Origin of the sequence: Pseudomonas sp. QL9, assembly GCF_041409665.1 — a bacterium.
Classification (GTDB): domain Bacteria; phylum Pseudomonadota; class Gammaproteobacteria; order Pseudomonadales; family Pseudomonadaceae; genus Pseudomonas; species Pseudomonas knackmussii.
Map to the genome: position 1 here is coordinate 2,698,262 of NZ_CP166971.1, position 56,422 is coordinate 2,754,683.

Sequence of the window (56,422 nt, forward strand, 5' to 3'; positions counted from 1 at the left end):
GGCTGGCGCCTGAGTCAGCCCTGCGACAAATCGTCCCTGGCGCCTCCGGGCGCCAGTTGACCCCCGTCAAGGGAGGCCGGATGGGGAAGAGAGAGGATGCGCCATCCCTTTCTGTTCTCTCTGGAGACGAGCCATGTCCACCCACCTGCAGTCCGAAGCGGCGGCCCTTGCCGCTGCCGGCCACGACCACTGGATCGAAACGCTGGAAGACGGCAGCCACGTGCTGATCCGTCCGCTGCGCAGCGAGGATCGCGAGCTGGAACGCGCCTTCCTCGAGCGCCTGTCGCCCCTGACCCGCAAGCTGCGTTTCCACGCCGTGGTGAAGATCAGCGATGCGCTGCTCGATAGCCTGATGGACGTCGACTACCAGCAGAACATGGCTTTCATCGCGCTTGCCCATGTCGATGGCGAGCTGCGCGAAGTCGGCATCAGCCGTTATGCGGCGGGCGAAGCCAGCGGCCAATGCGAATGCGCCCTCACCGTAGCGGACGAGTGGAAGCGCCGCGGTCTGGAGCAGGTGCTGATGCGCCGGCTGATCGAAGTGGCGCGGCGTAACGGTTTCAGCGAGATGTACAGCGTCGACCAGGCCATCGACCGCGACATGCGCGACCTCGCCCGCGAGCTGGGCTTCTGTGCACAGCTCGATCCGGACGACGCCACCCGCGTGGTGCGCCGCCTGGAGCTCTAAGCGGTTTTGTCGTCGCGGCGGCGAACGCGCAGCAGGGCGAAGCCCAGGGGCGCGAGCAGGAGTAGCGCCGCCGCGGCGCCGAGCGGATAGACCATATCGTCGTCCAGCAGTGGACGTTCGATGCGCAGGTAGCCGTCGCCCTTGAACAGCTCGCGCGCCGCCGCGTTGGCCTGTTGCAGGCTGACCTGGGCCAGGCGCCGGTCTTCGTTGGGAAAGCGTTCGCCGTCGTAGTCGCCCAGCGCGCCCCAGTAGTAGTCGGCCAGGCTCGCATTGCTCGGCGTGCTCCAGGCCAGCTGCGCCCGCGCCACGCGCTGGATGCGGGCGAAGCGCGCCGGGTCCAGGCCGTGCTCGCGGATGTTGTCGAGCAACTGGCGCATGGCCTGGACGGTGGCGTCCTGGTCTTCCCGTGCGATGTCTGCATTGAGGCTGAGGAAACCCTGGTTGGCGTAGGCCGCGCGCTCGCTCCAGGGGCCGTAGGACAGGCCGTGGTGGACGCGCAGCTCGCTGTACAGCAGGTCGCTCAGATAGGCCTGCAGCAGGTCGAGGGCGGCGCCGTCGGCTTCCTCAGGTTCCGGATAGATCCAATGCACCACCGCCCCCTCGCCGAACAACCCGGTGTTGAGGGTGCGCATGGCTGCGGCCGGGCCCTTCATGCTCGGCAGCTCGCGGCGTTCCGGCGTCGCGTGGTCGGGCAGGCTGCCGAAGGTGCGGTTGAGGTAGGCGGGCAGGCGCGGGTCGAGGTCGCCGACCACGATCAGGGTCATGTTGCTCGGCACGTACCAGTCGCTGCGCAGCTTCTCCAGCTGTGTCTGGGTCAACTGCGCCACCTCGGGCCGCTCAGTGCAGGCCAGGCCGAGTTCCACGGCCAGTTGTTCCTGTCCGGGCCGGCTGGTGTTCTGGTGGTCGAGGAACCGCTGCAGGTGCGAGTAGTGCCCACCGTCCTCGCGCACCAGCACCTGCTTGGTGGCTGCGATCTTGGCGGCGTCCAGGCGGGTGCGGGTGAGCACTTCCAGCAGCAGGTCGAGGACCTGGCGCTGGGTGGCGGCCGGCGCCTCGATGACGAAGGTGGTGTCGCCCTCGCTGGTATAGGCGTTCCACTGGCCGCCCAGGGCCTGCATGCGGGCTTCGAGGTCGGCTTCGTCGCCGCCGTTCAGGCCGCTGAAGAACAGGTGCTCCATCAGGTGCGGGAGCTGGCGGTCCTGGCAGGAGAAGTCGGAGAAGCCGACGCCGACCACCAGGCGGATCGACACCGAGCCGCTCTGCGAAGTGGGCTTGAACAGCACACCCATGCCGTTCTGCAACTGGTAGCCCTCGACCGCCGCGCGTGGGTCGGCGCCTGCCCGGGAAAGGAGCAGCAGCAGGAACAGAGGGACGAACAACCAACGCATGGAACCGGGCCCGGCGAAGCAAAGCCACGAGAATAGCGGATTGGTCCGCATCTACCTACCCGTGGGGCGCCGGCCGGCGATGGAGGGCATGCCTGGCGGCCGACCGGCGGGCGGTTGTCTTCCCCGATCATCGACAGTGGCGCGAAGTATCACTGCTGGCCTATTGCGACTAGCCTTACCCTGGCTCTTCCCGCTTCTCGTCGAGGCTTCCCCATGCGGGTTCTGATTACCGGCGCGGCCGGCTACATCGGGCAGAATCTGCTCAGCGACCTGGCCGTCCAGCACCTGGACTGGCACCTGATTGCCGCCGACGTACGCGCGTTGCCCGGGCACAATCTGAAGCCCAACGTCGAACCCGTGCGCATGGACCTGAGCCATCCCAAGCAGGTGATGGACTGCGTGCGCAACTATCGGCCGGACGCCATCGTGCATTTGGCCGCGGTGATCAATCCGCCGCGCGACATGTCGCCGGTGTTGCTGCACACCATCGAAGTCGGCGGCACGCGGACGCTGATCGAAGCCGCCGGTGAGTGCAACGTGGGCCAGCTGATCGTCACCAGTTCCGGCGCCGCCTACGGCTATCACCCGGAAAACGCCGAGTGGATCGACGAGGAGGACCCGCTGCGCGGTCATCCGCAGTTCGTCTATGCGCGGCACAAGCACGAGGTCGAGGAGCTGCTGGCCAAGGCGCGGAAGACTTATCCACAGATGCGCCAGCTGGTCCTGCGCCCCGGCACCATCCTCGGCCGCGGCGCACACAATCCGATCACCGACCTGTTCAAGCGCCGCTCGGTGCTGGGCATCAGCGGGCGTTGCAGCCGCTTCGTGTTCATCTGGGACCAGGACGTGGTGAACATCATCCGCCAGGGCCTGGAGCGCAACAGCGAAGGCATCTTCAACCTGGCCGGCGACGGCGCCCTGAGCATGCGCGAGATCGCCGAGATCCTCGGCAAGCCCTACCGCCCCTATCCGGCCTTGGTGATGCGCAGTGCGCTCGCCGTGCTCAAGCCGCTGGGCCTGTCGCAGTACGGCCCGGAGCAGGTGGACTTCCTGCGCTACCGCCCGGTGCTCGCCAATCGCCGGCTCAAGGAAGAGTTCGGCTACCAGCCGCGCTACTCCAGCCGCGAGGCCTTCCTGGCCTTCCTCGCCGCGCGTGGCATCAAGGCGGACAAGCGCTAGCCACGCCGACCCTCCCAGAAACTGCCGGCGAGCAGCCGCAGGTCTTCGGCCAGCTGCGCCATGCGCGAGGCGCTGGCCTGGCTCGCGCCGGCGCTGACGGCATTGCCGTCGGCCGATTCGCGGATCGCCAGGAGGCTGCGCTGCATCTCTTCGCTGGCGCAGCCCTGTTCCTCGATGGCGCCGGCGATCTCCAGGCTCATGCGCTGGATCGCCGCGGTTTGCGCACCTATCTGCTGCAGCGTGCCGGCGGCCTGGCCTGCCTGCTCAAGGCTGGCTTGCGCCTGGTTGCAGCATTGGCGCAGGGCTTGTACCGAATCTCCGGCGCCGCGTTGAAGGTCGCCGACCAGCCTGTGGATATCTTCCGCCGAATCGGCCGTGCGCGAGGCCAGCGCGCGAACCTCGTCGGCGACCACGGCGAAGCCCCGGCCGGCATCGCCGGCGCGCGCAGCCTCGATGGCGGCGTTGAGCGCCAGCAGGTTGGTCTGCTCGGCGACGTCCTGGATTACCTGGAGCATCCGCGAGATGCCCTCGCTGTGCCCGTGCAGCTGCTCTACCGCACTGCTGGCCTGGCGCACGCCGGACTCCAGCTCCGAGAGGCGGTTGCGCGTGGCTTGAACTTCACCCTGTCCGGATTGGGTCACGCGGTCGCTGCATTGCGCGGCCACCGCGCTGTGCTGGGCGTTGCGCGCAACGTCCTGGACGCTCTGCGCCAGTTGTTGCATGGCGCTGGCCACCTGGTCGGTCTCCTGCTGCTGGCGCCGGGTGCCGGCGTAGCTGCTGGCCACCGCCGTGGCCAGCTGCCCGGCCTGCTCGGCGAGCTGGCGCGCGGCTTCGGCCATGCGCCCGACCACCGCGCCGGTCTCGGCTTCGAGCATGCACAGGGCGAAATCGATCTCGCCGAACTCGTCGTCGCGGCCGCTGTACAGACGCTGGCTCAGCGGGTTGTCGGCGATGCGCCGGACGCGCGCGAGCAACCGACCGAACGGGCGCAACTGATGGATCAGCCAGGCACCGCCGAGCAGCAGGGCGAGCCATGGCGAAAGGAAAGACAGGCCCGGCACGGCGAAGGCCAGCAGGGCGCCCAGGCCTTGCGCCAGGAGCAGTCCGCCGAGCAGTCGCGGCAACAGTCCCAGGCGCGGCCGAGCGAGGCGGGCGCCGGCGCGCAGCTGTGCATAAAGTCGCTCGGCCGCTTCTATCTGGGCGGGTTCGGCGCGGGTGCGCACCGACTGGTATTCGACCACCTTGCCGTCGCGGCGGATCGGCGTGGCGAAGGCGCTCACCCAGTAGTGGTCGCCGTTCTTGCAGCGGTTCTTCACCAGGCCCATCCAGCTGCGCCCGTCCTTCAGCGTCTGCCAGAGGTGGGCGAAGGCGGCCGGCGGCATGTCCGGGTGACGCACGCGGTTGTGGTTCTGGCCCAGCAGCTCCTCGGCGCTGAAGCCACTGATGCTGATGAAGTCCGGGTTGATGTGGCTAACCGCACCCTTGAGATCGGTGGTGGAAAGGATGTTGGCGCTGGCCGGTACCTCGACCTGGCGCCCGCTGACCGGCAGGTTGAGCTTCATCGCGGAGTCTCCGGGTTACTGGCGAACAACTGGTCGGCGGCCATGGGGCGGCTGAACAGGAAGCCCTGGGCGAAACGGCAGCCTTCTTCGTGGAGGAACTTGAGCTGGTCTTCGTGCTCGACGCCTTCGGCCACCACTTCCAGGCCCAGGCTGTGGCCCAGGCCGATGATCGCCCGGCAGATGGCGCTCATCTCGGGATCGTCGGGGACGCGGGCGATGAAGCTGCGGTCGACCTTCAGCAGGTGCAGCGGGAAGCGCTTGAGGTAGCCCAGCGAGGAATAGCCGGTGCCGAAGTCGTCGAGGGCCAGGTACACGCCGAGCGCGGCCAGCTCGCGCAGGCAGGCGAGGGTATCGGGCGCGTCCTGCATCATCAGGCTCTCGGTTATCTCCAGCACCAGGCTGGAGGGCGCCAGGCCCGTCTCGCCGAGGATCTGTTGCAGGCGCTCGGCGAAGCCCGGCTGCTGCAGCTGGCGGATCGACAGGTTCACCGAGCAGTACAACTGCGGCTGCCCTTCGCGCTGCCAGGCCAGGGTCTGCCGGCAGGCCTGGCGCAGGACCCAGTCGCCGACGCGGACGATTTCCCCGGATTCCTCCAGCGCCGGAATGAACTGCAACGGCGAGACCGCCTCGCCGTCGCGGCGCCAGCGCAGCAGTACCTCGACGGCGATGCAGCGCGGCGGGTCGATGTCGATATCCAGGATCGGCTGGTAATGCAGGTCGAACTCCCCGCGGTCGAGCGCTTGCGCCAGGTCGCTTTCCAGCGCCAGGCGGTGCTGCGCGGCGGCCTGCAATTCGCTGCTGAAGCGCGCGTACTGCGCCTTGCCGGCTTCCTTGGCGCGGTACAGCGCAAGGTCGGCCGCCTGCAGGGTGTCCAGCGCCTGGCCATCGCCGATCAGCCCGGTGATGCCGATGCTCGCGCTGACCACCAGGGTGCGGCCTTCCAGGTGCAGCGGCTGGTGCAGGCAGTCGAGCATGCGTTGGGCGACCCCCTCGGCATCGGCCAGGCTGGCCATGTCGTCGAGCAGCACGACGAATTCATCGCCACCGAAGCGGGCCAGGTGATCGCCCGGACGCAGGCAGCGCAGCAGGCGCTGGGCGACGTCGACCAGCACGCGGTCACCGACGGCGTGGCCGAGGCTGTCGTTGATCAGCTTGAAGCGGTCGAGGTCGATGAACAGCAGCCCGGCCTCGCGCGCGCCGGGCCGGCGCTGGCGCTGCAGGGCCTGTTGCAGCAGCTCGTCCAGGCGCAGGCGGTTGGCCAGGCCGGTCAGCGGGTCGTGGCGCGCGGCGTGGCTGAGCTGGTGCTCGCTGGCCTTGCGCTGGCTGATGTCGGTCTGCGAGCCGGCCATGCGCCCTTCGGTGATCACGCCGCGCGCCAGCACCCACAGGTAGCTGCCGTCGCGTTGGCGAATCCGGTACTCGTGGCTTAGCAGGGTGGAGTTGCCGCGCAGGTGCGCTTCGATCGCCTGGTTCAGCCCGGGCAGGTCGTCGGGATGCACGCGTGCGAACCAGCTGGCGCTGCCTTCGCCGAGGCTGTCGCGGTTCAGGCCGAGCATGCCGGCCCAGCGCTCGGAAACGTACAGGCGGTCGTTGCCCAGGTCCCAGTCCCAGATACCGTCGTTGGCTCCGCGCAGGGCGCGGGCAAAGCGCGCCTCGCTGTCTTCCAGGGCCTGGCGCTGGGCTGCGGTGTAGGTGTCGATGGCCAGCGACATGTCGAAGAACACGCGCTTGAGCAGGCTGGCGAAGACCGGGGCATGGGGATGCGCGCCAAGCAGTTCGTCGAGGATGTGGTCGAGGTACTGGCGGTAGGCGCCCAGGTACCACTTGAGGTCGACGCCGACCTGCTGGTGGACCATGCCGATGCGCAGGCGGTCGCGCACGTAGGTGGGGTCGAAGGGCGCGCTCCACAGCTGCCGGTAGTACTCGGTCTGGCTGTGCTTGAGGCGGGTGAGGATGGCCGGGTTGCCGATGATCGAGGCCAGCGGCGGGAATTGCGCGAGGTGGTCGTAGAGACGGTCGATGAACAGCAGGTGGCTGTCCTCCAGGTCCTCGAACTCGTGCAAGCGGCGGCCGTCGGCCTCCTGCCAGTCGAGGTAGCTCAGGCGTTGCTCGACCTCCGCCGGCGACAGGCCGATGCGGTCTAGAACGCTGTCGAACTTGGGTCCCAGGCCCATGCCATTGTTCTCCTTGTACTTTTCTTCGGGCATGAAAAAAGCGCCGCCCCGTCGACCGAGTGATCGGTGACGGTGGCGGCGCTTTGTCTTGCAGGCCCTGGCGTCCTGCCCGGCAAAGCCGGCTCCGGATGTAGCGGAGTTCTGGTCGGCGATTTTTACACCAGCGGATATCTGTCAGACAACTCCTTCAGTGCATTGCTGAGACGCAGTCGGAGTTCGCCCAGCTCTCGGGACTTGAAGGCGTGGCGGCTGCGTTCGAGCACCGTGATGGCGTCGTCCAGCAGGGCCAGCACGCGTGCGCTGTCGCTCAGGGGCGCGTCCTTGAACCAGCGGCACAGTGGCGCCTGCGAGCAGTCCTGGCGGCCGCTGAGCACTGCGCAGGGCATCTCGTGGGCCGCCAGCAGGGCACGCAGCTCGCGGGCTAGTGTCGGGTCTTGGGACGTGACCAGCAATTGCGCTGGAAACCGGCTGAGGGTCATTTCGATACGACTCGGTAATATCAACTGGCCATTAGGTTAGTGAATGGCCAATCCGTGACATTGATCCGGGTCAGTTCGACGCTGGAGTGATCTTGGCAGCCGATTGACGGTATTCGCCTGGAGTCTTCCCGGTCCAGTGGCGGAAGGCACGGAAGAACACGCTGGGCTCGGAATAGCCGAGCAGCAGGGCAATGTCGGTCGCCGGCAACTGGCCTTCCTCCAGGTAGCGCTCGGCGAGCTGGCGGCGAGTGTCAGTGAGCAGCTGTTGATAACTGCTGCCTTCTTCCGCCAGGCGCCGCTGCAGGGTGCGTTCGCTCAACCCCAGTTCCTGGGCCAGCGCCGCGCGACCGGGTTCGCCGCGGCTGAGCTGGTTGCCGAGCAGTGCCGTGACCCGCGCCCGCACGCTGGCGCTGGGCAGCTTGGCCAGCAGGCACTCGGCGTGCTGGCGCAGCAGGTTGCGCAGGGGCGGGTTGGCTTGCGGCAGCTGCTTGGCGAGCAGGCGTCGCGGCAGGCACAGGGAGTATTCGTTGCCGCCGAAATGCAGCGGACAGGCGAAGCGCTCGCGGTAGTGGTCCAGCGTCGGCGGCTCGGCATGGATGAAGTGGCAGCCGGCCAGTTCGAATTCCGGCAGCAGGGCGCGCAATTGCAGGACCCAGAAGCTCATCAGCGCCAGGACCCGCGCGCGGGTTGCCGGTACCAGAGGGTTCAGCGGCAGGTAGCTGATCCAGGCCAGGTCGCCGGCCTCGCTCATCAGCACTTCGCCACCCTCACCGCCCAGGCGCTGGTAGCGCAGGGCGGTCTCCAGCGCCTCGCCGAGGGTGGCGCTGGTCTGCAACAGGTAGTTGAGGACGCTGAATGACGCCGCTGGCAGGTTCCCGCCCAGGGCAAGGCCGGGTTCGGGATGCTGCAGGTGCGTCTGGATGTAGTGCCAGAGGGCTTCCTGGTTGCGGAAGGCGATGCGTCCGTCGGGGTCGGCCAGTTGGCGCTCCTGCACGTCCGAAGCACTGAGCAATTCGCTGCGCTGCAGGCCCAGGCGCTCGGCGGCGACCAGTACAGCCTGCGTGAGGCCGGCGCTGACCGAGGGTTGGCAATGGCTGAGGGGGCTGCTGTCGTCCATGGCGGCTGATTCTGCCCGATCCGGATGAAAAGTGTCAGCGTCTTGGCGTCATGCTTCGGAGCGCTCTTATCCGATGGCGCTGGAATCCGAAGGGGATGTCGGCAGGCGCTGTTCCTCCAGTCCTCGAACGTCGTCCTCCTGCAGGGCCTCCAGGGCCTCCTCGAGCTCGCCGGGGAGCGTGTCGGGGTTGTCCAGCACGGCGTAGGCGATGGCGCAGAACAACGAGTTCAGGCGCTTCATATCGGAAATCAGGTCCAGGTGCAGTGAACTGGTTTCAATACTCTGCACGACCTGCTGGCGCAGGCGTTCGACATGCGAGTGCGCGTAGCGCCGTTCCTGCAGGCGGAAGCGCTGCTTGGCGCGGCGCAGGCGGCGCGCGCCTTCCTGGTCGCCATTGAGGAACACCGACAGGCTCAGGCGCAGGTTGACCTGCAGCTGGCTGTGCAGCGCGGTGATCTCGGCCAAGCCGTTGTCGGAGAAGGAGCGGCTGCGGGAGGTCTTCTTGTCCTGCACGGCGCTGAGCATGTGCTCGATGATGTCGCCCGCCTGTTCGAGGTTGATCGCCAGTTCGATGATCTCCGCCCAGCGCCGGCTGTCGCGCTCCACCAGGTCCTCGCGGGGCATGCGCGCCAGGTACAGCTTGATCGCCGTGTAGAGGGCGTCGACGTCGTCGTCGAGCTTGCGGATCTCCTTGCCCAGCAGCGGGTTGCCGGTGCGGATCACGTCCAGCAGGTTGTTCAGCATCTGCTCGACGATATCGCCCATGCGAAGGGTCTCGCGCACCGCGTTGACCAGCGCCAGGCTCGGCGTTTCCAGTGCCGCCGGGTCGAGGTGGCGGGGGCGCACGCGATCTTCCGGGGTCGGCCGGTCCGGCAGCAGGCGCGTGCAGAAGGCGGCCATGTGGCTGGTCAGCGGCAGGCAGGCGAGGCAGCGCACCGAGTTGTAGAGCACGTGGAACGCGATCACCAGCTCCTGGGTGCGGAACGGCCAGCCGTCGACCCACTGCGACAACGGGCCGATCAGCGGCAGCACCAGCACGCAGCCGGCGACCTTGAACAGCAAGCTGCCCAGCGCCACGCGGCGCCCGGCGGCGTTCTGTGCGGTAGTGCCGATCAGGGCGAGGATGCCGCTACCCAGGTTGGCGCCGACCACCAGGCACAGCGCGACCTTCAGCGAGATCACCTTGGACGTCGCCAGGGTCGCGGTGAGCAGTACGGCGGCCAGGCTGGAGTAGGAAATCATGGCGAAGAGCGCACCGGTCATGGCGTCGAGCATGACGTCGCCGGTCAGGCTGGAAAACAGCACCTTGACACCCTTGGCCTGGGTCATGGGCTCGGCCGCCGCGACTATCAACTGCAGCGCCAGGATGATCAGCCCGAGGCCGATGAAGACCCGGCCGAGTTGCCCTAGCGGCGTCTGCTTGCGCGTCAGGAAGAAGACCACGCCGAAGAAGATCGCCAGCGGCGACAGCCACGACAGGTCGAGGGTCAACACCCGCGCCATCAGCGCCGTACCGACGTCGGCGCCGAGCATGATCGCCAGCGCCGGGGCCAGCGCCATCAGGCCGCTGGCGACGAAGGAGGTGACCAGCAGGGCGGTGGCATTGCTGCTCTGCACCAGCGCGGTGACGCCGATGCCGGCCGCGAAGGCCAGCGGGCGCTTCTGCACGCTGCGGCTGAGGATGCGCCGCAGGTTGGCGCCGTACACCCGCAGGATGCCGGTTCGGACGATGTGCGTGCCCCACACCAACAGGGCAACGGCGGACAGCAGATCGAGCAGCTTCAGCATGGCGGCCCCCCTCGTACAGCGCGCCGCCCGACGTCCTTTGGTGCCCGTGGACGGCAGGGTCAGCATGGCCGTTCTTTGTCATCTGACTGTCATGGTAGACCCTCGTATTCCCGCGAGGGTTCGCCCGGCAGTGCTTTCCGTGATGCTTTCCCTGAGTAAAGCCCCGGCGGGATGAGCCTGTGGAGAATTTGTAGGATCGCCGTGGCGCAGGCACACCCAGCTAGACTTTCCCGACCTCCGTCCCCGAAAGGCCAAACCGCATGCCCATCCGCTCCGTTCTACGCCATCTGCTGACCCTGGCCCTGCTGCTCAACCTGGGCGCCTGCGCCAGCTGGTTCGGTGGCAGCGACCCGCTGCGGGTCGATCTGGTCGGGCTGGAGCCGTTGCCGGGGCAGGGCATGGAAGCGCGCTTCGCGGTCAAGTTGCGGGTGCAGAACCCCAACGACAGCAACATCGATTACCACGGCGTAGCGCTGGACCTGAGCGTCAACGGGCGGCCGCTGGCCAGTGGCGTCAGCGACCAGAGCGGCCAGGTGCCGCGCTTCGGCGAACAGGTGTTGAGCGTGCCGGTGAGCATTTCCGCCTTCCGCCTGGTGCGCCAGGCCTGGGGGCTGGGCAACGCGCAACCGCTGAAGGGCTTGCCCTACGAGCTCAGCGGCAAGCTCGCCGGTGGGTTGTTCGGCACCGTGCGCTTCAACGACAAGGGCGTGCTCGATTGGCCGGCCAATGCGCCGGTGCCTTCGCTCTGAGGCCTCAGCCCGCAGCCTGCACCAGGCCCATCACCAGCAGCAGGCTGGCGCCGGCCAGCAGGGTCTGCAGGGTGATGACGCCGGCCATCAGGTGACTGTCGCCGCCCAGCTCGCGGGTCAGCACATAGGAGGTCGGTGCGGTCGGCAGGGCGAAGAACAGCACCAGCACCGCACTCTCCAATGGCGCCAGGCCGAGCAGCCGGGTGATGCAGAAGGCCAGCGCCGGCATCGCCAGCAGGCGCGTAGCGCAGCAGCCGAGCAGGGCAGGCAGCTCGGCGCGCAGCTCCTTGGGTTGCAGCGCAGCGCCTACGCAGAGCAAGCCCAGCGGCAGGCTGGCTACTGCGAGCAGATCGAACAGCCGGGCACCGCCACCGTCGAGCGAAATGCCGGCCAGGTTGACCAGCGCGCCGGCGGCGCAGGCGAGGATCAGCGGGTTCTTCAGTATCGGCAGCAACAGAGCGCGCGGGCCGATGCCGCGCTCGGCGGTCAGCGCCCAGACCGACATCAGGTTCACCGCCGGCACCAGCAGCGCCAGCATGAGCGCGGCCAGGGTCAGGCCGTCCTTGCCGTACAGGCTGCCGATCGCCGCAAGGCCCAGGTAAGTGTTGAAGCGCAGCACTCCTTGCGCCAGGGCGCCGAAGCGCGCCGCGCTCCAGCTGCGCAGGCGCCTCCAGAGCAACAGCAGCAGCCAGGCCGCGCCCAGCCCGAGCAGTACCGCCAGCGCCAGCCGGCCGATGCCGGGATCGTGCAGCGGCGCCTTGGCCAGGCTGGCGAACAGCAGGGACGGGAACAGGATGAAGTAGTTCAGGCGTTCTGCGGCCGGCCAGAAGGCTTCGCCGGGAAAGCCGCGACGGCGCAGCAGGAAGCCGCCGACGATGAGCGCGAAGAGTGGCCAGAGGGCCTCGAACAGGATGGACACGGCTACTCCGCGGCAGGGATAGAGCCGGCATCTTGCCGAGCCGCGATGCCCGCGGGCAAGCGCGGCTCAGCTGCGGCAGCGGCGCAGGACCTGCTCCAGCAGGGCGGCGGTGGCCTGTTCGGTGTCGACGCGGCTGGTGTCGATCGCGCAGTCGGCGTCCAGCGGCGGCTCGTAGGGGCTGTCGATGCCGGTGAAGTTGCGGATGCGTCCTTCGCGGGCGGCACGATACAGGCCTTTCGGATCACGTTCGGCGCAGACTTCCAGCGGTGTGCTGACGTAGACGCTGAGCAGCGCATCCTTGCCCAGGCGCTGGCGCGCGGCTTCGCGGTCGGCGCGGAACGGCGTGATGGCGGAGACGATCACCACCAACCCGGCGTCGAGCATCAGCCGCGCCACTTCGGTCAGCCGGCGGATGTTCTCGCGACGCCCGGCCTCGCTCATGTCGAGGTCGCAGTTCAGTCCGCTGCGCAGGGTGTCGCCATCGATCAGGAAGCTGTGGATGCCCTGCGCATGGAGGGCCTTTTCGAGGGCATTGGCCAGGGTCGACTTGCCCGATCCGGACAGCCCGGTGAGCCAGACGCAGCAGGGCTGCTGGCCTTTCTGCAGGGCGCGGTCTTGCGGGCTGATGCTGCTGGCGTGGGGGTGGATGTGCAGGGTATCGGTCATGGGCAGGCTCGTCATTCGTAGCCGAGCAGCTGGTAGTCGCGCTGGTAGGCGCGACGCACCAGGCGGCGCGTACGGGTGCTGCAAAGGTCGCGGGCGGGCTGTTCGCTGCGCTCGCGCGAGGCGTTCAGGTGCGGCAGCTGCACGTCCAGGTTCAGGCGTTCGCAGAGCGCGCGGAAGTCCGCATCGAGGCTCTCCTGGCGGCCGATGAAATCCATCGCCAGGTGGCCGAGGGAGTCGCAGAGGAAATCGGTCTGCGGCACGAAATGCAGTTGCTTGTGCAGGTTTTCCGGATGCAGCCACTGCTGGATGAAGTCGTCGAAGTCGCGGTAGCGGCTGACCAGCTCGTGGGCCGCCTGGTCGCGCTTGGCCAGCTGGTTGCCGCGCAGGTAGGCGTAGGCCGAATAGGCGCGCTCCAGCGGATCGCGGACGAAGCTGAACTTGAAGCTTTCGGCGTAATCCCGGGGGAACTGCTGTTCGTACCAGTACAGCGGCAGGTGGCCGGGGCGACCCTTGCCGAACAGGGCGGCGCAAAGGCTGCTGCCGGCGCACTTGGGTACGTGGATGAACAGGCACCCCTGCTGGCGGAAGTAGTCGGGGAAGTGCGCCTTCGCCGACATTGCCTTGTTCACCAGCGGGCGCTCCTCGGCCGGCATTCGGCTGAGCAGGAAGGCGCGCTGGCTCTTGGGCAGCAGCTTCCAGAAATAGCGTTGCAGCATGGGACTCTCGGTACGTCCTGGGCATCCTTCAATGAAGTGCGTCGGACTGGAAGGGACGATCGAAGTTCAGCAAATCTTAACAAAACTCTGATCCGGGAATATGCCATCCAGGTCAAGACCGTAAAGGCCTTGATACATGGCGACTTCGGCTTGTCCGAAATTTAGCGGAAGAAGCGCCATCCGCATCCCTCGCCGGCATCGCCGATGCCGCCGCCTTACCGCCGTGGCAGGCCGCTTAGGCCGCGTCGGTCGGGGCGCGCAGCAGGGGATGCAGCGTCAGGGCAGGAAGCCTGTTTCGACGAAAAAGGGCACATCAATCAACGATAGTGCCTGGCCGACCCTGTACTCGGCCGCGGTTTACATCCTGACCGGGCGGCCAGCTGAAGGCAGCTTTTTCTTATGTCGCAACCACATAAATAATAATTTTCCGAGCCTCTCGCTTCGGCCACCATCGGCCTGTCACCTCTTGCCAACCGCCGCCTGCCAACAGGTGCAGGAGCCGCAGAGCTCCGCGTCGCACAGATTCGGTGAGAGTCGATCTTCGGCCACCTGGCCACTGCCGCAGTTATCCAATAACAAGCCAAATCGGCTGTGGGAGTGCTTCATGAACAAGTCCTTGCTCGTGCGTCTCGCTCGTCCCCTCGCCCTCGCCGGGTTGCTCGCCGGCGCCGCCGGTGCCGCCCAGGCCGGCACCCTGTCCATCGGCCATACCACCTGGGTCGGCTACGGCACCCTGTACCTCGCCCGCGACCTGGGCTACTTCAAGGAACAGGGCCTCGACCTGCAGCTGACTCCCATCGAGGAAGCCTCGATGTACATGGCCGCCCAGGCCTCCGGGAAGCTCTCAGGTTCCGCCTCGACCATCGACGAAATCCTCAAGTACCGCCCGCAGTTCTGCTTCAAGGCTGTAGCCGCGCTGGACGACAGCCATGGCGGCGACGGCGTGCTGGTGGGCAAGGACGTCACCAGCCTGGCCCAGCTCAAGGGCAAGGAAGTGGCGGTCAACGAAGGCTCGGTGTCGCAGTTCTGGCTGTCCTACCTGCTGAAGAACGCCGGCATGAGCATGAGCGACATCAAGGTGCAGAACATGACCGCCGACGATGCCGCCACCGCCTTCATCGCCGGCCGCGTGCCCGCTGCCGTGACCTGGGAGCCGCACCTGTCGCTGGTGCGCCAGAAGCAGACCGGCAAGGTGCTGATCGACAGTACCAGCACCCCAGGCGTGATCGTCGACGTGGTGGCGTTGAACTGCGACGTCATCGAGAAGCAGCCCGAGGACGTCAAGGCGCTGGTGAAGGGCCTGTACAAGGCCGTGCAGTACACCAAGGAGCACCCGCAGGAGGCCTACGCGATCATGGCCAAGGGCGTCGGCGGCTACCTGGCCGATCCGAAGGACCTGGCCGACGCCGCCAAGGGCGTGCGCTTCTACGACGAGGCCATGAGCGAGAAGCTCCTCGGTGCGCCCGGCAAGCCAGGCGACATCAAGGACATCATCGGCCTGGCCAACAGCACCTGGACCCAGCTGCAGGGCAAGACCTTCCAGGTCAGCTACGACGACCTGGTCGACACCCGCTACGTCGTCCAGTGATCCCGGCGGGCTCCGTGCCCGCCTTCCCACCCGATTTTTCCACCCCTGATCCTGGCGGAGGCCCCCGGCCGGCCGCATGGAGGTAATCGATGTCTCGTCCCGCGCAATCCTGGCTCAGCCGCTGCCTGACCCCCAAGGTCGAGCTGCCGGTACGCCTGGTGTGGTCCGCCAGCGCCGTCTGCTGGCTCCTGGTGCTCGGCCTCTGGGCCCTGTTCTCCTACGGTGGGCTGGTGCCCTCGATGTTCCTGCCCAGCCCCGGCGCGGTGGTCGAGGCCGCCTTCCGCCTGGCCGGCGACGGCACCCTCGGCACCCATGTGCTGGCCAGCGTCGAAGTGGTGATGATCGGCTTCCTGGTGTCCTCGGTGGTCGCCGTGCCGCTGGGCCTGCTGATGGGCAGCTTCCGCATCGTCCAGGCGTTCCTCGAACCCCTGGTGAACTTCATCCGCTACCTGCCGGTGACCTCCTTCGTGCCGCTGTTCATCCTGTGGATCGGCATCGGCATCGAGCAGCGCGTCGCGGTGATCATCTTCGGCACCTTCTTCCAGCAGCTGGTGATGATCTCCGACGTCTCCCGCGGGGTCTCCAAGGACCTGGTCAACGCCTCCTACACCCTGGGCTGCAACCGCCGCGACGTAGTCATGCACGTACTCGGCCCGGCCTCGCTGCCCGGCGTGCTCGACACCCTGCGCGTGACCATGGGCTGGGCCTGGACCTACTTGGTGGTGGCCGAACTCGTCGCCGCCAGCAGCGGCCTGGGCTACATCAGCCTGAAGGCCATGCGTGGCTTCCAGGTGGACGTGATCTTCCTCGCCATCGCCATCATCGGCCTGCTCGGGCTGATCACCGACCAACTGTTCCGCATCATCCGTCTGAAGGTGGCCTCATGGGCGCAGTAACCGCTATGCATCGCAACGACGCGGCTCCCGCCGCACAGGGCGCGCAGCAACCCCGGCTGCGCGTGGAGCAGGTCAGCCTGCGCTACCGCACCCCGGACGGCGGCACCTTCGCCGCCCTGGACAAGGTTTCCTTCGAAGTGCCGGACCAGCAGTTCGCGGTGATCGTCGGCCCCTCCGGCTGCGGCAAGTCGAGCCTGCTGTACCTCACCGCCGGGCTCTCCGAGCCCACCGACGGCGACATCTACGTCGGCGGCAAGCGCGTCGAGGGGCCGGGCCCGGACCGCGGCATGGTGTTCCAGAGCTACACCCTGTTCCCCTGGCTCACCGTGCGCGAGAACATCGAGTTCGGCCTCAAGCGCCGCGGCATGCCGGCCTCCGAGCGCAAGGAAATCGTCGACTACTACCTCAACGAAGTGGGCCTGGCGAACTTCGCCGGCAATTATCCCAAGCAGCTCTCCGGCGGCATGATGCAGCGCGTGGCCATCGCCCGCGCGCTGGCCAACGACCCGCAGATCCTGCTGATGGACGAGCCCTTCGGCGCCCTCGACAGCCAGACCCGCATGCAGATGCAGAAGCTCCTGCTGCGCGTCTGGGACCACAGCAAGAAGACCGTGGTGTTCGTCACCCACGACATCGACGAGGCCATCCTGCTGGGCGACCGCGTCTACGTCATGGGCGCCCGCCCGGGCCGCATCAAACGCATCCTCGACGTGCCCATCGAGCGCCCGCGCTCGCTGGACATGGTCATGGACCGCCAGTTCATCGACATGAAGCGCGAGATCCTCGGGCTGCTGCACGACGACCTGGAAGAGGCGCACTGATTAGGTTTTCGCGTTCGCGGGGATGACGTGAAGAGCCGGAGATCGTCGGCACGTGCTCTCCATCGTCTCCCCCGCGAACGCGGGGGCCCAGCGAATGGCCCTCGGGCAACAAGGAGACCCCCATGCCCCACGATCCCAACACCTACGACTACCTCATCGTCGGCGCCGGCTCCGCCGGCTGCGTGCTGGCCAACCGCCTGAGCGCCGACCCCTCGGTGCGCGTCTGCCTGCTGGAGGCCGGCGGCAGCGACGCCAGCCCGCGCATCCAGACCCCGGCCGGCACCATCACCCTGTACAAGAGCCGCAAATACAGCTGGAACTTCTTCTCCGCGCCGCAGAAGCGCCTGAACGACCGCGCGCTGCACTGCCCACGCGGCAAGGCCCTCGGCGGTTCCAGCTCGATGAACAGCATGATCTACATCCGCGGCCACGCCTCGGACTACGACCGCTGGGCCGAGCTCGGCTGCGAGGGCTGGAGCTGGCGCGAAGTGCTGCCGTACTTCCGCAAATCAGAAGGCAATCGCCTCGGCCAGGACCTGGCGCTGCACGGCACCCAGGGCGAGCTCTGGGTCGACCGCCCGCGCGACCCCAACCCGCTGTCGCACCTGTTCGTGAAGGCCGCGCAGCGCATCGGCCTGCGCCAGAACGACGACTTCAACGGCCGCGACTTCGAGGGTGTGGGCATCTACAACGTGACCCAGAAGGATGCGAAGCGCCTGAGCAGCTACCGCGCTTTCGTCGCGCCGCTGCAGCGCCCGAATCTCACCGTGCTGACCGACTGCCAGGTGCATCGCCTGCTGCTCGACGGCGCGCGGGTCACGGGCCTTGAGCTGCGCAGCGGCGAGCGCCTGCTGGCCAGCCGCGAAGTGCTGCTGAGCGCCGGCTCGCTGGGTTCGCCGCAGATCCTCCTGGCCTCCGGTATCGGCCCGCGCGACGAGCTGCAGGCCGCCGGCATCGAGGCGCGGCACCACCTGCCGGGCGTCGGCAAGAACCTCCAGGACCACCTCGACGGCCTGGTCACGGTGCGCTCGCCGAGCCCGCTGAGCCTGGGCTTCTCCCTCGGTTCGCTGGGCCAGGTGCTGCTCTCGCCGTTCAAGTACCTGCTGCGCAAGAAGGGTTGGCTGACCACCAACTACGTCGAGGCCGGCGGCTTCGCCCGCACCCCGCTGGCGGACGGCCTGGCCGACGTGCAATTCCACTTCGTGCCCGGCTACCGCAGCCATCGCGGCCGCCTGTTCGAGTGGGGCCACGGCTACGCCATCCACACCTGCGTGCTGCGCCCGAAAAGCATCGGTGAACTGCGCGTGAAGCCCGGCGGCGACATCGAGATCGACTACAACTTCCTCGCCGACGAGGCCGATGGCCGGGTGCTGGTGGAAGGCGTGAAGCTGGCGCGCAAGATCCTCGCCCAGCCCGAGTTCGATGCCATCCGCGGCGCCGAGATGCTGCCCGGCCCGCAGGTGCAGAGCGACGAGCAGCTGCTCGAACACCTGCGCGACTACGCCGCCACCGTGTTCCACCCGGTGGGCACCTGCAAGATGGGCCACGACCCGATGGCGGTGGTTGATTCGCAGCTGCGCGTCCACGGTCTGAAGGGCCTGCGCGTGGTCGATGCCTCGATCATGCCGACCCTGGTCAGCGGCAACACCAACGCGCCCTGCATCATGATCGGCGAGAAGGCTGCGTCGATGATCCTGGCGGAGCGTTTCACCACCGTGCCGGATGCGGCGGCGGTGCCGGCGTAACGGCGTTATTTACTGGGTTATTCCCCTTCGGGCCAGCGCTTGCGATGGCCTGACGGGGAATAACCCAGAAACCGTCACAGCCCCAGGTCGCTGAGGGACGGATGCTCATCCGGCCGCCTTCCCAGCGGCCAGCGGAACAGCCGCTCGCCCTCGCTGATCGGCAGGTCGTTGATCGATGCGTGCCGCTCGAACATCAGGCCGTTCTCGTCGAAGGCCCAGTTCTCGTTGCCGTAGGAGCGGAACCAGTTGCCCGAGTCGTCGCGCCACTCGTAGGCGAAGCGCACGGCGATGCGGTTGTCGGTGAACGCCCAGAGCTCCTTGATCAGGCGGTATTCCTGCTCGCGGCGCCACTTGGCGGCGAGGAACTCGACGATCTGCGGACGGCCGCGCAGGAAGGTCGAACGATTACGCCACTGGCTGTCCGGGCTGTAGGCCAGGGACACGCGCTGCGGATCGCGGCTGTTCCAGCCGTCCTCGGCGGCGCGGACCTTCTGGATGGCGGTTTCACGGGTGAAGGGCGGAAGCGGGGGACGTTGTTCGCTCATGGCTGTTTTCCTCGGAGAGTGGCGTTGCAGTTGCTGTAATGCTGCGCCTGGCCGGGTTATGGATAAATGACGAAGACCCCACGGATCTTGCCAATCGCTTCATTCCACCGTGTAGGAGCGGCCCATGGCCGCGAATCGCGCGCATGGCGCGCTCCTACAGGGGATACGGATCAGGTCGCCACCCTCGGCAACGCCGCCCGGTCATGACTCGGGCACACGCCGAACTTCGCCCGGTAGCTGCGCGACAGGTACGACGGCGACTCGAAGCCGCAGGCCAGGCCCACTTCCAGCACGCTCATGTCGGTCTGCCGCAATAGCTGGCGAGCCTTGTCCAGGCGCAGGCCGAGGTAGAAGTTCGACGGCGTGTCGTGCAGGTGCAGGCGGAACAGGCGCTCCAGTTGGCGCCGGGTGACCTGGATGTGCTCGGCCAGCTCCAGGGTCGAGAGCGGTGGTTCGGTGTGCCGCTCCATCTCGCCGAGCACCTGGATCAGCTTCTTGTTGGTTACCCCGTAGCGGCTCGCCAGCTGCAGGCGCTGGTGGTCCTGCCGGGTGCGGATGCGCCCGACGACGAACTGCTCGGAGACCTGCACCGCCAGCTCCGGGCCGTGGGCGCGGGCGATCAGGTCGAGCATCAGGTCGATGGACGCGGTGCCGCCGGCGCTGGTGATGCGCGGGCCGTCGATCTCGAACAGCTCCTGGGTTGCCTCCAGTTGTGGATAACTCTCGCGGAAGGCGTCCAGCGCCTCCCAGTGCAGGGTGCAGCGCCGGCCTTCGAGCAGCCCGGCCTCGGCGAGGACGAAGCTGCCGGTGTCGATGCCACCGAGGGTCACGCCCTCGCGATCCAGCCAGCGCAGCCAGTGCACCAGCGCCGGGTTGCAGGTGCCCAACGGATCGAAGCCGGCGACCACGAACAGCGTATCGCCGCGCCGCAGCGTCTCCAGGCCGCTGTCGGCGTTCATCGACATGCCGTTGCTGGCCAGCACCGGGCCGCCGTCGACGCTGCACAGGTGCCAGCGGTACAGCTCGCCGCGAAAGCGGTTGGCCACGCGCAACGGCTCCACGGCGGAGACGAAACCCATCACGGAAAATCCGGGCAGCAGGAGAAACCAGAAGTCATTGGACACGGCGTCATCCGGGCGATTCGGGCGGTGATCAACCGGTATGGAGCATTTATTGGGCGCTGGCAATCGGGGAGGTCGCTGCTGTGCAAGAGGTGGTCGCCGGTGTGCGATTTTTCGCCGCAGGCACTGCGTAGTTTTGACTCCAGCCACCGCCGGGCGGGGCCGCATGACACAACAACGATAACCATTGCCGCAAAGGCCTTGAGGGAGAAGTCATGAAGCGAATGATCAAAGCGGTAGGCTGCGCCGCTGCTGTACTCGCCAGCCAGTCGCCGTGGGCCGCCGAACAGGCGTCCTGTCAGGACGTGCGGATGGGCGTGGTCGCCTGGACCGACGTCGTTGCCACCAGTGCCATGGGCGATGTGCTGCTCGAAAGCCTGGGCTACCGGGTCAAGCAGACCAACGCGGTGCAGCAGATCATCTTCTCCGGCATCCGCGACAACCGCCTGGACATCTTCCTCGGCTACTGGAAGCCGGCGATGGACAAGAACATCGCGCCCTTCCTCCAGGCCAAGCAGGTCACCGTGCTGGAGAAACCCAGCCTGGCCGACGCCCAGGCCACCCTGGCGGTGCCCGACTATGTATATGACGGCGGCCTGAAGACCTTCGCCGACATCGCCAAGTACCGCGACAAGCTCGGCAACAAGATCTACGGCATCGAGCCGGGCACCGGCGCCAACGCCAACATCAAGGGCATGATCGACAAGGACCAGTTCGGCCTGAAGGGCTTCCAGCTGGTCGAGTCCGGCGAAGCCGGCATGCTCGCCGCGGTCAAGCGCGCCGGGCAGCGCAACGAGTGGGTGGTGTTCGTCGGTTGGACCCCGCACCCGATGAACATCAACATGAAGATGCACTACCTCACCGGCAGCCAGGACGTCTTCGGCCCCGACGAAGGCCGCGCCAGCGTCTCGGTGGTCACCGCGCCGGACTATGCGCAGCGCTGCCCCAACGTCAGCCGCCTGCTCTCCAACCTGACCTTCAGCGCCGCCCAGGAAAGCCAGCTGATGGTGCCGATCATGGAGCGCAAGGACCCGAAGGATGTGGCCCGGCAGTGGCTCAAGGATCACCCCGAGGACGCCAAGCGCTGGCTCGACGGCGTGACCACCTTCGACGGCAAGCCCGCCGACCCCGCGGCCCTCACCGCCGCCAACTGATCACCGACTCCCCGCTGCGCGGCAGCCGCCGCGCACGGCCTCCGTACGCCTGAAGGAAGGACTGCAACCGTGAATTACGAAGTGATCGTCACCTGCGCGGTGACCGGCGCCGGCGACACCGTCGGCAAGCACCCGGCGATCCCCGTCACCCCCAAGGAAATCGCCGCCGCCGCCATCGAGGCCGCCAAGGCCGGGGCCACGGTCGCCCACTGCCACGTGCGCGATCCGAAGACCGGCAAGCCGAGCCGCGACGTGAACCTCTACCGCGAAGTGGTGGAACGCATCCGCGAGAGCGACACCGACATCATCATCAACCTCACCGCCGGCATGGGCGGGGACCTGGAGATCGGCAAGGGCGAGCAGCCGCTGGAGTTCGGCGCCGGCACCGACCTGGTCGGCCCGCTGGAGCGCCTCAAGCACGTCGAGGAACTGCTGCCGGAAATCTGCACCCTGGACTGCGGCACCCTGAACTTCGGCGACGGCGACTTCATCTACGTTTCCACCCCGGCCCAACTGCGCGCTGGCGCCAAACGCATCACCGAGCTGGGCGTGAAGGCTGAGCTGGAAATCTTCGATACCGGGCACCTGTGGTTCGCCAAGCAGATGCTCAAGGAAGGCCTGCTGGAAGACCCGCTGATCCAGATCTGCCTGGGCATCCCGTGGGGCGCGCCGGCCGACACCACCACCATGAAGGCCATGGCCGACAACATTCCCGACGGCCTCACCTGGGCCGGCTTCGGCATCGGCCGCTCGCAGATGCCGATGGTCGCGCAAGCCATGCTGCTGGGCGGCAACGTGCGCGTCGGCCTGGAAGACAACATCTGGCTGGACCGCGGCGTGCACGCCAGCAACGGCCAACTGGTGGAGCGCGCCATCGAGATCATCGAACGCCTCGGCGGCCGCGCCCTGTCGCCCGCCGAAGGGCGCAAGAAGATGAACCTCAAGCCGCGCTGATCCGGACTCGCATACGTCGACGTAGGGCGAATAACCCGGAACGGGTTATCCGCCGCCGGATCGGCGCATAACGCTGCGCGTTATGCGCCCTACGAAAAGCCCGTCCCCATTTTCGCTGGAGCCTTGCATGTCCTACATCACCGAAATCAAGACCTTCGCCGCCCTTGGCAGCGGCGTCATCGGCAGCGGCTGGATCGCCCGCGCCCTGGCCCACGGCCTCGACGTCATCGCCTGGGACCCGGCGCCGGGCGCCGAAGCCGTGCTGCGCCAGCGCGTCGCCAACGCCTGGCCGGCGCTGCAGAAGGCAGGCCTCGCGCCCGGGGCCTCGCAGGACCGCCTGACCTTCGTCGCCACCATCGAGGAATGCGTGCGCAATGCCGACTTCATCCAGGAAAGCGCCCCCGAGCGCCTGGACCTGAAGCTCGACGTCCATGCCAAGATCAGCGCCGCCGCCAAGCCCGACGCGATCATCGCCTCCAGCACCTCGGGCCTGCTGCCCAGCGAGTTCTACGCCGACGCCATCCACCCCGAGCGCTGCGTGGTCGGCCACCCGTTCAACCCGGTGTACCTGCTGCCGCTGGTGGAAGTGGTGGGCGGCGAAAAGACCGACCCGGCGGCCGTCCAGGCAGCCATCTCGGTGTACAGCAACCTTGGCATGCGCCCGCTGCACGTGCGCAAGGAAGTCCCCGGCTTCATCGCCGACCGCCTGCTCGAAGCGCTCTGGCGCGAGGCCCTGCACCTGGTCAACGACGGCGTGGCGAGCACCGGCGAGATCGACGACGCCATCCGCTTCGGCGCCGGCCTGCGCTGGTCGTTCATGGGTACCTTCCTGACCTACACCCTGGCCGGCGGCAACGCCGGGATGCGCCACTTCATGGCGCAGTTCGGCCCGGCACTGCAGCTGCCCTGGACCTACCTGCCGGCGCCGGAACTCACCGAGTCGCTGATCGACAAGGTGGTCGAAGGCACCAGCGAACAGCAGGGCAGCCGCAGCATCGCCGAGCTGGAACGCTATCGGGACGATTGCCTGCTGGCCGTGCTCGGCGCGATCAAGGACACGAAAGCGCGCCACGGCTTCGCCTTCGTCGACTAACCTCGCCCCATCGCCCTCCCCATGGGGAGGGCGCCTGCCGGATGCCTAGCCATGCACGCCCTGAAAACCTACGAAACCCCGGTGCTCGCCGAGTGGACCGACTACAACGGCCACCTGCGCGACGCCTTCTACCTGCTGATCTTCAGCTACGCCACCGACGCCCTGATGGACCACCTGGGCCTGGACGAGGCGCATCGCGCGGCGACCCACGACTCGCTGTTCACCCTGGAAATCCACCTCAACTACCTGCACGAGGTGAAGCAGGGCGAAGCGGTGGAAGTACGCACCCAGCTGATCGCCCACGACCGCAAGCGCCTGCATGTTTTCCACAGCCTGCACCGCGCCGGCGAAGGCCTCGCCCTGGCCGCCAGCGAGCAGATGCTGCTGCACGTGAACCTGGAAGGCGGCGCGCGCTCGGCGCCCTTCGAGGGCGTGGTGCTCGAACGCGTGCTGGCGCTGGCCGAGGCGCACCGCAGCCTGCCGCGTCCGGACTACGTCGGGCGCACCATCGGCCTGCCGGGCTGAGCATGTATCCGCTGTCGGCCGGCATGGCGGCCTTCGTCGCGCTGACGCGTTCCTTCGCCAGCACTGATCCGTCGCTGCAGGCGCAACGTGAGGCCTACGCGCGGATGGCGACGGCCTTCTCGCCGCCGCTGCCGGCGGGGCTGCAGGTCCGCGACCTCGCGCCCACCGGACTGCCGCCGCTGCGCCTGTATCTACCGAAAGTGGCTGCGCCGGAGGCTGGCTGGCCGGCCGTGCTGTTCCTCCACGGCGGCGGCTGGATGCTCGGCGGCCTGGATTCCCACGCCTTCCTCTGCCAGGAACTGGCCCTGCGCCTGAAGGTGGCGGTGCTGGCGGTGGATTACCGGCTGGCGCCGGAACACCCCTTCCCGGCGGCCCTGGAAGACAGCCTGGCGGCCTGGCGTTTCCTGCGCGACGGCCCCCTGGGTATCCCCATCGACCGCTCCCGCCTGGCCGTGGCCGGCGACAGCGCCGGCGGCAACCTCGCGGCGGCGCTGTGCCTGGCCCTGCGCGATGCCGACGAACCGCAACCGCGCCTGCAAGCCCTGATCTACCCGGCACTGGGCGACCAGCCCACGGCGTCGAGCACGGAATGCGCCGACGCGCCTTTGTTATCCACAGCCGATATGCAGGACTGCCTCGACGCCTACCTGCCGCAAGCCGAAAGCCGCCACCGCCCGCTGGCGCTGCCTCTGCGCGCTCACGACCTGTTCGACCTGGCGCCGGCCTTCATCGCGGTCGCCGAGTTCGACCCCCTGCGCGATGACGGGCAGCTTTATGCACAGCGCCTGCAGGAAGCGCGTGTGCCTGTGGATTATTTCCCCGGTGCCGGCCTGGTCCACGGCTGCCTGCGCGCGCGGCAGTTGCCCGAGGTGGGCCGCCTCTACGAAGCCCTCTTCGAAGCCTTGGCCAAACGGCTTTTGTAGGAGCGAGCTTGCTCGCGAACCTCAAGGCACGGCGTCACCCTGAAAGAGCAACTTATTCCCCTTAGCGCCTGCGCAAGCGCTGTGCGCGATGGAGCCGCGTCCCGCGCTCGCGGGGAAGACGTTATCGAAGATCGGGTGCGGCCAGGTTCGTGAGCAGGTTCGCTCCTGCGGGCAGGTCTACCCGTATTCGCAATTGCCCCAGAAAAAAATCCCCCGCTGCGCCCGACGCGCAACGGGGGAGAAAGCGAGCCGGTATGGGCTCTCAGTGTGACAAGCACCTACTTCGGTGTGACCGCAGTGGTATGGCTCCAGTGTGGCTGCTTTGCGTTTGCCGGGTTTGCCGAAAGCGACCTGTGCGTATCCACCGCGGACAGGCATCGACCATAGGCTCGCTGCGTTATGTGATTCTTAACGCACCCGGCGCGGCGAGCATGTGCCGGGCCGCCAGCGGGTCGGAAAACGACCTGCTCTTGTCTGTCAGGGACACACCCAAGGCCGGATGCTTGCGCCCGGCCGAGGCTGTTCCGAGAATCCGGGAGAGCCCAATCTCCCGGAGGACCCCGCGATGATGCACGCCGACCTGATCGACCAGGACGATTTCCGCGAACGCTTGCAGGCACTGGGCTTCGCCGTGCCGCCGGACGTCACCGCCGAACAGGCCTGCGAATACGCGGTGCGCGCCCTGACCCCGGAGCGCTCCATGGCCCTGCGCCGGCTGGTGGAAGAAATGCTCGGCGGCCACGCCACCCTGCTGCCCGCCGTGCGCGAGGCGATCTCCCGGCAGTTGCTGCCGGCGCTGGTGCCGCGTCCCTGATCGCACCGTTGCAACGGATCTGCTGGTAGGAGCAACCGTCTATTGGGCTCCTGCGTTCGCGGGAGTGACGGTATTGGGGGGCGCTTTCCCCGACGTCATCCCCGCGAACGCGGGGACCCAGAAAACAACGTACAAGAGCCGGTTTCGCCCCAATGCGCAGTCATGCAAAACATGTTTGCAGCATGGGTATCGCTTCGCTCCGCCCATCCTACGCTTGTCGGATACCCCTTCACGGAGTCCGCCATGACCGCGCTGCATGACCTCACCGCCATCCAGCTGCTGGCCCTGTACCGTTCGCGCCAGCTTTCGCCCGTCGAATACCTCGATCACCTGCTCGCGCACATCCAACGCTGGGAGCCGCACCTGTGTGCGCTCTATGCATTCGCGCCCGAGCGGGCGATGGAGGAGGCGCGGGCGTCCGAGGCGCGCTGGCTGAAGGGCGAGCCCTGCGGTGAGCTGGACGGCGTGCCGGTGACCATCAAGGAACTGATCGCCAGCCGCGGCGACCCCATTCCCCAGGGCAGCGCCGCCGTACCGCTGGTGCCTGCCACCGAGGATGCGCCGCCCACCGCGCGGCTGCGCGAGGCCGGGGCGATCCTGCTGGCCAAGACCACGGTGCCGGACTTCGGCATGTTGTCGTCCGGGCTGTCGAGCTTCCACAAGCTGACCCGCAACCCCTGGGACCTGCGCATGAACCCCGGCGGCTCCAGCGCCGGAGCCGCCGCTGCCGCCGCTGCCGGCTACGGTCCGTTGCACGTCGGCACCGACATCGGCGGTTCGGTGCGCCTGCCGGCCGGCTGGTGCGGGCTGGCCGGGTTCAAGCCGAGCCTCGGGCGTATCCCCATCGACCCGTACTACACCGGGCGCTGCGCCGGGCCCATGACGCGGGCCCTGGACAACGCGGCGCTGATGATGAAGCACCTCGCTCGCGCGGATTGGCGCGACGCCACCAGCCTGCCGCCCGCCGAACTCGACTGGGCCCTGCAGGCGGCGGATGTGCGCGGCTTGCGCATCGGCCTGCAACTCGACGCCGGCTGCGGCCTGCGCCCGGAAGCCGAGGTGCGTGACGCGGTGTGCGCGGCGGCGCAGCGTTTCGCCGAGGCGGGCGCGGAAATCGTCGAGGTTGCGCCCATCCTCGACAGCGAGTTGCTCGACGGGCTCGACAAGTTCTGGCGTGCGCGCCTTTGGGCGGAGCTTGAGAACCTGCCGGCCGAGCGCCGCGAGCTCGTGCTTCCGTACATCTTCCAGTGGGCCGAGGCCGGCGCGCGGGTGAGCGGCGTCGAGGCGGTGCGTGGCTTCAACCGCACCTTCGAGATGCGCAAGCGCGCCGCCGCGCAGTTCCACGGCATCGACTTCCTGCTCAGCCCGACCAACCAGGTCGCGGCCTTCCCCGCCGAGTTCGCCGCGCCGACCAACGATCCGGCGCGGCCGTTCGAGCACATCGGCTTCACCGTGCCGTGGAACATGTCCGAGCAGCCGGCGCTGTCGATCAACTGCGGCTTCACCGCCGCCGGCATGCCCATCGGCCTGCAGATCGTCGGTCCGCGCTTCGCCGATATCGAGGTGCTGCGCCTGGGCCGGGCCTGGGAAGAATGGCGCGGCGCACCGCCGCAGTGGCCGCAGCCGCCCGCCGGCAGCTAAGCTCAGGTCCATCGCCGCCCGCAGGGAAACGCTCGCGCGCATGTCCTACTCCACCTACATCGCCCACTTGCTGGTGCTGATCCAGCTGCTCGGCATCGTCGCCGCGGTGCATGCCGTGCTCACCGTGCGCACCGCGCAGGGCGCCATCGCCTGGGCCACCTCTCTGGCGTTCATGCCGCTGCTGACGCTGCTGCCCTACCTGGTGTTCGGCCGCCGGCGCTTCGACGCCTATATCGAGGCGCGCCGCCAGGCCGACCAGGAAATGCACCGCGTGGCCGCCGAACTGGACTGGCGGCCCTGGGTCGACGAGGCCCTGGCAGCGCGCCAGTCCAGCCGCTACAAGGCGCTCAAGGCGATGTCCGCGCTGGCGCGCATGCCGACCCTGGCGAACAACCGGGTGCGCCTGCTGGTCAACGGCAAGGCCGCCTTCGATGCCATGTTCGAGGCCATCGGCCGGGCGCGGAAGGTGGTCCTGGTCCAGTTCTTCATCCTCCGCGACGACGCCCTCGGCCAGCGCCTCGCCCAGCTGCTGATGGAACGCGCGGCGAATGGCGTGGAGGTCTTCGTGCTCTACGACGCCATCGGCAGCCACGCGTTGCCGGGGCGCTACGTCGAGCAGCTGCGTGCCGGCGGCGTTCAAGTGCAGGCTTTCAGCACCGGCAGCGGGGCGATCAACCGCTTTCAGCTGAATTTCCGCAACCACCGCAAGATCGTGGTGGTCGACGGCGCAACCGGCTTCCTCGGCGGGCTCAACGTCGGCGTCGAATACCTCGGCGAGAAGCCGCCGCTGTCGCCCTGGCGCGACACCCACGTGGCGCTGCGGGGCCCGGCCGTAGCCTGCCTGCAGGAATCCTTCGCCGAGGACTGGTTCTGGGCCGCCCGCGCCTTGCCGACGCTGCTGGTGCCGGACGCGTTCGACAGCGACGGCATGCTCTGCCAGGTGGTCCCCAGCGGCCCGGCGGACAAGCAGGAAACCTGCTCGCTGTTCTTCGTCGAAGCGATCCACGCGGCCAGCGAAAGGGTGTGGATAACCACGCCGTACTTCATCCCCGACGAGGCAGTCGCTGCAGCCCTGCGCCTGGCGGTGCTGCGCGGGGTGGACGTGCGCATCCTGCTGCCCTCGCGCCCCGACCACCGCACGGTGTACGCAGTGTCCAGCCTCTACGCCCAGGACGCGGTGCGCGTTGGTGTTCGGGTATTCCGCTACCAGCCGGGCTTCCTGCACCAGAAAGTGATGCTGGTCGACCGCGATTTCACCAGCGTCGGCAGCGCCAACCTGGACAACCGCTCGTTCCGCCTGAACTTCGAGGCGACCCTGGTCACCGTCGACGAAGGCTTCGCCTGTGAAGTGGAAAGCATGCTGCTGGCGGACTTCGAGGACTCGGTGGAAATGGGCCTGGAACGCAGCGGCCGGCTGCAACAGCTGGGCATGCGCGTGGCGCGGCTGGCGGCGCCGATTCTCTGAACCCCGGCGCCGGCCGCGCTCTTCGTAGGGGCGAGGGGGACACCTAGTTCTTGCTCGCGAACCGCATGGCACGGTGTTCCCCTGTAGGAGCGGCCCATGGCCGCGATCGCGCGCGTGGCGCGCTCCTACAGGTTGGAATCGGTGCCAGGGATTTCGCGGATGAGATCCGCTCTTACGAGACGGGCTCTTGTAGGGCGAATAGCCCCGAAGGGGTTATCCGCCACCCCGCGCAAACAAAAACGCCCGGCACATGCCGGGCGTTTTCATGGGCGCGTGGCTATCAGGCCGGCGCCGAGCTGCGGATCAGGTGGTCGAAGGCCGACAGCGAGGCTTTCGCGCCCTCACCGACCGCGATCACGATCTGCTTGTACGGCACCGTGGTCACGTCGCCGGCGGCGAAGATGCCCGGCAGCGAGGTTTCGCCGCGCTGGTCGACGATGATTTCGCCGCGCGGAGTCAGCTCGATGCTGCCCTTGAGCCATTCGCTGTTCGGCAGCAGGCCGATCTGCACGAAGATGCCTTCCAGCTCCACGGACTTGAACTCGTCCGAGTTGCGGTCCTTGTAGACCAGGCCGGTGACCTTCTGGCCGTCGCCTTTCACTTCGCTGGTCAGCGCGCTGGTGATCACCTCGACGTTGGGCATGCTGTACAGCTTGCGCTGCAGCACGGCGTCGGCGCGCAGCTTGCTGTCGAACTCCAGCAGGGTCACGTGGGACACGATGCCGGCCAGGTCGATGGCCGCTTCGACGCCGGAGTTACCGCCACCGATCACCGCCACGCGCTTGCCCTTGAACAGCGGGCCGTCGCAGTGCGGGCAGAAGCACACGCCCTTGGCCTTGTATTCCTGCTCGCCGGGCACGCCCATTTCGCGCCAGCGGGCGCCGGTGGCGAGGATCAGGGTCTTGGCCTTGAGGCTGCCGCCGCCCTCGAACTTCACTTCGTGCAGCTCGCCGGCATTCTTGGCCGGAACCAGTGCGCTGGCGCGCTGCAGGTTCATGATGTCGACCTCGTACTGCTTCACGTGCTCTTCGAGCGCGCGGGCCAGTTTCGGGCCTTCGGTTTCCTGCACCGAGATGAAGTTCTCGATGGCCATGGTGTCCAGCACCTGGCCGCCGAAGCGCTCGGCGGCAACGCCAGTGCGGATGCCTTTGCGCGCGGCGTAGATGGCCGCTGCGGCGCCGGCCGGGCCACCGCCCACCACCAGCACGTCGAAGGCGTCCTTGGCCGACAGCTTCTCAGCTTCGCGAGCGGCGGCGCCGGTGTCGATCTTGGCGAGGATTTCCTCCACGCCCATGCGGCCCGCGCCGAAGACTTCGCCGTTCAGGTAGATGCTCGGCACCGACATGATCTGGCGGCGCTCGACTTCTTCCTGGAACAGCGCGCCGTCGATGGCGACGTGGCGGATGTTCGGGTTGAGCACGGCCATCAGGTTCAGCGCCTGGACCACGTCCGGGCAGTTCTGGCAGGACAGCGAGAAGTAGGTTTCGAATTCGAATTTGCCCTGGATGCCCTTCACCTGCTCGATGACCTCGGCCTCGAGCTTGGACGGGTGGCCGCCGACCTGCAGCAGGGCCAGGACCAGGGAGGTGAATTCGTGGCCCATGGGGATGCCGGCGAAGGCCAGGCCGATGTTCGCCCCCGGGCGGTTCAGCGAGAAGGACGGGACGCGGGCGTCTTTGCCGTCTTCGCGCAGGGTGATCTTGTCGGTCAGGCCGACGATGTCGTGCAGCAGTTCGCTCAGCTCGCGGGATTTGTCGCTGTCATCGAGGGACGCGACGATCTCGAACGGCTGGGTGACCTTTTCCAGGTAGGCCTTCAACTGGGTCTTCAGATTGGCGTCCAACATGATTCATCTCCTGCGAATTTCGAGCAAAAGGGGGCCCCGGCAAGCTGAATGCTCGCCCTACGGCACGCTTGTGGCTGGGTAGGAAGGGCGCAGGTAGGCGCCCCCGGGGTATTGCGTGGTGCGGATCGGGCGCCGACGAGTGCCGGCGCTCGATCGACGCAGCGCGAACGCTGCGCGAAGGGCTTAGATCTTGCCGACGAGGTCCAGCGACGGAGCCAGGGTCTTCTCGCCTTCTTTCCACTTGGCCGGGCAGACTTCGCCCGGGTGAGCGGCGGTGTACTGGGCGGCTTTCAGCTTGCGCAGGGTCTCGCCGACGTCACGAGCGATCTCGTTGCTGTGGATTTCGACGGTCTTGATCACGCCTTCCGGGTTGATCACGAAGGTGCCGCGCAGGGCCAGGCCTTCTTCCGGGATGTGCACGCCGAAAGCGTTGGTCAGCTGGTGGGTCGGATCGCCGATCAGCGGGAACTGGGCCTTGCCAACGGCCGGCGAGGTTTCGTGCCAGACCTTGTGCGAGAAGTGGGTGTCGGTGGTGACGATGTACACCTCGGTGTTGGCGTCACGGAACGCAGCGTAGTTGTTGGCGGCGTCTTCGATCTCGGTCGGGCAGTTGAAGGTGAAGGCTGCCGGCATGAAGATCAGGACCGACCACTTGCCCTTCAGGGACTGCTCGGTGACTTCGATGAACTTGCCGTTGTGGAAGGCATTGACCTTGAACGGTTGGACTTGGGTGTTGATCAGGTTCATTCGGCGTTCCTCGTAGAGTGAGTTGATCGAATCGGTTTGGAAATTCGACGTGGGCAAGAGTATCGATTGAGAGCCCGAATGCCTCATTGATTTAAGGCATCATAAAAATTGGCTCTCTCTATCACCGGATATATAAAAGGAAGAGCCACGCTATCGAGCGTGGCTCCCTTCCATCCTGCCGCGTGCATGCGACCACCGCATGACAGCCGCGTTCAGTGCCCGGCCTTCCACGGCTGCCCCAGCGACACCGGGGCGAACAGGCGGGTGCGCAGGCCGTCGCGGGAGAGCAGCACCAGCACCACGATGGTCGCCACGTACGGCAGCATCGCCAGCAGGTTGGCCGGAATGCTCAGGCCGACGCCCTGGGCCACCAGGTGGAGGATGCTCGCCAGGCCGAACAGCCAGGCCCCGAGCAGCACCCGCAGCACCCGCCAGCTGGCGAACACCACCAGGGCGAGGGCGATCCAGCCGCGCCCGGCGCTCATGTTCTCCGCCCACATCGGCGTGTAGGCCAGCGACAGGTAGGCGCCGGCCAGCCCGGCCATGGCGCCGCCGAAGAGCACTGCCAGCAGGCGTACGCGCAGTACCGGCAGGCCCATGGCGGCGGCTGCGTCGGGGTTCTCGCCGACCGCCTGGATGACCAGCCCGGCGCGGCTTTTCAGCAGCAGCCAGGCGACCCCGGCGAAGAGCGCGAAGCTCAGGTAGACCAGCGCGTCCTGGGCGAACAGCATCTTGCCGAGCACCGGCAGCTGCGCCAGCCAGGGAAGAGCCAGGGGCGCGAAGCCCTGCAGCGGCTTGCCGACCCAGGCCGCGCCAACGAAGGACGACAAGCCGACGCCGAAGATGGTCAGCGCCAGCCCGCAGGCAACCTGGTTGGCGTTCAGGCCCAGGGCCGCGGCGGCGAACAGGCTGGCCAGGAGCATCCCGGCGAGCACCGCAAAGACCACGCCCAGCCACAGGCTGCCGGTGCTGAAGGCGACCATGAAGCCGATCACCGCGCCGAACAGCATCATTCCTTCCTGGCCGAGGTTGAGCACCCCGGACTTCTCGCAGACCAGCTCGCCCAGCGCCACCAGCAGCAGCGGCGTGCCGGTGCGGACCATGGCGAAGAGCACGTTGCCCAGTAGATCGATATCCATCGTGATTCTCCGATCAATCCCTGTAGGAGCGGGCCATGCCCGCGATTTCGCGGACAAGGTCCGCTCCTACGAAAAGCTCAGCTTGCGGCGCGCGGCCTGCAGGCGAAAACCGCCCGAGAAGCGCAGCCGGTACAGGATCAGCACGTCACAGGCGAGCAGGAAGAACAGCATCATTCCCTGGAACAGCCCGGTCAGCGCCAAGGGCAGGTTCAGGCTCATCTGCGCCGTCTCGCCGCCGAGGTACAGCAGCGCCATCAGCAGGCTGGCGAAGAGGATGCCGATGGGGTTCAGGCGTCCGAGGAAGGCCACGGTGATGGCCGCATAGCCGTAGCCAGGCGACACCTGCGGCACCAGCTGGCCGATCGGCCCGGTCACTTCGCAAACGCCCGCCAGCCCCGCCAGCGCGCCGGAGAGCAGCAACGCCAGCCATACCAGGCGCTTCTCGCGAAAGCCGACGAAACCGGCGGCACGGCGGTCGAGGCCGAGCACCTTGATCTGGAAGCCGACGAAGCTGCGCTGCGCCAGCACCCAGACCGCGACCAGGGCGAACAAGGCGAAGAGGGCGCCGAGGTGCATCCGGCTGTCGTCGAACAGCGTCGGCAGCCGCGCCGAATCGGCGAACAGCGCCGACTGCGGGAAGTTGAAGCCCTGCGGATCCTTCAGCGGGCCGTGCACGCAGAACAGCAGCAGGTTCAGGGCGATGTAGTTGAGCATGATGCTGGTGAGAATCTCGTTGGCGTTGCAGTGCGTGCGCAGCCAGGCCACCAGCGCGGCCCAGGCAGCGCCGCCGGCGATCCCGGCGAGCAGCGTCCAGACCAGCGCCCAGCGGCTTTCCCAGCCGAGCAGTTGCAGCGCCATGGCGCTGCCGGCAAGGGCGCCGACCAGCAGCTGGCCCTCGGCGCCGATGTTCCAGATGCGCGCCTGGTAGGCCAGCGCCAGGCCCAGGGCGCAGAGCAGGATGGGCGTGGCCTTCACCAGCAGTTCGCCGACGCCGTACCAGTCCTGCACCGGCTCGATCAGCAGGGTATGCAGGGTAGCCAGGGGTGGGTGGCCGAGGGCGGCGAACAGCGCCGCGCCGCAGAGCAGCGTGAGCAGCCCGGCCAGCAGCGGCGAGAGCAGCAGCATCAGGCGCGATTGCTGGCCGCGCGGTTCGAGGGAAAGCAGCATGACGGGCTCCTCAGGCGGCGGCGTCGAATTGCCCGGCCATCCAGCGGCCGACGGCGAGGGGATCGGTGGCGGCTGTCTCCACCAGCGGCGACAGCCGACCGGAGCAGAGCGCGCCGATGCGGTCGCTGATCTGGAACAGCTCGTCGAGGTCCTCGGAGACCACCAGGATGGCCGCGCCGGCATCGCGCAGGGCTATCAGCGCCCTGTGGATAACCGCTGCAGCGCCGACATCGACACCCCAGGTCGGGTGCGCGGCGATGAGCAGGCGCGGCTGCTGGAGGATCTCGCGGCCGAGGATGAACTTCTGCAGGTTGCCGCCCGAGAGGCTGCGCGCGGCGGCCTGGGCGTCCGGGGTCTTCACGCCGAAGCGCTGGATGATCGTTTCGGCGAAGGCTCTCACCTTGCCGCGCTGCGCCAGCCCGTGACGCACCAGGCCGTGCTGGAAGCCGGTGAGCAGGGCGTTGTCGGCCAGGCTCATCTCCGGCACCGCGCCGTGCCCCAGGCGCTCGGCGGGAACGAAGGCCTGGCCGCGATCGCGGCGGGCGTCCGGCGCCAGGTGGGCGATGGCTTCGCCGGCGATGCGGATGGTTTCGGCCCGGGCGCGCGGCAGGCGTTGTTCGCCGCTGAGCAGGGCGAGCAGCTCGTCCTGGCCATTGCCGGCGACCCCGGCGATGCCGACGATCTCGCCGGCGCGCACCTCCAGGTCGAGCCCGGCGAAGGACACGCCGAAGGGATCGGCGCTGTGCCAGTGCAAGTCGCTCACCTGCAGCAGCGCCTCGCCTCCTTGGGCTTTCGGGTACTGCGCCTCGAGCCCTTCGGCATCGCCGACCATCAGCCGCGCCAGCTCCAGGTCCGAGCACTGCGCCGGCACGCAATCGCCCGAGACGCGCCCGCCGCGCAGCACGGTCGCCCGTTCGCAGAGCGCGCGCACCTCGGCCAGCTTGTGGCTGATGAACAGGATGCTGCAGCCCTCGGCGGCCAGGCGGCGCAGCACGGCGAACAGGTCCTCGGCCTCCTGCGGGGTGAGCACCGAGGTCGGTTCGTCGAGGATCAGCAGGCGGATGTCCTGCATCAGGCAGCGGACGATCTCCACTCGCTGGCGCTCGCCGATGGACAGCCCGTGCACCAGGCGCTCGGGCTCCAGCGGCATGCCGTAGCGCTGCGACACCTCGCGGATGCGCGGCGCCAGCTGGCGCGGCGTGCCGGCGGCAGAGCCCAGGGCCAGGGCGATGTTCTCCGCCACCGTCAGCGTCTCGAACAGCGAGAAGTGCTGGAACACCATGCCGATGCCCAGCGCGCGGGCCTGTGCCGGGTCCTTCACGCTCACTGAGCGGCCGTCCCAGAACAGCTCGCCGCTGTCCGGGCGGGTCACGCCGTAGATGATCTTCATCAGGGTGCTCTTGCCGGCGCCGTTCTCGCCGAGCAGGGCGTGGATCTCGCCGGGCTGGATGCTGAGATCGACGCGGTCGTTGGCCAGGCAGCCCGGATAGCGCTTGCTGATGGCGCGCAGTTCCAGGCGGGGAAGGGCAGTCGTGGACATGGAGGGCTCGGTCGGGAATTCACCAGTGGCGGGGCCGTAGCAAGTTCCTGGCCAGCTGGTCAAAGAGCGCCGCAAGCCTATGCTTTCACTGAGGTCTGTAGGATTCTTCCACTGGCAGATTTCGTGCATTACCTGACCATATGGACAGCTTTAGCACGGCCTTTCCGGCATATTCCTACCTGTCGTTGGCCGTGTTCCGACGAGGTTTCGCATGATCCAATTCCTGCTCGACGAAGAGCTGCGCCAGGTCGACGGCCTGGCACCGGAAACGAGCCTGCTCGACTACCTGCGCACCCAACTGGGGCGCACCGGCACCAAGGAGGGCTGCGCCTCCGGCGACTGCGGCGCCTGCACCGTGGTGCTCGCCGAACCCGAGGGGGAAGGGCTGCGCTATCGCGCGGTGAATGCCTGCATCACGCCAATCGGCGCCGTGCATGGCCGCCAGTTGCTGACCGTGGAGAGCCTCGCCGAAGCCGAGCGCCTGCACCCGGTGCAGCAGGCGATGGTCGATTGCCACGGCGCGCAGTGCGGCTTCTGCACGCCGGGCATCGTCATGTCGCTGTTCGCCTGGCGCCACGCGCCTTGCAGCCACGACCGCGAGAGCGCGCTGACGGCGCTGTCGGGCAACCTGTGCCGCTGCACCGGCTACCGACCGATCCTCGATGCAGCTGGAAAGATCGCCGCCGAACCCGATGCCGACCGCTTCAGCGCAAACGAACAGGCCATCGCCGAGCGACTGCGCAGCTTGCCGGCCGACGCCAGCCTGGACTGCGACGAGCAGCACGCCTTCCTGCCCACCTCACTGGACGCGCTCGACACCCTGTTGATGGATTATCCACAGGCGCGCCTGGTGGCTGGCGCCACCGACCTCGCGCTGGAGGCGACCCAGGCGCTGAAGAGCTTCCCGCAACTGATCCACCTGGAGCGCGTGGCCGAGCTGCGCCGCCTGGAGGAGCATCCCGAGCACCTGCTGATCGGCGCCGCACGTCCCTACGCCGACTGCCTGGATGCGCTGCATGCCTTCCCCGGCGTGCCCGAGCTGCTGGAGCGCCTGGGCTCGCTGCAGATCCGCCAGCGCGGCACGCTTGGCGGCAACGTCGCCAACGCCTCGCCCATCGGCGACATGCCGCCGGTGCTGCTGGCGCTGGACGCGCGCCTGCGCCTGCGGAGGGCCGGCGAAGTGCGCGAGGTGCCCGTCGACGGCTTCTTCACCGGCTACCGGCAGAGCGTGCTGCAGGCGGGCGAGTACATCGAAACCATCGTTATCCCCAGGCTCGGCGGTGGACAACTTTTCCGTGTGGACAAGATCTCCAAACGCCGCGACGACGACATCTCCGCCGTCTGCCTGGCCCTGCGCCTGGACCTCGACGAGCAGGGCAGCGTCCGCGACGTACGCCTAGCCTGCGGCGGAATGGCGGCAACACCGTTACGTGGGCGGAAAACCGAAGCCGCATTGCGCGGTCGGCCCTTTGACGCCGCTGCCGTGGCTGCCGCGCAAGCTGCGCTGGCCGAGGACTTCCAGCCCATCGGCGACCTGCGCGCCAGCGCCGCCTATCGCCTGAAGGTGGCGCAGAACCTGTTGCAGCGCGCATTACTCGAATGGACTCCCGTCATCGCGGAGGTGCGCCATGCGTAGCCTGCCTCCCCTGGCCAGCAACGGCGCCGTGGAAGATATCCACAGCGCCGGCCGGCCCAAGACCCACGACAGCGCCGAACTGCACGTCAGCGGCGCGGCGCGCTACGTCGACGACATCAAGGAACCGCGCGACCTGCTGTACGCCGCCGTCGGCCTGAGCGAGATCGCCTGCGGCGCCATCCACAGCCTCGATCTCGATGCCGTGCGTGCCGCGCCCGGCGTGGTGGCGGTGCTGACCCTCGACCAGGTGCCCGGCCACACCGACATCGGCCCGGTGTTCCCCGGCGATCCGCTACTGGCGGGCGACCGCGTGAAGCACCACGGCCAGGCGCTGTTCGCCGTGGCTGCCGAGACCCAGCTGCAGGCCCGTCGCGCCGCACGCCTGGCGAAAGTCGAATACGCCGAGGAAACGCCGCTGCTCGATCCGCTGCAGGCCAAGGCCGAGGAGCGCTTCGTACGTCCGCCGCACTTCATGCGCCGGGGCGATGCCGAGCATGCGCTGGCGGCCTCGCCCTACGTGCTTCACGCGGGCCAGTTCGTCGGCGGCCAGGAGCATTTCTACCTCGAAGGCCAGGCTTCGATGGCCGTACCCACGGACGACGGCGGCATGTTCGTGTTCACCTCCAGCCAGCACCCGAGCGAGGTGCAGAAGCTGGTGGCCGAGGTGCTGGCGATTCCGTTGGCCAAGGTCACGGTGGAAGTGCGCCGCATGGGCGGCGGCTTCGGCGGCAAGGAAACCCAGGCCGCGCCCTGGGCCTGCCTGGCCGCGCTGCTGGCGCAGCAGACCGGGCGCGCGGTGAAGCTGCGCCTGCCGCGTGCCGACGACATGCGCCTGACCGGCAAGCGCCACCCGTTCCACAACCAGTACAAGGTCGGCTTCGACGCCGAGGGCCGGTTGCTTGCCGCGCAGCTTGAGGTGGTCGGCGACTGCGGCCATTCGCCGGACCTTTCCGACGCCATCGTCGACCGCGCCATGTTCCACGCCGACAACGCCTACTTCATCCCGGCGGTGAGCATCGCCGGCTACCGCAGCTTCACCAACATCGTTTCGCACACTGCTTTCCGCGGTTTCGGCGGGCCGCAGGGGATGATGCTGATCGAACGCGCGATGGACGACATTGCCCGCGCCGTCGGCCAGGACCCGCTCGACGTGCGCAAGCTCAACCTCTACGGCGGCAGCGGGCGCGACCTCACGCCCTACCACCAGCGCGTCGAGCACAACCTGCTGGGCGAGCTGATCGAGCGCCTGGAGGTGAGCAGCGACTACCGCGTTCGGCGCTCCGCCATCGGCCAGGCCAACGCCGCCAGCCCGGTGCTCAAGCGCGGCCTGGCGCTGACCCCGGTGAAGTTCGGCATCAGCTTCACTGCGCAGCACCTGAACCAGGCGGGGGCGCTCATCCACCTGTACACCGACGGCAGCATCCAGCTGAACCACGGCGGCACCGAGATGGGCCAGGGCCTGAACACCAAGGTGGCGCAGATAGTCGCCGAGGAATTCCAGGTGCCGCTGGAGCGCGTGAGCATCACCGCGACGCGCACCGACAAGGTCCCCAACACCTCGCCTACCGCCGCCTCCAGCGGTACCGACCTGAACGGCATGGCAGCTCGCGACGCCGCGCGCACGCTGAAGCGGCGGCTCGCCGAGTTCCTCGCCGCGCGTGAGGGCGGGACGCCACAGGAAGTCCGTTTCGAGCACGGCCAGGTGCGGGTCGCCGGCAAGGCGCTGGACTTCGCCGAAGTGGTGCAGGCGGCGTACTTCGCCCGCGTGCAGCTGTCGGCCACCGGCTTCTACCGCACGCCGAAGATCCACTACGACCGCGAGACCGGGCAGGGCCATCCGTTCTTCTACTTCGCCTATGGCGCGGCGGTTTCCGAAGTGGAGGTCGATACGCTGACCGGTGAATATCGCCTGCTGCGTGTGGATATCCTCCATGACGTCGGCCGCAGCCTGAACCCGGCCATCGACATCGGCCAGATCGAGGGCGGCTTCGTCCAGGGCATGGGCTGGCTGACCACCGAGGAATTGAAGTGGGATGCCAAGGGCCGCCTGCTCACCACGGGACCTGCGACCTATAAAATCCCGGCGGCGAGCGACGTGCCCGAGGACTTCCGCGTGGCCCTGTTCGACCGCCCCAACGAGGAAGACAGCGTGTACCTGTCCAAGGCCGTCGGCGAGCCGCCGTTCATGCTCGCCATCTCGGTGTGGTCGGCCCTGCGCGACGCCATCGCCAGCCTGGCGGACTACCGCGTGAGCCCGGCGCTCGACACCCCGGCGACGCCGGAGCGGGTGCTCTGGGCGTGCGAGGCGCTGCGCGCTGTGGATAAGCCCAAGTCCGTCGCTGTGGAGGAGCCCGTATGACCCCAACCTGGATGGATGCCATCGCCCGCCTGCGCGACGGCGCGGAACCCTACGTGCTGGTCACGGTGGTCGGCGTACAGGGCTCCACCCCGCGCGAGTCCGGCTGCAAGATGCTGGTCACCGCCGATGCCTGCTACGACACCATCGGTGGCGGCCACCTGGAGCTGGCCGCCACCGAGCACGCGCGCCAGCTGCTGCTGGCCGGCAAGGACGCGCAGAGCCTGGAACACTTCCCCCTCGGCGCGCGCCTCGGCCAGTGCTGCGGCGGCCGCGCCAGCCTGCTGTTCGAGTGCTTCGCGGTGCGCGGGCCACAGGTGCTGCTGTTCGGCGCCGGGCACGTCGGCCGCGCGCTGGCGCCGCTGCTGGCCGGTTTGCCGTTGCGCCTGGAATGGGTCGACAGCCGCGCCGGCGAGTTCCCCGCCGAGATACCCACAGGCGTGCGAGCCAGCCTGCTCGACGATCCGCTGGAGGCTGTGGATAAAGCCGCGCCGGGCAGTTACTACCTGATCATGACCCACAACCACCCGCTGGATTACGCCCTTGCCGAAGCGGTGCTCAAGCGTGGCGACGCCGGCTTCCTCGGCATGATCGGCTCGCAGACCAAGGCCCAGCGCTTCCGCTTGCGCCTGGAGCAACGCGGCTTTTCCACAGGGGCCATCGAGTCGATGCATTGCCCCATCGGCCTGCCCGGCATCCCCGGCAAGCGCCCGCTGGAAGTGGCCATCGCCGTCGCCGCCCAGGTCGTCGCCCGCTACCACCAGGATGCGCCGATGCGTGCAACGCGCAGCGGTGTCGAATGGAAAGCCCTCTGCAGCGAGACAGCGCACACGTAGGACGTACAACCGTTCGCGGATGACGTCGAACGTCATCCGCCCTGGGGTTGGGCGAATTCCTCTGCCGTTCGTCGAAAAAGCTGACCAACCGGACAACAGTTGGTCGCCTTGTTGCCGATAACACTCAAGCCCCATTCCCCTGCCCAGGACCCTACTCGCGAACGGACTCGCCGCGCGTACGAGGACAACAAGAACATGCGCCTTCGCAGCATCCAGACCCAACTCATCCTCAGCATGGGCGCCGCCCTGCTGATCAGCCTGCTCATCGTGCTCGGCCTCTATGCCGTGCTGGTCAACCGCCTGAGCGAACGCTATCTGCTCGACCAGGCGTTGCCGGCGAGCATCGCGGCGATCCGCAACGACTTCGAGCGCCAGCTCACCGGCCCGCTCACCGCCGCCGCCGATATCGCCGGCAACAGCCTGGCGCAGGACTGGCTGGCCGCCGGCGAAGACCCGGCGCGGCAGGCCGACTTCGTCCGCTACCTGGGCGGCGTGCGGACCTCGCAGAACGCCTTCGCCGCGCTGATGGTCGGCCAGGCGAGCAGCGCCTACTACAGCGACAAGGGCAAGGAGCGCACGCTCAGCCGCGACAACCCGCAGGACACCTGGTACTTCCACTTCATCGAGAGCGGCCAGGCGCAGGTGCTGAACATCGACACCGATGTCGGCAGCGGCAAGCTGACCCTGTTCATCGACCGCCGCATCGAGCGCGACGGCAAGCTGCTGGGCATCGCCGGCCTGGGCCTGAATGTCGACGAGCTGTCGCAGCTGATCCGCGACTTCCGTTTCGGCAAGTCCGGCCGCGTGTACCTGGTGAAGAACGACGGCCAGGTACAGATCCATCCGGACCCGGCACAGGCCAAGGGCAAGGCGCTGGCCGACCTGGTGGGTCGCGAGGCGGCGTCCGCGCTGCTCGGCCACCGCGACTTCCAGAGTGCGCAATTCGAGCGCGACGGCGAGGACTACCTGGCCGCCAGCCTGCCTTTGCACGACCTGGGCTGGACCCTGGTCAGCGAGGTGCCGCAAGCAGAGATCTACGCCGACGCGCATTCGGCGCTGCGCCTCTCCGGCCTGGCCGGTGCAGCGGTCGCGGCGCTCTGCCTGCTGCTGGTGGTACTGCTGGCGCGCGGCCTGGCGCGACCGATTCGCCAGGTCACTGCTGCGCTGCTGGAAATCGGCGCCGGCGGTGGCGACCTGACCCGCCGCCTGGACGACTCCCGCGCCGACGAGCTGGGCGACCTGGCGCGCGGCTTCAACCGCTTCCTCGAGGGCCAGCGCGCGCTGATCAGCGCGGTGCTCGCCACCAGCCAGCAACTGCAGCGCAGCGTCGGCGAGGTCGCCCGGGTTGTGGATAACACCGCCGAGCGCGCCGGCCGCCAGCAGGACATGACCGACATGGTGGCCACTGCGGTCAACGAAATGGGCAGCACCGTGCAGGAAATCGCGCGCAACGCCGAACAGGCTGCCAGCGCTTCGCAGCAAGCGCGCAGCGAGGCCGGCGAGGCTCGCCAGGTGGTCGGCGGCTCGCTGCAGCACAGCCAGCGCATGTCCGACGAGATCGGCCACGCGGCAGGGGTGGTCGGCGACCTCGCCGATCAGGTTGCCGGCATCGACCAGGTGCTGGCGGTGATCCGCGGCATCTCCGAGCAGACCAACCTGCTGGCGCTCAACGCCGCCATCGAGGCGGCGCGCGCCGGTGAACTGGGTCGCGGCTTCGCCGTGGTGGCTGATGAGGTACGTACCCTGGCCGGGCGCACTCAGGGCTCCACCGACGAGATCCAGGCCATGATCCAGCGCCTGAAGCAGGGCGCGGACCTCGCCGTCAGCTCCATGCAGTCGGGCCAGGCGGCCACCGGCGAGGGCCTGCAGGCCAGCCGCCGCGCCGGCGAGTCCCTCGGCTCCATCGCCGACCAGGTAGAGCGCATCAGCGACATCAACCATCAGGTCGCCGCAGCCACCGAGGAACAGTCGGCGGTCACCGAGGAGATCAACCGCAACGTCCAGGGCATTGCCGACCTCGCCCGCGCCACCGCCGGCGAAGTGCACCAGGGCCGCGAACAATGCCAGGCCCTGCGCGGCCTGGCCGACGACCTGCAGCGGCAGATGGGGCAGTTCCGCCTGTAGGAGCGGATCTCATCCGCGAAGCCCCCGCACCGAAGCCACCCCGTAGGAGCGCGCCATGCGCGCGAATCGCGGACAAGGTCCGCTCCTACAGGGTTGGCCGCAGCCGTCCGTGCCATGCGCCGCTCCGCCTTGTAGGAGCGGATCTCATCCGCGAAGCGCCCCACACCGAAGTTTCCCTGTAGGAGCGCGCCCTGCGCGCGAATCGCGGCCGTGGGCCGCTCCTACACAGTTATCCCCACCGCCAACACCCGTTTCGCCATCCACAGGCGCCTTGCCCTTGGCGAAGACGGATTAGGGCCTGCGCGTCCCCTCTGGCGCCTGCCCCGATCTGTGGATACTCGTCTGCAAGCCACTGATTTCGTGGGATTCGCTCAAAAAACGAACAGTTTTCGCCAGGCTGTGATGGGGCTGGCATTGGGACTGTTCCCCAGAGGATATCCACAACACTGTCCACGCTATCTGTGGGGAATGCACGGCCAGGCTGGGGAAAACTGCGAGATGGGGCTTCATGCACGCGCTTCATCTTGGCGAGCCCGCGTAGCTGTTGCGCTACGGACTTTTAACCAGCTTATTCACAGCCTGCGCAGAGGCTTTCCAAAGGCTTTTCACCAGGGCCGGCCAGACCAATCTATGCCTCGCTCAAGCCCTTGTCTTTATTGGCTTTCCGCATTTTTCTGAGCAAAAAACGTACAGTCCCGCCGAAGCCACACAGGGCGTGCCTCAGCGGGGTTGATGGACAGCTTATCCACACTTTTCCCCACCGTTGCCGGGGATAGCTGTGAGTAGCCGAATTAACGGCTGCATAAAAAACGCTCAATAGGCGCCAGAGCCCGCAGTTCGCGGGCCCTGCAAGGGAGTGGACAGTTTGTCCACAGGGCACTGCACAGGAAATGTGGGAAAGCGCTTGGGGATAACCGACGGGAATTTCAGTCGTCGAGGGCGCGGGCCTGGATACGTCCGCCGCTGAGGTCGCCAAGCAGGCGTTGCAGCTCGTCCACGCGGGCGCTGGGGAGGCTGAGGCGGACTTCGACGCCTTCGGCGCCGTAGGCTTCGTCCTCGATGGAGGCGCCCAGCGCGAGCGCACGGGCTTTCAGCAGGGCGTGTTCAGCGAAGGTGCAGGCGAAGCCCAGGCGCGTGCTGGCGACCAGCTCGATGCGCGCGGCGTCTTGCAGGCATTTCGCCGCGCAGCCGCCGTAGGCGCGGGCCAGGCCGCCGGTACCGAGCTTGATGCCGCCGAACCAGCGGCTGACCAGCACCACCACGCGGTCCATGTGCTGGCCCTCGATGGCGGCGAGCATCGGACGCCCGGCGGTGCCGCCGGGTTCGCCGTCGTCGCTGAAGCGGTACTGCGCGCCGAGCTTCCAGGCCCAGCAGTTGTGCCCGGCGCTGGCGTCGCGGTGGGCGGCGAGAAAGACCTGCGCCTCGGCCTCGCTGGCGATGGGCGCGGCGAGGCAGACGAAGCGGCTCTTGCGGATGTCTTCGGCGTAGCTGGCCGGCGCGGCGAGGGTGAAGCTCATGCCTTGGCCGGAGGCGTCAGCCCGCAACCCTTGAGGATGATCTGGATGAGGTTGTCGGCGGCGTCGCCGAAATCCTGCCGGGACATGCGCTTGCGCCCGGTGACGAAGGCGATCTGGGTGGCGAAGTCGGCGTAGTGCTGGGTGCTGCCCCAGAGCAGGAAGATCAGGTTGACCGGGTCGACCGGGTCCATCTTGCCGGCGGCGATCCACGCCTCGAACACCGCGGCGCGACCACGGAACCAGCTGCGGTAGTCCTGGTTGAAGTGGCTGCTCAGGCATTCGCCGCCGCTGATGATCTCCATGGCGAAGATCCGCGAGGCCTGCGGGTAGCGCCGGGAGAACTCCATCTTGGCGCGGATGTAGCCGGCCAGGGCGACGGCCGGGTCGTCGTCGGCGGTGAGGTGGTTGAAGGTGCTGTCCCACAGCTCGAGGATGTTCGCGAGCACCGCGGTGTACAGCCCCAGCTTGTTGCTGAAGTAGTAGTGCAGGTTGGCCTTGGGCAGGTCGGCGCGCAGCGCGATGGCATTCATGCTGGTGCCCTTGAAGCCGTGGCGGGCGAATTCTTCTTCGGCGGCGGCGAGGATGGTTTCCTCGTTCTTCTGGCGAATGCGGCCGGCGGGTCGTTCCTGACCGTCGGCGAGGTGGGCTGGCACTGGGAAGGTCATACGGCGTGTCCATGCTTCAGCGAAAGGGGCGGAGCATGGATAACCCAGGCGGGGCGGGCGATTCAAGTTTCCTAGGGTTTTTTCTGACAGCGCCGGAGGGCGGCTGGCGGAGGATCTTCATTGCAGGAGCGAGCTTGCTCGCGAATGGCCCGGGTGCCGAACCCGTTCGCGAGCAAGCGCGCTCCTACGATACAGCCGTGGCCCCGCCAGGACGGCGGGGCGGGGTGCATCAGAAGTGGTACTTGACCAGCAGGCTGGCGGTGTTCTGGTCGGTGGTGAAGAACTGCGAGTCCTTGATGCCGTACTTGTCGGACCAGTAGTCGTACTCGACACCGACGTACAGGTGCTTGGCCTCGTAGCCCATGGCCTTGCCCAGGTCGTACTTGATCTGCGGGTTGAAGTGCAGGTTGGCGTGGTAGTCGCTCTGGCCGCGCTCGCTGGAGCTGGCGCTCTTGTTGTTGACGACCCAGTCCATGAAGCCGTCGAAGAGGATGTCGGAGTTGCCGACCGGGAAGGTCATGGCCCACGCCGGGGTGATCTGCCAGGCGCCGGACGGTACGCGGTTGCCGTCGGGCTTGCGGTAGTAGAAGTTCAGCTGGAAGTAGTCGAAGCCGGGCAGGGCCAGGTCGAAGCCCGGGCCGAGCAGGTAGGACTCGACGTCGCCTTCGCCAAACTCGTAGGTGGAGGCCAGCAGCACGTCCTTGATCGGGCCGAAGGACAGGTCGGTGCCGGTGATCTTGCCGAACGACAGGCGCGGGCTGAACTCGCCGTAGTAGCTGTTCTTGCCGTTCTGGCTGTCTTCCTTGCCGTTGTAGTTGATCTGGTCGACGAAGAACCAGATGTCGCCCCAGGTCCAGGCGCTCGCACTCTCCAGGGTGAAGGTCTGCTGGATCGGCGGGTTGACCTTGTAGTTCTTGCCCCACAGGTAGGTCAGGCTCTCGTTGTGCCAGATCAGCGGGCCGTCGTTGGACGCCGGTGCGGGGGTCAGGTCTTCGCCGCCGGCCATGGCCTGGCCTGCGGTGAGCAGCCCGCCGGCGAGCAGCAGGGATGCGAGGGTGCGAGTCATGTGGAGCTCCTAGGTTTTGAAGTGCGGCGATCTCGTTGGTATAGGAACCTGTCCAATCAGTCAGGCTTGGCCTGCCGAGGCAAGATCGGGGCCAACGCTCGTCGTCGGCCTGTTTTTAGTGTCCGGATCGCGACGGGCCAGCCCTTTTCATGGGGTCGCCGCCAGGCGCTGGCGACGGCACGCGTGCCCTCAAGTGGGCGACACAGCGGCAAGAAGCTGACCAGCGGGACAGGTCATGCCTTCAAAGAGGGCACGGCCGTCGGTCGGGGCGCCAATTTGGCGAGCAAGGCACGGCGAAATTGAATACAGGATTAGTTTCAGTTGAATTGAGTCAACGAGAAACTTGTATACAAATAATCTGTGAAGATTCTACACAACTGCCTGTGCGCCGCGTCAGTGACGGATGGTCGCGCAATCCGGCGGCGGATAATGCCAGAGCCACGCGCCCCAGGCATCCCCGCCGGCCGGACGGCGCCGTTACCAGGCGGCGATCTGGCTGTCGGTGCGCGGCTCGCAACCGCCGCAAAGCACGCCGCTGACGGGGTCGCGCAGGATGATCTGGCCGCGCCCGTAGCTGGTCAGGTCGTGGGCCACTTCGACGTGGTGGCCGCGTCGTGTCAGCACCGCCGCCAGGCTGCGCGGCGCGCCGTGTTCGATGCCGATGCGCTTGTCACCCAGCCACTGCCAGCGCGGCGCATCCAGCGCCGCCTGCGGGTTGAGGCCGAAATCGACCAGGTTCATCACCATCTGCACGTGCCCTTGCGGCTGCATGTAGGCGCCCATCACGCCGAACGGGCCGAGCGGTACGCCGTCCTTGCTGAGGAAGCCGGGGATGATGGTGTGGAAGGTCTTCTTGCCCGGCGCCAGGGCGTTCACATGCGCGGGGTCGAGGCTGAACTCGGCGCCGCGATTCTGCAGGGCGATGCCGGTGCCGGGGATCACCACGCCGGAGCCGAAGCCGTGGTAGTTGCTCTGGATGAAGGACACCAGGTTGCCCTCGCCATCGGCGGCGGCCAGGTAGACGGTGCCGCCGGCGCGCGGCTTACCGGGATGCGGCTCCAGGGCGCGCTCGTCGATCAGCGCGCGGCGCTGTGCGGCGTAGCCTTCGCTGAGCAGCTCGGCAACGCTCACGCGCATGCAGTCCGGTTGGCTGATATAGGCGCGGCCGTCGGCGTAGGCGAGCTTCATCGCCTCCAGTTGACGGTGCCAGGTGTCCGGGCTGTCGCGGTCGGCGAAGTCGAAGCCCTTGAGGATGTTCAGCGCCATCAGCGCGACCAGGCCCTGGCCGGCCGGCGGGATTTCCCAGACGTCGTAGCCGCGGTAGTTCAGCGAGATCGGCTCGACCCACTGCGGCCGGTACCCGGCCAGGTCGTCGCTACGCAGATAGCCGCCGCTGCGTTCGGCATGCGCGGCGATGCGCCGGGCCAGCTCGCCACGGTAGAAGCTCTCGCAGCGGGTCGCTGCCAGCTCGCGCAGGGTGTCGGCCTGGGCCGGGTTGCGGAAGATCTCGCCGGCGCGCGGGGCGCGGCCGTCGATGAGGAATTCGGTGAACCAAGCGTCCAGTTCGGGGTGGTCACCGCGTACTGCTCGGAATTTATCCAGCCCGCTCTGCCACAGCCCGGCGATCACCGGCGACAACGGGTAGCCTTCCTCCGCCAGCTCGATGGCCGGCGCCAGCAGCTCGGCGAAGGGCAGGCGGCCAAAGCGCGCCGACAGCTCGGCCCAGGCCGCCGGGCAGCCAGGCACGGTAACGGGCGTCCAGCCATGCAGCGGCATGCGCGAGTGGCCCGCGCCGCGCACCGCGTCGATGCTCAGCGCGGCCGGCGCCTGGCCGCTGGCGTCGAGGCCGTACAGGCGGTCCTTGATCCACACCAGGGCGAAGGCATCGCCGCCAATGCCGCAGCCGGTCGGTTCCACTACCGTCAGCGCTGCCGCCGTGGCCACTGCTGCGTCCACCGCGTTGCCGCCGCGCTTGAGCATGTCCAGGCCGATCTGCGCCGCCAGCGGCTGCGAAGTGGCGACCATGCCCCGGCGCGCGAAAACCAACGAACGTTGCGAGGCGTAGGGGTATTCCTGGGCGGAGAAATTCAGCATGGCAGGCTCCGGGGCGGCTTGAGGCGGCAGGGTAGCCCTGCCAGACTCCGTCGACTAGCGACACAAAGCCAAAGCATAGCGATGAACGGACAGCCTCCCGAACTGCAACGCCTGATCCCGGTCCTCGACGGCCTGCCGCGCCCGGTCTACGCCCGCGCCGAAAGCCTGCGCGCCGGCTCCTGGACCGGCCGCCACCACCACGCCTGGGTGCAGCTGTCCTACGCCATCAGCGGGGTGCTTGGCGTGCACACGGCGGAGGGCAGCTTCTTCGCCCCGCCGCAGCGCGCGATCTGGATACCGGCCTACCTGGAGCACGAAGTGGTGACCTCGGGCCGCGCCGAGATGCGCAGCCTCTACCTTCGCGACGACGCCAGCGCCTGGGCGCCGGAGCGCTGCCGGGTGCTGGAGGTGACGCCCCTGGCGCGCGAGTTGATCAAGAGCTTCTGCGAGCTGCCAGTGGACTATCCACAGGGCGAAACCCCCGAAGAGCGCCTGGTGGGCGTGCTGCTGGACCAGCTGCGCACCCTGCCGGAAGTCGCCTTCTCCCTGCCCATGCCGCAGGAAGCCCGCCTGCTGCAGCTGTGCCAGGCGCTGATCGAGCAACCCACGGCGAGCCTGACCCTGGGCGATTGGGCGCAGCGCCTGGGCACCTCAGAGAAGACCCTGTCGCGGCTGTTCCAGCGCGAGACCGGCATGAGCTTCCGCCTCTGGCGCCAACGCCAGCGCCTGCTGGCCTCGCTCAACACCCTGGAGAAAGGCGACAGCGTCACCGCCGCCGCGCTGGATTGCGGCTACGACTCCACCTCGGCCTATATCGCGGCGTTCAAGGGATTGTTCGGCTTCACGCCCGGCGAACTGTTCAAGCAGCGCTGAGGCTCGGCTGCGAACCGGCGTAGGAGCGGATCTTATCCGCGAAAATCCCCACGCCGATCCCCCCGTAGGGCGCATAACCGCGTTCGCGGTTATGCGCCGCCGCCCGGAATGAAAACGGCGGATAACCCCTTCGGGGTTATTCGCCCTACGGGGTCGGCGTTCGTGCCGTGCGGTTCGCGAGCAAGCTCGCTCCTACAAAGAGCCGGGGGCGCGCTGAGCGTTTATCGGCGGATTTCCGCTCATCACCCCAACTCCATCGGCATCCAAGCGCCTGCCCAGCTCCCGCCAGAATCCCACGAACCCAGGCCCCACGCGGCTTCCAGCCCTTGGCACGGCCCCTGCTATCGCCCTCGTCACTGCGCCGCCCTCGCGGCGTGCCGGTGTGCTGCGTTTCGCTCAGCGCCCCTCACGACAACAACGACAAGAGGATTTCCCATGGATAGCGCAAGCGCCGTCTCCGCTTCTGCCGCGCCCCGTACGACTTCCCAGCGCATCAAGTCGATCTTCAGCGGCTCGGTGGGCAACCTGGTGGAGTGGTACGACTGGTACGTCTACGCCGCCTTCTCGCTGTACTTCGCCAAGGCCTTCTTCCCCCAGGGCGACATGACCGCCCAGCTGCTCAACACCGCCGCGATCTTCGCCGTGGGCTTCCTGATGCGCCCGATCGGCGGCTGGCTGATGGGCATCTACGCCGACCGCAAGGGCCGCAAGGCGGCGCTGCTCGCCTCGGTACTGCTGATGTGCTTCGGCTCGCTGATCATCGCCCTGACCCCCAGCTACGAAACCATCGGCGTCGGCGCACCCATCCTGCTGGTGGTCGCGCGCCTGCTGCAGGGTCTTTCCGTCGGTGGTGAATACGGCACCTCGGCCACCTACCTGAGCGAGATGGCCAACAAGGAACAGCGCGGCTTCTACTCCAGCTTCCAGTACGTGACGCTGATTTCCGGCCAGCTCATTGCCCTGGCGGTGCTGATCGTGCTGCAGCAATTCCTCGACACCGCGCAGCTGGAAAGCTGGGGCTGGCGCGTACCTTTCTTCATCGGCGCACTCTGCGCGGTGCTGGCGATGTTCCTGCGTCGCGGCATGGAAGAAACCGAGTCGTTCTCGAAGAAGAAAGCCGAGCCCAAGGAAAGCCTGCTGCGCGCCCTGGCCCGCCATCCGAAGGAAGTCCTCACCGTGGTCGGCCTGACCATGGGCGGCACCCTGGCCTTCTACACCTACACCACCTACATGCAGAAATACCTGGTCAACTCGGTGGGCATGAGCAAGGCCGACTCGACCATGATCTCGGCCGCCACCCTGTTCCTCTTCATGCTGCTGCAGCCCATTGTCGGCGCGCTCTCCGACAAGATCGGCCGGCGCCCGATCCTGATCGCCTTCGGCGTGCTCGGCACCCTTTGCACCTACCCGATCCTCAGCACCCTGCAGAACGTCCACACCTGGTGGGGCGCGTTCTTCCTGATCATGGCCGCGCTGGTGATCGTCAGCGGCTACACCTCGATCAACGCGGTGGTGAAGGCCGAGCTGTTCCCCACCGAAATCCGCGCCCTGGGCGTGGGCCTGCCGTACGCGCTGACCGTGTCGATCTTCGGCGGCACCGCCGAGTACGTGGCGCTGTGGTTCAAGAGTGTCGGCATGGAAAGCGGCTACTACTGGTACGTGACCGGCTGCATCGCCTGCTCGCTGCTGGTGTACGTGTTCATGAAGGACACCCGCGCGCACTCGAAGATCACTACCGACTGATCGACTGCTGCACTTGTAGGAGCGAGCCTGCGGCCACGTCGCCCTTGCTATCCTCGCCCGCATCTTCTCGATGTGGTCTTTCCATGCGACATCCCGACCTTCCTCCCGGCCCCTTGCGCGCCCGTGGCCTGCGCGGCGCGCTCAGCGGGCCTTTCGATCTCGACGTCGAACCCGGCCAATGCGTGGTGCTCAGCGGCCCCTCCGGCATCGGCAAGAGCCTGCTGCTGCGCCTGCTCGCCGACCTCGATCCCGGCGAGGGCGAGGTCCACCTCGGCGAGGTTGAGCGGAGCAGCGTGCCGGCCAGCACCTGGCGGCGCTGGGTCACCTACGTGGCCGCCGAAACCGGCTGGTGGGAAGAGGGCGTCGCCGCGCATTTCGCCGATCTCGATGCCGTGCGCCCGCTGTTGCCGCAGGTCGGGCTCGCCCCGGCTTTGCTCGATTCACAGGTGCTGCAGTTGTCCACAGGCGAACGGCAGCGCATGGCCTTGCTACGTGCCATCGTGCAGCGCCCGCATTTCCTCCTTCTCGACGAGCCCACCGCCGCGCTCGACCCTGCAAGCCGCGAACAGGTCGAGCAATTGCTGCAGCGCCTGAAGGGCGAGGGCATGGGCCTGCTGGTCGTCACCCACGATGCCGAGCAGGGGCGCCGGCTCGGTGATCGCCACTTGCACCTGGACCACCAGGGGCTGCGCGAGGTGAACCTATGACGCCCCTGCAACTCAGCCTGCCCGAGCTGGCCCTGGCCGCGCTGTTGATAGTCGCCGCTGCCGGGCTGTCCTGGGCGTTGCGCCTGGGCTTGCAGCGCACGCTGCTGATCTCGGCCACACGCCTGGTCGTGCAGTTGGTGCTGGTCGGATTGTTCCTGCGCCAGGTCTTCGCGCTGTCCTCGCCCTGGCTGACCGCGCTGGTGGTGGCGGTGATGCTCGGCGCGGCGACCTTCGAGGTCGGCTCGAGGCAGCGCCGGCGCCTGGCCGGCTTCTGGCACCTGGGCATCGGCGGCAGCAGCGTCGGCATCGCCACCCTTGGCATCGCACTCTTCGCCCTGGCCGGCAGCCTGCGCCCCGAGCCCTGGTACGACCCGCGCCACGCCATCCCGCTGGTGGGCATCATCCTCGGCACGGCGATGAATGCCGCGAGCCTGGCGCTGAACCAGGTGTTCGCCAGCGTCACCCGCGAACGCGCCGCCATCGAGGCGCGGCTGGCCCTTGGCGCCGACCGCCACACGGCGTTCTCCGGGCTGATCCGCCGCGCGCTCTACACCGCGCTGATCCCCACGCTGAACCAGATGGCCGCCGCCGGCATCATCACCCTGCCGGGCATCATGACCGGCCAGATCCTCGCCGGCATGGACCCGCTGGACGCCGCGCGCTACCAGATCCTGCTGATGTTCCTGCTTGCCGGCGCCGGCTTCGTCGCCGCCCTCGGCGCGGTCTACCTGTCGCTCTGGCGGCTCACGGACCCGCGCGACCGGCTGCGCCTGGACCATCTGCGCAGCGACGACTGAGCGTATGCTGGGCGGATTCCCTAATGTGCAGGAGAGCCCCATGACCAACCGTAAAACCGCCCTTGTCGTCGGCGCCTCGCGCGGCCTCGGCCTGGGCCTGGTGCGCGAACTGCTGGTGCGCGGCTGGGACGTTACCGCCACCCTGCGCGACGCCGCCCATCCCGGCGAACTGGCCGCGCTGCCGGTGCGCATCGAGTCGCTGCAGCTCGACGATGCGGGCTCCCAGGATCGCCTCGTCGAAGACCTCGTCGGGCTGCGCCTCGACCTCGTCTTCATCAATGCCGGCATCTACGGCCCGGCGCACCAGTCGGCGCTGGACGCGAGCCTTGCGGAAGTCGGCCAGCTGTTCATGGTCAACGCCGTGGCACCGCTGCGCCTGGCCGAACGCCTGCTGCCGCAAATCGACGAAGCGCGCGGCGTGCTGGCCTTCATGACCTCCGAGCTGGGCAGCGTGGCCGGCAACGAAAGCGGCGGCATGGCGCTGTACCGGGCGAGCAAGGCGGCGCTCAACTCGCTGACCCGCAGTTTCGTCGCCGAGCAGGGCGAAACCGGGCTCACCGTGCTCAACCTGCACCCCGGCTGGGTGCGCACCGACATGGGCGGGGAAGCCGCGCCACTGGACGTGGCTACCAGCGTGAAGGGGCTCGTCGACCAGGTCGAGGCCTACGCCGGGCAGGGCGGGCAGCATTACCTCGACTACCAGGGAACGACGATCGACTGGTGACGAAATGATCAGCCGGCGTTACCATGCCGGCTCTTCCTAACCGTTAGGTCAGGATGAACCTGGATCAGCAGACAGGGTGAACACTGAGCTGGCTCTCTCAATACAGGAGCCGGCTCGCCTCGCGCGGCGGCTCCGCGAATCAGAGGAATCACTCATGTCGTCTCCCCGCCTGTGGCTGCGCAACCCCCTCGCTATCTTCACCGCCAACGGCCTCGATGCCCGTGGTGGCGTCGTCGTGCAGGACGGCCGCATCGTCGAGCTGGTCGCCGCCGGCCAGCAGCCTGCGCAGCCGTGCGAACAGACCTTCGACGCCAGCCAGCACGTGCTGACGCCCGGCCTGATCAACACTCACCACCACTTCTACCAAACGCTTACCCGCGCCTGGGCGCCGGTGGTGAACCAGCCGCTGTTCCCCTGGCTGAAGACCCTCTACCCGGTATGGGCGCGCCTGACGCCCGACCAGTTGGCGCTGGCCACCAAGGTCGCGCTGGCCGAGCTGCTGCTCTCCGGCTGCACCACCGCCGCCGACCACCACTACCTGTTCCCCGACGGTCTGGAGCAGGCCATCGACGTGCAGGCCGGCGTGGTCGCCGAGCTGGGCATGCGCGCCATGCTCACCCGTGGCTCGATGAGCCTGGGCGAAGCCGACGGCGGCCTGCCGCCGCAGCAGACCGTGCAGCGCGCCGAAGACATCCTCGACGACAGCCAGCGGCTGATCCGCGATTACCACCAGCGCGGCGAAGGCGCCCAGGTGCAGATCGCCCTGGCGCCCTGCTCGCCGTTCTCGGTGACCCCGGAAATCATGCGCGCCAGCGCCGAAATGGCCGAGCGCGAAGACGTGCGCCTGCACACCCACCTGGCCGAGACCCTGGACGAGGAAGACTTCTGCCTGCAGCGCTTCGGCCTGCGCACCGTCGACTACCTCGACAGCGTCGGCTGGCTCGGCCCGCGCACCTGGCTGGCCCACGGCATCCACTTCAACGACGAGGAGATCGCGCGCCTGGGTCAGGCCGGCACCGGCATCTGCCATTGCCCCAGCTCGAACATGCGCCTGGCCTCGGGCATCTGCCCGACCGTGGCCCTGGAAGAAGCCGGCGCGCCGGTGGGCATCGGCGTGGATGGCTCGGCCTCGAACGATGCCTCCAACATGATCCTCGAAGCCCGCCAGGCCCTGTACATCCAGCGCCTGCGCTACGGCGCCGAGCAGATCACCCCGGAACGCGCGCTGGGTTGGGCCACGAAGGGTTCGGCCAAGCTGCTGGGCCGCAGCGACATCGGCGAACTGGCGGTGGGCAAGCAGGCGGACCTGGCGCTGTTCAAGCTCGACGAGCTGCGCTTCTCCGGTAGCCACGACCCGCTCTCGGCCCTGCTGCTGTGCGGCGCCGACAAGGCCGACCGGGTGATGATCGGCGGCAGCTGGCGCGTGGTCGATGGGCAGGTGGAAGGCCTGGACCTCAAGGGCCTGATCGCTTCGCACACGCAGGCGGCGCGCAAGCTGATCGGCTGAAAGCTCCTGTAGGAACGGCCCATGGCCGCGAATCGCGGGCATGGCCCGCTCCTACGGGGGGCACCGTGCCAGGGATTTCGCGGATGAGATCCGCTCCTACAAAGGCGTGGTGCGGCGGCGGTGAATAAATCGCGCACATGGCGAACCCCGACGGAGCCCCGTCGTTAACCCCGCCAGGGCGGGCCATGAGCGCGAAGAGGGACCGCGAGACGATGCCCCCGACGGCCGTGAAGCGCCGGGCAACATCATCCCGCGGTGGAAATCGGTGTAGGGCGAATAACCGCGAGGCGGTTATCCGCAGGCCGTCAGGCCTTCATCCATGCCGCCAATCGAGCCAGCAGCTCATCGCAGGCATTGAGCTGCGCGATGCTGACGAACTCGTCGGGCTTGTGGCCCTGGTCCATGCTGCCCGGGCCGCAGACCACCGTGGGGATGCCAGCCTGGTCGAACAGGCCGCCCTCGGTGCCGTAGGCCACGGTGCTGAACTCTTCCGAACCGCTCAGTTGCGCCAGCAGCTGCGCGACTTCGCTGTGCGGATCGGTAGCGAGTGCCGGGTAGGCCGACAGCTCGCTGAAACGGATATCGGTTTCGGCCTTCACCGCACGCATCTTCGGCAGCAACTCGGTTTCCGCGTAGTCGCGCAGGGCGTCGGCAACTTGTTGCGGATCGTCGCTGGGCAGCGCGCGCACTTCGAAGTCGAACTGGCATTCGGCCGGGACGATGTTCAGCGCGCGGCCGCCGCTGATCACGCCGGTCTGCACGGTGGAGTAGGGCGGGTCGAAGCGCGCGTCGTGGCGCTCCACGGCCGCCAGGCGGGTGCCGATCTCGCCGAGGCGGTTGATCAGCTTTGCCGCGTATTCGATGGCGTTCACCCCCTGCGGGGCGTAGGCCGAGTGGCAGGGCGCGCCGTGGACCTGGCAGCGCATGGCCAGCTTGCCCTTGTGGCCGAGCACCGGTTTCAGCTCGGTGGGCTCGCCGATGATGCAGGCGATGGGCTTGTGCTCGCGCTTCTCCAGCGCGGCGAGCAGCGAACGCACGCCCAGGCAGCCGACTTCCTCGTCGTAGGAGAAGGCCAGGTGCAGCGGCACGCGCAGCGGTTGTGCGAGGAACTGCGGAACGGCGGCCAGCACGCAGGCGATGTAGCCCTTCATGTCGGCGCTGCCGCGACCGTACAGGCGGCCGTCCTTCTCGGTCAGCTCGAACGGCGGCACCGTCCAGGGTTGGCCGTCCACCGGCACCACGTCGGTATGCCCGGACAGGCACACGCCGCCGCGGTCGCGCGGGCCGAGGGTGGCGAACAGGTTGGCCTTGCGCCCTTCGGCATCGTGGAAGAGTTCGCTTTCCACGCCGAGGCCGGCGAGGTAGTCGCGGATGTACTCGATCAGCGCCAGGTTGGAGTTGCGGCTGACGGTGTCGAAGGCGATCAGCTTGGCGAGGATTTCACGGCTGGAAGGCATGGCGGGGTGGTTCTCCGTAGGATGGGTTAGCCGCGAAGCGGCGTAACCCATCGTTTGGCGTCGATGGGTTTCGCGGAGCTCAACCCATCCTACGAGGGCGTTGCATCACTCGTCGCCCGGCACGCCGTAGCTCGGCGCCCTGGTCGGGTCGAGCGCGCGGGTGATGTAGTCCTGCATCTGCGGCTTGTAGGCCACCCAGAGCTTCTCCAGCTCGTCGATCGGCGCCTCGTCGGCCCAGTCGACGCGCAGGTCGACCACCGGCCAGACCAGGTCGCCGACCACCTTCAGCGCCGCCGAATGCACAGGCCCCGCTTCGCCGCCGGCGGCCATGGCCGCCTGCATGGCCGCGATCAGGCGCTCGGCCAGGCAGCCGGTGGCATTCTCGAACGCCTGGGTCATCGCCTCGATCACCGCGGTGGAGGAGAGCAGGTTGCCCGCCGCCACGCAGTTCTCGCCGGCGACCGCGTGGTTCACGCCCAGCGCTTCGCTACCGGTGAACAGCGCGACCTTGCCGTGCTGGTCGATCACCGTCACTTGGCGGAACTGGCTGTAGCCGTTGCTCGACAGCGCCTGGTCCAGCGCGGCGAAGGGGTCCAGGCCGGCCTCCAGACGGTCGAGAATCTGCGGGCCGAGGGCCGGCAGGGTCACGTTCTGCGTGGCCACCGCGCCGACGCCGGCGCGTACCCAGGGGCAGCGGGCGCCGACGGCGATGCTCGAGGAACTGATGGCGATGCCCAACTGGCCGGTCTCGGCGCAGCGGCCAACGATGGAGAAGGTCATGGGCCGCTCCTTATTTTTCCCAGTCGTCCGGGATGACCGCGATCACGTCGATTTCCATCAGCCACTGCGGCTGGCCGAGGGCCGAGACGACCAGGCCGGTGGAGATCGGGAACACGCCCTTCAGCCACTTGCCGACTTCCTGGTAGACCGGCTCGCGGTAGCGCGGGTCGATGATGTAGGTGGTGGTCTTGACGATGTGCGACAGGTCGCTGCCAGCTTCTTCCAGCAGTTGCTTGACGTTCTTCATCGCCTGCTCGGCTTGCGCCCCCGGGTCGCCCAGGCCGACCAGCTTGCCCTCGAAGTCGGTGCCGACCTGGCCGCGCACGTACACGGTGTTGCCGGCACGCACGGCCTGGCACAGGTCGTTGTTCAGGGTCTGGTTCGGGTAGGT

The 56,422-nt window shown here is 67.8% G+C and carries 49 protein-coding genes and 1 pseudogene (2 of these 50 cut by a window edge); 27 read left to right on the plus strand and 23 right to left on the minus strand.

Annotated elements, in window-relative coordinates; translation table 11 throughout:
• Positions 1–13, plus strand: partial view of an MFS transporter gene (locus tag ACA097_RS12780; RefSeq protein ID WP_043256704.1) — the final stretch only. 1,277 nt of this gene lie to the left of the window's left edge; 13 of the gene's 1,290 nt are visible here — the last part of the coding sequence; its start codon lies beyond the left edge, outside the window; it ends in the stop codon at positions 11–13.
• Between the two features lie 120 nt (positions 14–133).
• Complete coding sequence (locus tag ACA097_RS12785) at positions 134–688, plus strand: GNAT family N-acetyltransferase (RefSeq protein WP_043256703.1); 555 nt, start codon at positions 134–136, stop codon at positions 686–688.
• Here the strand turns inward: ACA097_RS12785 and ACA097_RS12790 are convergent.
• The gene (locus tag ACA097_RS12790; RefSeq protein WP_371370324.1) at positions 685–2,076 is read right to left on the minus strand and encodes a M16 family metallopeptidase; all 1,392 of its coding nucleotides are present in this window, start codon (positions 2,074–2,076) and stop codon (positions 685–687) included. The genes ACA097_RS12785 and ACA097_RS12790 overlap by 4 nt on opposite strands.
• Before the next feature lie 213 nt (positions 2,077–2,289).
• Between ACA097_RS12790 and ACA097_RS12795 the strand changes: the two genes are divergently transcribed.
• Positions 2,290–3,255 (plus strand): SDR family oxidoreductase, encoded by a 966-nt coding sequence (locus ACA097_RS12795; protein WP_043256701.1) that lies wholly within the window; start codon positions 2,290–2,292, stop codon positions 3,253–3,255.
• On the opposite strand, the gene ACA097_RS12800 is transcribed toward ACA097_RS12795, so the two are convergent.
• The 5 genes from ACA097_RS12800 to ACA097_RS12820 all read right to left on the minus strand — a co-directional run bounded on the left by ACA097_RS12800 (position 3,252) and on the right by ACA097_RS12820 (position 10,375).
• On the minus strand, positions 3,252–4,817 hold the full coding sequence (locus ACA097_RS12800; protein WP_371370325.1) for a PAS domain-containing methyl-accepting chemotaxis protein: 1,566 nt from the start codon (positions 4,815–4,817) through the stop codon (positions 3,252–3,254). The two genes, ACA097_RS12795 and ACA097_RS12800, sit on opposite strands and share 4 nt — an antisense overlap.
• The gene (locus ACA097_RS12805; RefSeq protein ID WP_371370512.1) at positions 4,814–6,991 is read right to left on the minus strand and encodes a putative bifunctional diguanylate cyclase/phosphodiesterase; all 2,178 of its coding nucleotides are present in this window, start codon (positions 6,989–6,991) and stop codon (positions 4,814–4,816) included. Before ACA097_RS12805 ends, ACA097_RS12800 begins: the two co-directional genes overlap by 4 nt.
• Positions 6,992–7,146: 155 nt before the next feature.
• Positions 7,147–7,470 (minus strand): hypothetical protein, encoded by a 324-nt coding sequence (locus ACA097_RS12810; protein WP_043256697.1) that lies wholly within the window; start codon positions 7,468–7,470, stop codon positions 7,147–7,149.
• A gap of 70 nt (positions 7,471–7,540) precedes the next feature.
• Positions 7,541–8,587, minus strand: coding sequence for an AraC family transcriptional regulator (locus ACA097_RS12815; protein ID WP_371370326.1), 1,047 nt, complete (start codon positions 8,585–8,587; stop codon positions 7,541–7,543).
• A gap of 66 nt (positions 8,588–8,653) precedes the next feature.
• Positions 8,654–10,375, minus strand: coding sequence for a Na/Pi cotransporter family protein (locus tag ACA097_RS12820; protein ID WP_043256694.1), 1,722 nt, complete (start codon positions 10,373–10,375; stop codon positions 8,654–8,656).
• A gap of 260 nt (positions 10,376–10,635) precedes the next feature.
• Between ACA097_RS12820 and ACA097_RS12825 the strand changes: the two genes are divergently transcribed.
• Entirely contained in the window at positions 10,636–11,124 is a 489-nt protein-coding gene (locus ACA097_RS12825; RefSeq protein ID WP_371370327.1) for an LEA type 2 family protein, read from the plus strand.
• A 4-nt stretch (positions 11,125–11,128) separates the two neighbouring features.
• Here the strand turns inward: ACA097_RS12825 and ACA097_RS12830 are convergent, their stop codons facing one another.
• From ACA097_RS12830 to ACA097_RS12840, 3 genes are all read right to left on the minus strand, one after another.
• On the minus strand, positions 11,129–12,043 hold the full coding sequence (locus ACA097_RS12830; protein WP_043256690.1) for an AEC family transporter: 915 nt from the start codon (positions 12,041–12,043) through the stop codon (positions 11,129–11,131).
• A gap of 66 nt (positions 12,044–12,109) precedes the next feature.
• A complete protein-coding gene (cysC, locus tag ACA097_RS12835; protein ID WP_371370328.1) occupies positions 12,110–12,709 on the minus strand; it encodes an adenylyl-sulfate kinase in 600 nt (199 codons plus the stop codon).
• A gap of 11 nt (positions 12,710–12,720) precedes the next feature.
• Positions 12,721–13,425 carry a sulfotransferase family 2 domain-containing protein gene (locus ACA097_RS12840; protein ID WP_371370329.1) on the minus strand — a complete coding sequence of 235 codons (705 nt, stop codon included), beginning with the start codon at positions 13,423–13,425 and terminating at the stop codon, positions 12,721–12,723.
• A gap of 604 nt (positions 13,426–14,029) precedes the next feature.
• Here ACA097_RS12840 and ACA097_RS12845 point away from each other — a divergent pair.
• The 4 genes from ACA097_RS12845 (at position 14,030) to ACA097_RS12860 (ending at position 18,475) form a co-directional block, all read left to right on the plus strand.
• Positions 14,030–15,013, plus strand: coding sequence for an ABC transporter substrate-binding protein (locus ACA097_RS12845; RefSeq protein WP_043256676.1), 984 nt, complete (start codon positions 14,030–14,032; stop codon positions 15,011–15,013).
• A gap of 89 nt (positions 15,014–15,102) precedes the next feature.
• Positions 15,103–15,909, plus strand: a complete 807-nt coding sequence (locus ACA097_RS12850) for an ABC transporter permease (protein ID WP_043256675.1) — start codon at positions 15,103–15,105, stop codon at positions 15,907–15,909.
• Positions 15,897–16,730 (plus strand): ABC transporter ATP-binding protein, encoded by an 834-nt coding sequence (locus ACA097_RS12855; RefSeq protein WP_043256673.1) that lies wholly within the window; start codon positions 15,897–15,899, stop codon positions 16,728–16,730. Before ACA097_RS12850 ends, ACA097_RS12855 begins: the two co-directional genes overlap by 13 nt.
• Positions 16,731–16,852: 122 nt before the next feature.
• Positions 16,853–18,475, plus strand: coding sequence for a GMC family oxidoreductase (locus tag ACA097_RS12860; protein ID WP_371370330.1), 1,623 nt, complete (start codon positions 16,853–16,855; stop codon positions 18,473–18,475).
• 74 nt (positions 18,476–18,549) lie between these two features.
• Here ACA097_RS12860 and ACA097_RS12865 read toward each other — a convergent pair whose 3' ends face one another.
• Both ACA097_RS12865 and ACA097_RS12870 read right to left on the minus strand, forming a co-directional pair.
• Complete coding sequence (locus ACA097_RS12865) at positions 18,550–19,020, minus strand: nuclear transport factor 2 family protein (protein ID WP_043256670.1); 471 nt, start codon at positions 19,018–19,020, stop codon at positions 18,550–18,552.
• A 170-nt stretch (positions 19,021–19,190) separates the two neighbouring features.
• Positions 19,191–20,144 carry a GlxA family transcriptional regulator gene (locus tag ACA097_RS12870; RefSeq protein ID WP_371370331.1) on the minus strand — a complete coding sequence of 318 codons (954 nt, stop codon included), beginning with the start codon at positions 20,142–20,144 and terminating at the stop codon, positions 19,191–19,193.
• Between the two features lie 212 nt (positions 20,145–20,356).
• On the opposite strand from ACA097_RS12870, the gene choX reads away from it, so the two are divergent.
• The 8 genes from choX to cls all read left to right on the plus strand — a co-directional run bounded on the left by choX (position 20,357) and on the right by cls (position 28,710).
• On the plus strand, positions 20,357–21,295 hold the full coding sequence (gene choX / locus ACA097_RS12875; protein WP_043256667.1) for a choline ABC transporter substrate-binding protein: 939 nt from the start codon (positions 20,357–20,359) through the stop codon (positions 21,293–21,295).
• Positions 21,296–21,364: 69 nt separating this feature from the next.
• Positions 21,365–22,249, plus strand: coding sequence for a 3-keto-5-aminohexanoate cleavage protein (locus ACA097_RS12880; protein ID WP_160288839.1), 885 nt, complete (start codon positions 21,365–21,367; stop codon positions 22,247–22,249).
• 127 nt (positions 22,250–22,376) lie between these two features.
• Positions 22,377–23,342: an L-carnitine dehydrogenase gene (locus ACA097_RS12885; RefSeq protein ID WP_160288838.1), complete on the plus strand. Its 966-nt coding sequence runs from the start codon at positions 22,377–22,379 to the stop codon at positions 23,340–23,342.
• Between the two features lie 51 nt (positions 23,343–23,393).
• Positions 23,394–23,867 (plus strand): thioesterase family protein, encoded by a 474-nt coding sequence (locus ACA097_RS12890; RefSeq protein WP_160288837.1) that lies wholly within the window; start codon positions 23,394–23,396, stop codon positions 23,865–23,867.
• 2 nt (positions 23,868–23,869) lie between these two features.
• Positions 23,870–24,790, plus strand: a complete 921-nt coding sequence (locus ACA097_RS12895; RefSeq protein ID WP_236658345.1) for an alpha/beta hydrolase — start codon at positions 23,870–23,872, stop codon at positions 24,788–24,790.
• 565 nt (positions 24,791–25,355) lie between these two features.
• Positions 25,356–25,604 carry a hypothetical protein gene (locus tag ACA097_RS12900; RefSeq protein ID WP_043256659.1) on the plus strand — a complete coding sequence of 83 codons (249 nt, stop codon included), beginning with the start codon at positions 25,356–25,358 and terminating at the stop codon, positions 25,602–25,604.
• 243 nt (positions 25,605–25,847) lie between these two features.
• Positions 25,848–27,245: an amidase gene (locus ACA097_RS12905; RefSeq protein WP_371370332.1), complete on the plus strand. Its 1,398-nt coding sequence runs from the start codon at positions 25,848–25,850 to the stop codon at positions 27,243–27,245.
• A gap of 40 nt (positions 27,246–27,285) precedes the next feature.
• Positions 27,286–28,710, plus strand: a complete 1,425-nt coding sequence (cls, locus tag ACA097_RS12910; protein ID WP_371370333.1) for a cardiolipin synthase — start codon at positions 27,286–27,288, stop codon at positions 28,708–28,710.
• A 280-nt stretch (positions 28,711–28,990) separates the two neighbouring features.
• On the opposite strand, the gene ahpF is transcribed toward cls, so the two are convergent.
• The 5 genes from ahpF to ACA097_RS12935 all read right to left on the minus strand — a co-directional run bounded on the left by ahpF (position 28,991) and on the right by ACA097_RS12935 (position 35,149).
• Complete coding sequence (ahpF, locus tag ACA097_RS12915; RefSeq protein WP_371370334.1) at positions 28,991–30,556, minus strand: alkyl hydroperoxide reductase subunit F; 1,566 nt, start codon at positions 30,554–30,556, stop codon at positions 28,991–28,993.
• A 183-nt stretch (positions 30,557–30,739) separates the two neighbouring features.
• On the minus strand, positions 30,740–31,303 hold the full coding sequence (ahpC, locus tag ACA097_RS12920; protein ID WP_043256654.1) for an alkyl hydroperoxide reductase subunit C: 564 nt from the start codon (positions 31,301–31,303) through the stop codon (positions 30,740–30,742).
• 212 nt (positions 31,304–31,515) lie between these two features.
• A complete protein-coding gene (locus ACA097_RS12925; protein ID WP_371370335.1) occupies positions 31,516–32,442 on the minus strand; it encodes an ABC transporter permease in 927 nt (308 codons plus the stop codon).
• 66 nt (positions 32,443–32,508) lie between these two features.
• Entirely contained in the window at positions 32,509–33,609 is a 1,101-nt protein-coding gene (locus tag ACA097_RS12930; protein ID WP_371370336.1) for an ABC transporter permease, read from the minus strand.
• A 10-nt stretch (positions 33,610–33,619) separates the two neighbouring features.
• Complete coding sequence (locus ACA097_RS12935) at positions 33,620–35,149, minus strand: ABC transporter ATP-binding protein (RefSeq protein WP_371370337.1); 1,530 nt, start codon at positions 35,147–35,149, stop codon at positions 33,620–33,622.
• Between the two features lie 211 nt (positions 35,150–35,360).
• On the opposite strand from ACA097_RS12935, the gene xdhA reads away from it, so the two are divergent.
• The 5 genes and pseudogenes from xdhA (at position 35,361) to ACA097_RS12960 (ending at position 42,101) form a co-directional block, all read left to right on the plus strand.
• Positions 35,361–36,785 (plus strand): xanthine dehydrogenase small subunit, encoded by a 1,425-nt coding sequence (gene xdhA / locus ACA097_RS12940; RefSeq protein ID WP_371370338.1) that lies wholly within the window; start codon positions 35,361–35,363, stop codon positions 36,783–36,785.
• Positions 36,778–39,144: a xanthine dehydrogenase molybdopterin binding subunit gene (gene xdhB / locus ACA097_RS12945; protein WP_371370340.1), complete on the plus strand. Its 2,367-nt coding sequence runs from the start codon at positions 36,778–36,780 to the stop codon at positions 39,142–39,144. Before xdhA ends, xdhB begins: the two co-directional genes overlap by 8 nt.
• Positions 39,141–39,977, plus strand: coding sequence for a xanthine dehydrogenase accessory protein XdhC (xdhC, locus tag ACA097_RS12950; RefSeq protein ID WP_371370341.1), 837 nt, complete (start codon positions 39,141–39,143; stop codon positions 39,975–39,977). Before xdhB ends, xdhC begins: the two co-directional genes overlap by 4 nt.
• 234 nt (positions 39,978–40,211) lie before the next feature.
• Positions 40,212–41,234: pseudogene (locus ACA097_RS12955) on the plus strand (cache domain-containing protein); the annotation flags it as partial.
• A gap of 138 nt (positions 41,235–41,372) precedes the next feature.
• Positions 41,373–42,101, plus strand: coding sequence for a methyl-accepting chemotaxis protein (locus ACA097_RS12960; protein WP_371370513.1), 729 nt, complete (start codon positions 41,373–41,375; stop codon positions 42,099–42,101).
• A gap of 926 nt (positions 42,102–43,027) precedes the next feature.
• Here the strand turns inward: ACA097_RS12960 and ACA097_RS12965 are convergent.
• From ACA097_RS12965 to ACA097_RS12980, 4 genes are all read right to left on the minus strand, one after another.
• Positions 43,028–43,618 (minus strand): YigZ family protein, encoded by a 591-nt coding sequence (locus ACA097_RS12965; protein WP_371370342.1) that lies wholly within the window; start codon positions 43,616–43,618, stop codon positions 43,028–43,030.
• Complete coding sequence (locus tag ACA097_RS12970; protein WP_371370343.1) at positions 43,615–44,283, minus strand: TetR/AcrR family transcriptional regulator; 669 nt, start codon at positions 44,281–44,283, stop codon at positions 43,615–43,617. The genes ACA097_RS12965 and ACA097_RS12970 overlap by 4 nt, the downstream gene beginning before the upstream one ends.
• A 229-nt stretch (positions 44,284–44,512) precedes the next feature.
• Positions 44,513–45,349 carry an outer membrane protein OmpK gene (locus ACA097_RS12975; protein ID WP_371370344.1) on the minus strand — a complete coding sequence of 279 codons (837 nt, stop codon included), beginning with the start codon at positions 45,347–45,349 and terminating at the stop codon, positions 44,513–44,515.
• A gap of 477 nt (positions 45,350–45,826) precedes the next feature.
• Complete coding sequence (locus ACA097_RS12980; protein WP_371370345.1) at positions 45,827–47,443, minus strand: gamma-glutamyltransferase family protein; 1,617 nt, start codon at positions 47,441–47,443, stop codon at positions 45,827–45,829.
• Between the two features lie 75 nt (positions 47,444–47,518).
• Between ACA097_RS12980 and ACA097_RS12985 the strand changes: the two genes are divergently transcribed.
• The 6 genes from ACA097_RS12985 to ACA097_RS13010 all read left to right on the plus strand — a co-directional run bounded on the left by ACA097_RS12985 (position 47,519) and on the right by ACA097_RS13010 (position 53,794).
• On the plus strand, positions 47,519–48,316 hold the full coding sequence (locus ACA097_RS12985; RefSeq protein WP_160289028.1) for a helix-turn-helix domain-containing protein: 798 nt from the start codon (positions 47,519–47,521) through the stop codon (positions 48,314–48,316).
• A 435-nt stretch (positions 48,317–48,751) separates the two neighbouring features.
• Positions 48,752–50,059, plus strand: coding sequence for an MFS transporter (locus ACA097_RS12990; RefSeq protein ID WP_160288824.1), 1,308 nt, complete (start codon positions 48,752–48,754; stop codon positions 50,057–50,059).
• A gap of 83 nt (positions 50,060–50,142) precedes the next feature.
• A complete protein-coding gene (locus ACA097_RS12995) occupies positions 50,143–50,766 on the plus strand; it encodes an ATP-binding cassette domain-containing protein (RefSeq protein WP_371370346.1) in 624 nt (207 codons plus the stop codon).
• Positions 50,763–51,563 (plus strand): iron export ABC transporter permease subunit FetB, encoded by an 801-nt coding sequence (gene fetB / locus ACA097_RS13000; protein WP_371370347.1) that lies wholly within the window; start codon positions 50,763–50,765, stop codon positions 51,561–51,563. The genes ACA097_RS12995 and fetB overlap by 4 nt, the downstream gene beginning before the upstream one ends.
• Before the next feature lie 40 nt (positions 51,564–51,603).
• Positions 51,604–52,287: an SDR family oxidoreductase gene (locus ACA097_RS13005; RefSeq protein WP_371370348.1), complete on the plus strand. Its 684-nt coding sequence runs from the start codon at positions 51,604–51,606 to the stop codon at positions 52,285–52,287.
• A gap of 154 nt (positions 52,288–52,441) precedes the next feature.
• Entirely contained in the window at positions 52,442–53,794 is a 1,353-nt protein-coding gene (locus ACA097_RS13010; RefSeq protein ID WP_371370349.1) for an 8-oxoguanine deaminase, read from the plus strand.
• A 305-nt stretch (positions 53,795–54,099) separates the two neighbouring features.
• On the opposite strand, the gene argE is transcribed toward ACA097_RS13010, so the two are convergent.
• The 3 genes from argE to ACA097_RS13025 all read right to left on the minus strand — a co-directional run.
• Positions 54,100–55,251, minus strand: coding sequence for an acetylornithine deacetylase (gene argE, locus ACA097_RS13015; RefSeq protein ID WP_371370350.1), 1,152 nt, complete (start codon positions 55,249–55,251; stop codon positions 54,100–54,102).
• Positions 55,252–55,356: 105 nt separating this feature from the next.
• On the minus strand, positions 55,357–56,031 hold the full coding sequence (locus ACA097_RS13020; protein WP_371370351.1) for a DUF1028 domain-containing protein: 675 nt from the start codon (positions 56,029–56,031) through the stop codon (positions 55,357–55,359).
• 10 nt (positions 56,032–56,041) lie between these two features.
• Positions 56,042–56,422: the 3' portion of a RidA family protein gene (locus ACA097_RS13025; protein ID WP_371370352.1), read on the minus strand. 42 nt of this gene lie beyond the right edge of the window; the window shows 381 of its 423 coding nt (coding positions 43–423); its start codon lies beyond the right edge, outside the window — the gene reads right to left on this strand; it ends in the stop codon at positions 56,042–56,044.

Coding starts and splice junctions, on each gene's coding strand:
- ACA097_RS12785 (WP_043256703.1), top strand. CDS start 134: ATGTCCACCCACCTGCAGTCCGAAGCGGCGGCCCTTGCCGCTGCCGGC.
- ACA097_RS12790 (WP_371370324.1), bottom strand. CDS start 2,076: ATGCGTTGGTTGTTCGTCCCTCTGTTCCTGCTGCTGCTCCTTTCCCGG.
- ACA097_RS12795 (WP_043256701.1), top strand. CDS start 2,290: ATGCGGGTTCTGATTACCGGCGCGGCCGGCTACATCGGGCAGAATCTG.
- ACA097_RS12800 (WP_371370325.1), bottom strand. CDS start 4,817: ATGAAGCTCAACCTGCCGGTCAGCGGGCGCCAGGTCGAGGTACCGGCC.
- ACA097_RS12805 (WP_371370512.1), bottom strand. CDS start 6,991: ATGGGCCTGGGACCCAAGTTCGACAGCGTTCTAGACCGCATCGGCCTG.
- ACA097_RS12810 (WP_043256697.1), bottom strand. CDS start 7,470: ATGACCCTCAGCCGGTTTCCAGCGCAATTGCTGGTCACGTCCCAAGAC.
- ACA097_RS12815 (WP_371370326.1), bottom strand. CDS start 8,587: ATGGACGACAGCAGCCCCCTCAGCCATTGCCAACCCTCGGTCAGCGCC.
- ACA097_RS12820 (WP_043256694.1), bottom strand. CDS start 10,375: ATGCTGAAGCTGCTCGATCTGCTGTCCGCCGTTGCCCTGTTGGTGTGG.
- ACA097_RS12825 (WP_371370327.1), top strand. CDS start 10,636: ATGCCCATCCGCTCCGTTCTACGCCATCTGCTGACCCTGGCCCTGCTG.
- cysC (WP_371370328.1), bottom strand. CDS start 12,709: ATGACCGATACCCTGCACATCCACCCCCACGCCAGCAGCATCAGCCCG.
- ACA097_RS12840 (WP_371370329.1), bottom strand. CDS start 13,425: ATGCTGCAACGCTATTTCTGGAAGCTGCTGCCCAAGAGCCAGCGCGCC.
- ACA097_RS12845 (WP_043256676.1), top strand. CDS start 14,030: ATGAACAAGTCCTTGCTCGTGCGTCTCGCTCGTCCCCTCGCCCTCGCC.
- ACA097_RS12850 (WP_043256675.1), top strand. CDS start 15,103: ATGTCTCGTCCCGCGCAATCCTGGCTCAGCCGCTGCCTGACCCCCAAG.
- ACA097_RS12855 (WP_043256673.1), top strand. CDS start 15,897: ATGGGCGCAGTAACCGCTATGCATCGCAACGACGCGGCTCCCGCCGCA.
- ACA097_RS12860 (WP_371370330.1), top strand. CDS start 16,853: ATGCCCCACGATCCCAACACCTACGACTACCTCATCGTCGGCGCCGGC.
- ACA097_RS12865 (WP_043256670.1), bottom strand. CDS start 19,020: ATGAGCGAACAACGTCCCCCGCTTCCGCCCTTCACCCGTGAAACCGCC.
- choX (WP_043256667.1), top strand. CDS start 20,357: ATGAAGCGAATGATCAAAGCGGTAGGCTGCGCCGCTGCTGTACTCGCC.
- ACA097_RS12885 (WP_160288838.1), top strand. CDS start 22,377: ATGTCCTACATCACCGAAATCAAGACCTTCGCCGCCCTTGGCAGCGGC.
- ACA097_RS12890 (WP_160288837.1), top strand. CDS start 23,394: ATGCACGCCCTGAAAACCTACGAAACCCCGGTGCTCGCCGAGTGGACC.
- ACA097_RS12895 (WP_236658345.1), top strand. CDS start 23,870: ATGTATCCGCTGTCGGCCGGCATGGCGGCCTTCGTCGCGCTGACGCGT.
- ACA097_RS12900 (WP_043256659.1), top strand. CDS start 25,356: ATGATGCACGCCGACCTGATCGACCAGGACGATTTCCGCGAACGCTTG.
- ACA097_RS12905 (WP_371370332.1), top strand. CDS start 25,848: ATGACCGCGCTGCATGACCTCACCGCCATCCAGCTGCTGGCCCTGTAC.
- cls (WP_371370333.1), top strand. CDS start 27,286: ATGTCCTACTCCACCTACATCGCCCACTTGCTGGTGCTGATCCAGCTG.
- ahpF (WP_371370334.1), bottom strand. CDS start 30,556: ATGTTGGACGCCAATCTGAAGACCCAGTTGAAGGCCTACCTGGAAAAG.
- ahpC (WP_043256654.1), bottom strand. CDS start 31,303: ATGAACCTGATCAACACCCAAGTCCAACCGTTCAAGGTCAATGCCTTC.
- ACA097_RS12925 (WP_371370335.1), bottom strand. CDS start 32,442: ATGGATATCGATCTACTGGGCAACGTGCTCTTCGCCATGGTCCGCACC.
- ACA097_RS12930 (WP_371370336.1), bottom strand. CDS start 33,609: ATGCTGCTTTCCCTCGAACCGCGCGGCCAGCAATCGCGCCTGATGCTG.
- ACA097_RS12935 (WP_371370337.1), bottom strand. CDS start 35,149: ATGTCCACGACTGCCCTTCCCCGCCTGGAACTGCGCGCCATCAGCAAG.
- xdhA (WP_371370338.1), top strand. CDS start 35,361: ATGATCCAATTCCTGCTCGACGAAGAGCTGCGCCAGGTCGACGGCCTG.
- xdhB (WP_371370340.1), top strand. CDS start 36,778: ATGCGTAGCCTGCCTCCCCTGGCCAGCAACGGCGCCGTGGAAGATATC.
- xdhC (WP_371370341.1), top strand. CDS start 39,141: ATGACCCCAACCTGGATGGATGCCATCGCCCGCCTGCGCGACGGCGCG.
- ACA097_RS12960 (WP_371370513.1), top strand. CDS start 41,373: ATGGTGGCCACTGCGGTCAACGAAATGGGCAGCACCGTGCAGGAAATC.
- ACA097_RS12965 (WP_371370342.1), bottom strand. CDS start 43,618: ATGAGCTTCACCCTCGCCGCGCCGGCCAGCTACGCCGAAGACATCCGC.
- ACA097_RS12970 (WP_371370343.1), bottom strand. CDS start 44,283: ATGACCTTCCCAGTGCCAGCCCACCTCGCCGACGGTCAGGAACGACCC.
- ACA097_RS12975 (WP_371370344.1), bottom strand. CDS start 45,349: ATGACTCGCACCCTCGCATCCCTGCTGCTCGCCGGCGGGCTGCTCACC.
- ACA097_RS12980 (WP_371370345.1), bottom strand. CDS start 47,443: ATGCTGAATTTCTCCGCCCAGGAATACCCCTACGCCTCGCAACGTTCG.
- ACA097_RS12990 (WP_160288824.1), top strand. CDS start 48,752: ATGGATAGCGCAAGCGCCGTCTCCGCTTCTGCCGCGCCCCGTACGACT.
- ACA097_RS12995 (WP_371370346.1), top strand. CDS start 50,143: ATGCGACATCCCGACCTTCCTCCCGGCCCCTTGCGCGCCCGTGGCCTG.
- fetB (WP_371370347.1), top strand. CDS start 50,763: ATGACGCCCCTGCAACTCAGCCTGCCCGAGCTGGCCCTGGCCGCGCTG.
- ACA097_RS13005 (WP_371370348.1), top strand. CDS start 51,604: ATGACCAACCGTAAAACCGCCCTTGTCGTCGGCGCCTCGCGCGGCCTC.
- ACA097_RS13010 (WP_371370349.1), top strand. CDS start 52,442: ATGTCGTCTCCCCGCCTGTGGCTGCGCAACCCCCTCGCTATCTTCACC.
- argE (WP_371370350.1), bottom strand. CDS start 55,251: ATGCCTTCCAGCCGTGAAATCCTCGCCAAGCTGATCGCCTTCGACACC.
- ACA097_RS13020 (WP_371370351.1), bottom strand. CDS start 56,031: ATGACCTTCTCCATCGTTGGCCGCTGCGCCGAGACCGGCCAGTTGGGC.